53 protein-coding genes, 2 tRNA genes and 1 riboswitch (2 of these 56 running past the window's edge) are annotated in these 56430 nt (G+C 74.0%); of the genes, 30 read left to right on the top strand and 25 right to left on the bottom strand.

Annotated features, from left to right (window positions below):
• The 3 genes from ACERUN_RS10635 to ACERUN_RS10625 form a co-directional block, all read left to right on the top strand.
• Window positions 1–332: the 3' portion of a hypothetical protein gene (locus tag ACERUN_RS10635; protein ID WP_370289900.1), read on the top strand. Its footprint begins 22 nt before the window's first position; the window shows 332 of its 354 coding nt (coding positions 23–354); its start codon lies off the left edge, out of view; its stop codon occupies window positions 330–332.
• Window positions 333–528: 196 nt separating this feature from the next.
• Complete coding sequence (locus tag ACERUN_RS10630) at window positions 529–1329, top strand: electron transfer flavoprotein subunit beta (protein ID WP_370289899.1); 801 nt, start codon at window positions 529–531, stop codon at window positions 1327–1329.
• A 14-nt stretch (window positions 1330–1343) separates the two neighbouring features.
• Window positions 1344–2297, top strand: a complete 954-nt coding sequence (locus ACERUN_RS10625) for an electron transfer flavoprotein subunit alpha/FixB family protein (RefSeq protein WP_370289898.1) — start codon at window positions 1344–1346, stop codon at window positions 2295–2297.
• Window positions 2298–2371: 74 nt separating this feature from the next.
• On the opposite strand, the gene ACERUN_RS10620 is transcribed toward ACERUN_RS10625, so the two are convergent.
• Entirely contained in the window at window positions 2372–3871 is a 1500-nt protein-coding gene (locus ACERUN_RS10620; RefSeq protein ID WP_370289897.1) for a lysyl oxidase family protein, read from the bottom strand.
• Between the two features lie 151 nt (window positions 3872–4022).
• Here ACERUN_RS10620 and ACERUN_RS10615 point away from each other — a divergent pair, with 151 nt between their 5' ends.
• From ACERUN_RS10615 to ACERUN_RS10560, 12 genes are all read left to right on the top strand, one after another.
• Entirely contained in the window at window positions 4023–5051 is a 1029-nt protein-coding gene (locus tag ACERUN_RS10615; protein WP_370289896.1) for a GTP-binding protein, read from the top strand.
• 43 nt (window positions 5052–5094) lie between these two features.
• Window positions 5095–6357 carry a glutamate-5-semialdehyde dehydrogenase gene (locus ACERUN_RS10610; RefSeq protein ID WP_370289895.1) on the top strand — a complete coding sequence of 421 codons (1263 nt, stop codon included), beginning with the start codon at window positions 5095–5097 and terminating at the stop codon, window positions 6355–6357.
• A gap of 65 nt (window positions 6358–6422) precedes the next feature.
• Window positions 6423–7058: a CDP-alcohol phosphatidyltransferase family protein gene (locus ACERUN_RS10605; RefSeq protein WP_370289894.1), complete on the top strand. Its 636-nt coding sequence runs from the start codon at window positions 6423–6425 to the stop codon at window positions 7056–7058.
• 10 nt (window positions 7059–7068) lie between these two features.
• A complete protein-coding gene (locus tag ACERUN_RS10600) occupies window positions 7069–7530 on the top strand; it encodes a hypothetical protein (protein WP_370289893.1) in 462 nt (153 codons plus the stop codon).
• 73 nt (window positions 7531–7603) lie between these two features.
• Complete coding sequence (locus tag ACERUN_RS10595; protein WP_370289892.1) at window positions 7604–7765, top strand: hypothetical protein; 162 nt, start codon at window positions 7604–7606, stop codon at window positions 7763–7765.
• Window position 7766: 1 nt separating this feature from the next.
• Entirely contained in the window at window positions 7767–8375 is a 609-nt protein-coding gene (gene nadD / locus ACERUN_RS10590; protein WP_370289891.1) for a nicotinate-nucleotide adenylyltransferase, read from the top strand.
• Between the two features lie 13 nt (window positions 8376–8388).
• The gene (gene rsfS, locus ACERUN_RS10585) at window positions 8389–8766 is read left to right on the top strand and encodes a ribosome silencing factor (protein WP_370289890.1); all 378 of its coding nucleotides are present in this window, start codon (window positions 8389–8391) and stop codon (window positions 8764–8766) included.
• Window positions 8763–9419: a histidine phosphatase family protein gene (locus ACERUN_RS10580; RefSeq protein WP_370289889.1), complete on the top strand. Its 657-nt coding sequence runs from the start codon at window positions 8763–8765 to the stop codon at window positions 9417–9419. Before rsfS ends, ACERUN_RS10580 begins: the two co-directional genes overlap by 4 nt.
• Before the next feature lie 85 nt (window positions 9420–9504).
• Window positions 9505–9577, top strand: a tRNA-Ala gene (locus ACERUN_RS10575).
• Window positions 9578–9697: 120 nt separating this feature from the next.
• Window positions 9698–10327, top strand: a complete 630-nt coding sequence (locus tag ACERUN_RS10570; RefSeq protein ID WP_370289888.1) for a hypothetical protein — start codon at window positions 9698–9700, stop codon at window positions 10325–10327.
• Between the two features lie 117 nt (window positions 10328–10444).
• A complete protein-coding gene (locus ACERUN_RS10565; protein WP_370289887.1) occupies window positions 10445–11872 on the top strand; it encodes a PepSY-associated TM helix domain-containing protein in 1428 nt (475 codons plus the stop codon).
• Between the two features lie 143 nt (window positions 11873–12015).
• Window positions 12016–13446 carry a hypothetical protein gene (locus tag ACERUN_RS10560; protein WP_370289886.1) on the top strand — a complete coding sequence of 477 codons (1431 nt, stop codon included), beginning with the start codon at window positions 12016–12018 and terminating at the stop codon, window positions 13444–13446.
• A gap of 117 nt (window positions 13447–13563) precedes the next feature.
• Here ACERUN_RS10560 and ACERUN_RS10555 read toward each other — a convergent pair whose 3' ends face one another.
• The 3 genes from ACERUN_RS10555 to ACERUN_RS10545 form a co-directional block, all read right to left on the bottom strand.
• On the bottom strand, window positions 13564–13767 hold the full coding sequence (locus tag ACERUN_RS10555) for a cold-shock protein (RefSeq protein ID WP_370289885.1): 204 nt from the start codon (window positions 13765–13767) through the stop codon (window positions 13564–13566).
• A 214-nt stretch (window positions 13768–13981) separates the two neighbouring features.
• Window positions 13982–14944, bottom strand: a complete 963-nt coding sequence (locus tag ACERUN_RS10550) for a bile acid:sodium symporter (RefSeq protein ID WP_370289882.1) — start codon at window positions 14942–14944, stop codon at window positions 13982–13984.
• Between the two features lie 15 nt (window positions 14945–14959).
• Window positions 14960–16489, bottom strand: coding sequence for a DEAD/DEAH box helicase (locus ACERUN_RS10545; protein WP_370289881.1), 1530 nt, complete (start codon window positions 16487–16489; stop codon window positions 14960–14962).
• 211 nt (window positions 16490–16700) lie between these two features.
• Between ACERUN_RS10545 and ACERUN_RS10540 the strand changes: the two genes are divergently transcribed.
• Window positions 16701–17474: a crotonase/enoyl-CoA hydratase family protein gene (locus ACERUN_RS10540; protein ID WP_370289879.1), complete on the top strand. Its 774-nt coding sequence runs from the start codon at window positions 16701–16703 to the stop codon at window positions 17472–17474.
• Here ACERUN_RS10540 and ACERUN_RS10535 read toward each other — a convergent pair.
• Entirely contained in the window at window positions 17371–18549 is a 1179-nt protein-coding gene (locus ACERUN_RS10535) for an acyltransferase family protein (protein WP_370289878.1), read from the bottom strand. The genes ACERUN_RS10540 and ACERUN_RS10535 overlap by 104 nt on opposite strands.
• Entirely contained in the window at window positions 18546–20000 is a 1455-nt protein-coding gene (locus ACERUN_RS10530) for a flavin-containing monooxygenase (RefSeq protein WP_370289877.1), read from the bottom strand. Before ACERUN_RS10530 ends, ACERUN_RS10535 begins: the two co-directional genes overlap by 4 nt.
• A 71-nt stretch (window positions 20001–20071) precedes the next feature.
• On the opposite strand from ACERUN_RS10530, the gene ACERUN_RS10525 reads away from it, so the two are divergent.
• A complete protein-coding gene (locus tag ACERUN_RS10525; protein ID WP_370289876.1) occupies window positions 20072–21079 on the top strand; it encodes an AraC family transcriptional regulator ligand-binding domain-containing protein in 1008 nt (335 codons plus the stop codon).
• A 95-nt stretch (window positions 21080–21174) separates the two neighbouring features.
• On the top strand, window positions 21175–23259 hold the full coding sequence (locus ACERUN_RS10520) for a PhoX family phosphatase (protein WP_370289875.1): 2085 nt from the start codon (window positions 21175–21177) through the stop codon (window positions 23257–23259).
• Between the two features lie 83 nt (window positions 23260–23342).
• Here the strand turns inward: ACERUN_RS10520 and aceE are convergent, their stop codons facing one another.
• A complete protein-coding gene (aceE, locus tag ACERUN_RS10515; RefSeq protein ID WP_370289968.1) occupies window positions 23343–26090 on the bottom strand; it encodes a pyruvate dehydrogenase (acetyl-transferring), homodimeric type in 2748 nt (915 codons plus the stop codon).
• 317 nt (window positions 26091–26407) lie between these two features.
• On the opposite strand from aceE, the gene ACERUN_RS10510 reads away from it, so the two are divergent.
• The 5 genes from ACERUN_RS10510 to ACERUN_RS10490 all read left to right on the top strand — a co-directional run bounded on the left by ACERUN_RS10510 (window position 26408) and on the right by ACERUN_RS10490 (window position 31002).
• A complete protein-coding gene (locus ACERUN_RS10510; protein ID WP_370289967.1) occupies window positions 26408–26785 on the top strand; it encodes a DUF3052 domain-containing protein in 378 nt (125 codons plus the stop codon).
• An 11-nt stretch (window positions 26786–26796) separates the two neighbouring features.
• The gene (locus tag ACERUN_RS10505) at window positions 26797–28425 is read left to right on the top strand and encodes an AMP-binding protein (RefSeq protein ID WP_370289873.1); all 1629 of its coding nucleotides are present in this window, start codon (window positions 26797–26799) and stop codon (window positions 28423–28425) included.
• On the top strand, window positions 28422–28934 hold the full coding sequence (locus ACERUN_RS10500; protein ID WP_370289872.1) for a peroxiredoxin: 513 nt from the start codon (window positions 28422–28424) through the stop codon (window positions 28932–28934). Before ACERUN_RS10505 ends, ACERUN_RS10500 begins: the two co-directional genes overlap by 4 nt.
• Before the next feature lie 324 nt (window positions 28935–29258).
• Window positions 29259–29330, top strand: a tRNA-Val gene (locus tag ACERUN_RS10495).
• A gap of 118 nt (window positions 29331–29448) precedes the next feature.
• Complete coding sequence (locus ACERUN_RS10490; RefSeq protein WP_370289871.1) at window positions 29449–31002, top strand: AMP-binding protein; 1554 nt, start codon at window positions 29449–29451, stop codon at window positions 31000–31002.
• Here the strand turns inward: ACERUN_RS10490 and ACERUN_RS10485 are convergent.
• Genes ACERUN_RS10485 through ACERUN_RS10475 form a run of 3 tightly spaced genes read right to left on the bottom strand, consistent with a single transcriptional unit; the run spans window position 30981 to window position 33731 of the window.
• On the bottom strand, window positions 30981–31541 hold the full coding sequence (locus ACERUN_RS10485; RefSeq protein WP_370289870.1) for a hypothetical protein: 561 nt from the start codon (window positions 31539–31541) through the stop codon (window positions 30981–30983). The two genes, ACERUN_RS10490 and ACERUN_RS10485, sit on opposite strands and share 22 nt — an antisense overlap.
• A 33-nt stretch (window positions 31542–31574) precedes the next feature.
• Window positions 31575–32588, bottom strand: coding sequence for a 2Fe-2S iron-sulfur cluster-binding protein (locus ACERUN_RS10480; protein ID WP_370289868.1), 1014 nt, complete (start codon window positions 32586–32588; stop codon window positions 31575–31577).
• A gap of 3 nt (window positions 32589–32591) precedes the next feature.
• A complete protein-coding gene (locus ACERUN_RS10475; RefSeq protein WP_370289867.1) occupies window positions 32592–33731 on the bottom strand; it encodes a Rieske 2Fe-2S domain-containing protein in 1140 nt (379 codons plus the stop codon).
• A 116-nt stretch (window positions 33732–33847) separates the two neighbouring features.
• Between ACERUN_RS10475 and ACERUN_RS10470 the strand changes: the two genes are divergently transcribed.
• The 6 genes from ACERUN_RS10470 to ACERUN_RS10445 all read left to right on the top strand — a co-directional run bounded on the left by ACERUN_RS10470 (window position 33848) and on the right by ACERUN_RS10445 (window position 41683).
• Complete coding sequence (locus tag ACERUN_RS10470) at window positions 33848–34465, top strand: PadR family transcriptional regulator (RefSeq protein ID WP_370289866.1); 618 nt, start codon at window positions 33848–33850, stop codon at window positions 34463–34465.
• A 46-nt stretch (window positions 34466–34511) separates the two neighbouring features.
• A riboswitch (cobalamin riboswitch) is annotated at window positions 34512–34610 on the top strand.
• Between the two features lie 48 nt (window positions 34611–34658).
• On the top strand, window positions 34659–38327 hold the full coding sequence (gene cobN, locus ACERUN_RS10465) for a cobaltochelatase subunit CobN (protein ID WP_370289864.1): 3669 nt from the start codon (window positions 34659–34661) through the stop codon (window positions 38325–38327).
• Window positions 38324–39112, top strand: a complete 789-nt coding sequence (locus ACERUN_RS10460) for a precorrin 6A synthase (protein ID WP_370289863.1) — start codon at window positions 38324–38326, stop codon at window positions 39110–39112. Before cobN ends, ACERUN_RS10460 begins: the two co-directional genes overlap by 4 nt.
• Entirely contained in the window at window positions 39112–39477 is a 366-nt protein-coding gene (locus tag ACERUN_RS10455; protein WP_370289862.1) for a (2Fe-2S) ferredoxin domain-containing protein, read from the top strand. The genes ACERUN_RS10460 and ACERUN_RS10455 overlap by 1 nt, the downstream gene beginning before the upstream one ends.
• Window positions 39478–39560: 83 nt before the next feature.
• Window positions 39561–40937, top strand: a complete 1377-nt coding sequence (locus ACERUN_RS10450; protein ID WP_370289966.1) for a cobyric acid synthase — start codon at window positions 39561–39563, stop codon at window positions 40935–40937.
• On the top strand, window positions 40934–41683 hold the full coding sequence (locus tag ACERUN_RS10445) for a cobalt-precorrin-6A reductase (RefSeq protein ID WP_370289860.1): 750 nt from the start codon (window positions 40934–40936) through the stop codon (window positions 41681–41683). The genes ACERUN_RS10450 and ACERUN_RS10445 overlap by 4 nt, the downstream gene beginning before the upstream one ends.
• A 15-nt stretch (window positions 41684–41698) precedes the next feature.
• On the opposite strand, the gene ACERUN_RS10440 is transcribed toward ACERUN_RS10445, so the two are convergent.
• A complete protein-coding gene (locus ACERUN_RS10440; RefSeq protein WP_370289859.1) occupies window positions 41699–42199 on the bottom strand; it encodes a hypothetical protein in 501 nt (166 codons plus the stop codon).
• Window positions 42200–42272: 73 nt separating this feature from the next.
• Window positions 42273–43157 carry an NmrA family NAD(P)-binding protein gene (locus ACERUN_RS10435; RefSeq protein ID WP_370289858.1) on the bottom strand — a complete coding sequence of 295 codons (885 nt, stop codon included), beginning with the start codon at window positions 43155–43157 and terminating at the stop codon, window positions 42273–42275.
• Window positions 43158–43281: 124 nt separating this feature from the next.
• Between ACERUN_RS10435 and ACERUN_RS10430 the strand changes: the two genes are divergently transcribed.
• A complete protein-coding gene (locus ACERUN_RS10430) occupies window positions 43282–43626 on the top strand; it encodes a winged helix-turn-helix transcriptional regulator (protein WP_370289857.1) in 345 nt (114 codons plus the stop codon).
• A gap of 27 nt (window positions 43627–43653) precedes the next feature.
• Here the strand turns inward: ACERUN_RS10430 and ACERUN_RS10425 are convergent, their stop codons facing one another.
• From ACERUN_RS10425 to ACERUN_RS10365, 13 genes are all read right to left on the bottom strand, one after another.
• Entirely contained in the window at window positions 43654–44583 is a 930-nt protein-coding gene (locus ACERUN_RS10425) for an SDR family NAD(P)-dependent oxidoreductase (RefSeq protein ID WP_370289856.1), read from the bottom strand.
• 13 nt (window positions 44584–44596) lie between these two features.
• Entirely contained in the window at window positions 44597–45568 is a 972-nt protein-coding gene (locus ACERUN_RS10420) for a cobalamin biosynthesis protein (protein ID WP_370289964.1), read from the bottom strand.
• Window positions 45565–46440, bottom strand: coding sequence for a CbtA family protein (locus tag ACERUN_RS10415; RefSeq protein WP_370289855.1), 876 nt, complete (start codon window positions 46438–46440; stop codon window positions 45565–45567). The genes ACERUN_RS10420 and ACERUN_RS10415 overlap by 4 nt, the downstream gene beginning before the upstream one ends.
• Window positions 46440–46673 (bottom strand): CbtB-domain containing protein, encoded by a 234-nt coding sequence (locus tag ACERUN_RS10410; protein ID WP_370289854.1) that lies wholly within the window; start codon window positions 46671–46673, stop codon window positions 46440–46442. Before ACERUN_RS10410 ends, ACERUN_RS10415 begins: the two co-directional genes overlap by 1 nt.
• A 74-nt stretch (window positions 46674–46747) precedes the next feature.
• Window positions 46748–47824: an Rv2231c family pyridoxal phosphate-dependent protein CobC gene (gene cobC / locus ACERUN_RS10405; protein ID WP_370289853.1), complete on the bottom strand. Its 1077-nt coding sequence runs from the start codon at window positions 47822–47824 to the stop codon at window positions 46748–46750.
• On the bottom strand, window positions 47821–49182 hold the full coding sequence (locus tag ACERUN_RS10400) for a cobyrinate a,c-diamide synthase (RefSeq protein ID WP_370289852.1): 1362 nt from the start codon (window positions 49180–49182) through the stop codon (window positions 47821–47823). Before ACERUN_RS10400 ends, cobC begins: the two co-directional genes overlap by 4 nt.
• Window positions 49179–49793: a cob(I)yrinic acid a,c-diamide adenosyltransferase gene (gene cobO, locus ACERUN_RS10395; RefSeq protein ID WP_370289851.1), complete on the bottom strand. Its 615-nt coding sequence runs from the start codon at window positions 49791–49793 to the stop codon at window positions 49179–49181. Before cobO ends, ACERUN_RS10400 begins: the two co-directional genes overlap by 4 nt.
• Complete coding sequence (gene bluB / locus ACERUN_RS10390) at window positions 49786–50463, bottom strand: 5,6-dimethylbenzimidazole synthase (RefSeq protein WP_370289850.1); 678 nt, start codon at window positions 50461–50463, stop codon at window positions 49786–49788. Before bluB ends, cobO begins: the two co-directional genes overlap by 8 nt.
• Complete coding sequence (locus ACERUN_RS10385) at window positions 50460–52577, bottom strand: VWA domain-containing protein (protein ID WP_370289849.1); 2118 nt, start codon at window positions 52575–52577, stop codon at window positions 50460–50462. Before ACERUN_RS10385 ends, bluB begins: the two co-directional genes overlap by 4 nt.
• Window positions 52574–53356 carry a cobalt-precorrin-4/precorrin-4 C(11)-methyltransferase gene (locus ACERUN_RS10380; RefSeq protein ID WP_370289848.1) on the bottom strand — a complete coding sequence of 261 codons (783 nt, stop codon included), beginning with the start codon at window positions 53354–53356 and terminating at the stop codon, window positions 52574–52576. Before ACERUN_RS10380 ends, ACERUN_RS10385 begins: the two co-directional genes overlap by 4 nt.
• A complete protein-coding gene (gene cbiE / locus ACERUN_RS10375) occupies window positions 53353–54606 on the bottom strand; it encodes a precorrin-6y C5,15-methyltransferase (decarboxylating) subunit CbiE (protein WP_370289847.1) in 1254 nt (417 codons plus the stop codon). Before cbiE ends, ACERUN_RS10380 begins: the two co-directional genes overlap by 4 nt.
• Window positions 54603–56156: a precorrin-3B C(17)-methyltransferase gene (cobJ, locus tag ACERUN_RS10370; RefSeq protein ID WP_370289846.1), complete on the bottom strand. Its 1554-nt coding sequence runs from the start codon at window positions 56154–56156 to the stop codon at window positions 54603–54605. The genes cbiE and cobJ overlap by 4 nt, the downstream gene beginning before the upstream one ends.
• A protein-coding gene (locus tag ACERUN_RS10365; RefSeq protein WP_370289845.1) for a precorrin-8X methylmutase crosses the window boundary here: on the bottom strand, window positions 56153–56430 show its 3' portion. It continues 409 nt past the right edge of the window; 278 of the gene's 687 nt are visible here — the last part of the coding sequence; the start codon falls outside the window, past its right edge; its stop codon occupies window positions 56153–56155. Before ACERUN_RS10365 ends, cobJ begins: the two co-directional genes overlap by 4 nt.

Below are 56430 nucleotides of genomic sequence, written 5' to 3'. Positions count from 1 at the left end.
GGCGCGCGCGGCGGGTGCTCGGGCGCCTGGTCTGGGGGACCACCCGGGTGTTCGCGCTCGCCCTGGCGGCTGCGGCCCTGGTGCTGGTGCTCGACGTCGACGCGACGGCGTCGCCGGCACGGCAGCTGCTGACGGTGGCCGACGCGCTCGATCTGGGTGCGTTCGACCTCACCGACCCGGTGGTCGTGCTCGGCGACGGTCCGCCGCCCACCCCGGCCACCGTGCTGGTCTGCTACGGCCTCGCGGCGGTGGTGTGGCTGGGGCTCGGCTCGGTGGGGGAGCGGCTGGTGCGGGGGCGGCCCGTCGACGCCGACGTTCATCCCTCCGGGTGAGCGCTCCGCGTCGGCGAGGCACGGGTGCCCGCTGACCTGCCGCGGAGTGTGAGGTAGTCGTCCTCGGACGACCGTTCAACAGATGGTGACCCGGCGGTAATCTAGGAAGACCCATCAGCCGCTTCACCTCGGCGCGGTCCGGACACGGACCACGCCGACCCGAGTGCATCAGGAGGGGCCCCCGGGCCACACCACCATGAACATTGTCGTCTGTGTGAAGTACGTCCCCGACGCGACCGCCGACCGGCGGTTCGAGGCGGACAACACCGTGGACCGCGTCGGCGTCGACGGCCTGCTCTCCGAGCTCGACGAGTACGCCGTCGAGCAGGCCCTGGTGCTGAAGGAGAAGGCCGAGGGCGAGGACGTCAAGGTCACCGCGCTGTGCGTCGGCCCCGACAAGGCCGTGGACGCCGTCCGCAAGGCCCTGCAGATGGGCGCCGACGAGGGCGTCCTGGTGTCCGACGACGCCATCGCCGGCTCGGACGCGATCGCCACCTCGCTGGTGCTCGCCAAGGCGATCGAGAAGATCGGTGCGACCGAGAAGGTCGACCTCGTGATGTGCGGCATGGCCTCCACCGACGCCTCGATGTCGGTCGTGCCTGCGATGCTCGCCGAGCGCCTCGGCCTGCCGCAGGTCACCTTCGCCGCGCTCATCGAGCGCCAGGGCGACCAGGTCCGCATCAAGCGCGACGGCGACACCGCCACCGAGGTCATCGGCGGCACCCTGCCCCTGGTCATGTCGGTCACCGACCAGACCGGTGAGGCCCGCTACCCCTCGTTCAAGGGCATCATGGCGGCCAAGAAGAAGCCGCTGGAGACCTACTCGCTGGCCGACCTCGGCGTCGACGCCGCGCAGGTGGGCCTCAGCGTCGCGTGGACCACCGTGGCCGACACCGCCGCGCGTCCGCCCCGCAGCGCCGGCGAGATCGTGAAGGACGAGGACGGCTCGGGCGCTTCGGCGCTCACCGACTTCCTCGCCTCGAAGAAGTTCATCTGAGGAGCGAAGAAGAGATGTCTGAAGTCCTGGTTCTGGTCGACCACGTCAACGGCGCGGTCCGCAAGCCCACCCTCGAGCTGCTCGCCCTGGCCGCCAAGCTCGGCTCGCCCTCGGCCGTGTTCATCGGTGGCGCCGACGTCGCCGGCGCCGCGGCGGAGAAGCTCACCGCCTTCGGCGCCGAGAAGGTCTACGTCGTCGACGACGCCGAGATCAAGGGCTACCTCGTGGCCCCCAAGGTCGAGGCGCTGCAGCAGCTCGCCGAGAAGACCTCCCCGGCCGCGGTCCTCATCGTCTCCGGCTACGAGGGCAAGGAGATCGCCGGCCGCCTGGCGATCCGCCTCGAGTCCGGTCTGATCACCGACGCCGTGGACCTCGCCGAGGACGGCACCACCACGCAGAGCGTGTTCGCCGGCAACTACACCGTGCAGGCGAAGGTCACCAAGGGCACCCCGATCATCACGGTCAAGCCCAACTCCGCCGCCCCGGTGGAGAAGGCCGGTGCCGGCACCGTCGAGCAGGTCGCCGTGACCATCTCCGACGCCGCCAAGACCGCTCAGATCGTGGCCTCGCAGCCGCGGCAGTCCTCGGGCCGCCCCGAGCTCACCGAGGCCGCGATCGTGGTCTCCGGCGGCCGTGGCACCGGCGGCAACTTCGAGCCGATCGAGGGCCTCGCCGACGCCCTCGGTGCCGCCGTCGGCGCCTCGCGCGCCGCCGTCGACTCCGGCTGGATGCCCCACACCTTCCAGGTCGGCCAGACCGGCAAGACCGTCTCGCCGCAGCTCTACGTGGCCAACGGCATCTCCGGTGCGATCCAGCACCGCGCCGGCATGCAGACCTCGAAGACCATCGTCGCGGTCAACAAGGACGAGGAGGCGCCGATCTTCGAGCTCGTCGACTTCGGCGTCGTGGGCGACCTCCACGCCGTGCTCCCGGCCGCCACCGAGGCGATCAACCAGCGCAAGGGCTGAGCGCCCCCGCCGCTCATCGGCACGCCGAACGGCCCGCCACCTCACTCAAGGTGGCGGGCCGTTCCGCGTGGACGTCAGGGGTGTCCGGGGCGGCCGAACGCGACCTCGTCGGGCTCCTCGATCCGCCCGACCTTCTCCACCTTCACGGTGCGCGCGGCGCCCGTGCCGCCCAGCACGATGCGGCGCAGCGAGACGTTGTTGGTCTCGTCCGACTCCACCAGCGTGCTGTTGGGGTTGCCCTTGACCTCGATGTAGTAGACGCCGTTGGGCAGGTTGTCGATCCGGAAGGACTGCCCGGCCCGGAACTGGCCGTAGGTGTCGCCCCAGCCGGCGGAGAGCACCTCGCGGATCGAGCGGGAGGTGTACTCCCCGCACGCCGTGGTGAGGTCGTCGGAGTAGACCTTCCAGTCCGCGCCCTCCACGGTGAGGTCGACGGCGTCGGTGTTGGCCAGGCAGAAGGCCTCCTTGCGCGACTTCACGATCGCGGTCCTGTCCGCGCGCAGCAGGGTGTAGGAGGCGAAGTCGCGGAAGTGCCAGTGCTGGTGGGTCGGCTTGCCGTCCCACTCGAACGAGCCGACGGGGGAGTACCCCACCTGCTGCCCGTCGGCGTCGAAGAAGTACTGGTAGCCGTCCATCACGTCCTCGCCGCTGCGGCGGAAGCCGTCGACCACCAGCGGGCTGTCGCCGGCGTTCCAGACCGTGGCGGAGAACTGGAGGTACTTGCCGCTGGGTGAGACCTGGATGCCCCAGGCGGGCAGGGAGCGCAGGTCGGGCTGCGGGCCGTCCACGGCGGGGGCGGTGGCGGGTCCCGACGGCGCCCGGCCGGCCGGGCGGGGCCCGACGCCCCCGGGCCGGTGGCCGTGGTCGTCCTCGCCGTGTCCGGCCTCGGCGTCCTTGACCGTGAGTCGCACGGTCGTCGTGGGGTCCTCGATCCCGAGCGCCGCGGCGACCTTGGGCCGCAGGTCGATCGTCACCTCGTAGCGGCCCGGCGCAGCGCGGAACTGGGTGTAGGGCTGGATGAGGCTGGCCGACCAGCCCTCCTGGACGCCCTGCACGGCGCCGAGGCTGTACGGGTTGTAGTAGCAGTTCTGGGGGTACGGCGAGGTCGGCGCGGCGTCGGGGTTGTCGCGCTCGGTCACCTCGCCGATGCACGCGGTGCGGCGCACCGTGGTCGGGGTGCCGGTGGGGGTGCCGGCCGAGGTGAGGCGCTGGAGTCGCAGCCGCACCAGGTTGTCCAGGCCGCCGAAGGTGGTGGTGGACCCGGCCGGCAGCACCGTGCTGCGCTCGCCCTGGGTGGCGGTGACGACGAGTCCGTCGTCGTAGGAGGGCCGCACGGTGCGCAGCTCGAAGGGCGCGCCCTCGGCGATGACCCGCAGACCGAGGTCGGTGAAGACGCGGCCGTGATCGCTGAACACGGTGAGCTTGGCGGGCGCCTCCAGGCGCAGGCTCGGGGCGGCCGGGTCGGCCTCGGCAGTGCCGACCGCACCGAGGGGCACGGTCGCGGCGAGCGCCGCGACGGCGGTGAGGGCGCGCAGGCGCGGGTGCGGACGGGACGGGATGGGGCGTGGGGACACGACGTTCTCCTGCTGATGGGGGTGACCCGATCGGGGCCGGTTCACCTGTGTGGACGTCCCGCAGCGCCGTTCGGTTGCCGAGGACGCTACGCGAGGTCCGTCGACCGCGGGCGGACGTCGGGCGCGGAGGGCCGCGTGCCACGATGGACCCGTGGTGTCGCGTCTCCCGGTGGTGGCCCTGACCGGACCGCTCGGCTCGGGCAAGACGACCCTGCTCAACCACCTGCTGCGCCGTCCTGCGGCCCGGGTCGGGGTGATCGTCAACGACCTCGGTGAGATCAACGTCGACGCCGGCCTGCTCACCGGCCACATCGACGCCGCCGCCTCGCTGGCCGGGGGCTGCGTGTGCTGCCTGGACGACTCCGGCGGCCTCGACGAGGCGCTGGAGCGGCTGAGTGACCCCCGGCTGCGCCTCGACGTGGTGGTCCTGGAGGCCAGCGGTGTCGCGGAGCCGCTGACCCTGGCCCGGCTGATCCGCTTCAGCGGGGTGGAGCGGGTGCGCCCCGGCGGGCACGTCGACGTCGTGGACGCCACGCGGGCCGAGGAGGTGCTGGACGAGCGCGGCGCCCCGCCGGCGCGCTTCGCGGTGGCCACCCTGGTCGCGATCACCAAGACCGACCTGCTGCCCGCCGAGGCGCGGGACGGCGTCGTGGCGCGCCTCCGGGCCCGGATCGCCGAGGTCAACCCCACCGCGCTGGTCGTGGAGGCACCGCGGGGTCGGCTCGACCCGGAGCTGGTCTACGACGTCGCCGCCGACGCCGCACATCCGGCGGTGGAGGAGTCGGGGCAGTACGTCCTCGACCTCGGCGCACCCGGTCGCGACGGCGGGCACCACGTCCACGCCGTCGCGGTGAGCGTCGACGCCGCGGGTCCGGTCGCCCCGGGGGCGGTGCTGGACGTGTTGGAGGACCCGCCGCCGGGGGTGTACCGGATGAAGGGGGTGGTCGAGGTCGCCACGCCCCGCGGCACCCGCCACTACGAGCTGCACCGGGTGGGCACCCAGCTGCACGCCGCGACCCACCGGGGCGCGCCGCCCGCGCGCAGCCACCTGGTCGCGATCGGCGAGCGGCTGGACCGCGACGAGGTCCACCGGGCCCTGGTCCGGGCGCTCGCCCCGGCGTCGGGCTCGGACGCGGCCGGCTTCGCCCGGCTCCAGCGTCGTCGTCGGCTCAGCCTGTGACAGCGCCGGTCCGGCGCGCCCCGACCGGCCTACGATCGGGCTCGTGTCCAGCGCCTCCACCAGTACCGATGTGATCCGCGATCTCGGCGCCCGGGCGCGCGTGGCCAGCCACGAGCTCGCCCTGGCCACCCGGGCCACCAAGGACGCCGCGCTGCACGCGATGGCGCAGGCGCTGCTCGACCACGAGCCGGCGATCCTTGCCGCCAACGCCGAGGACGTCGCGCGCGCCGAGGCCGGCGGCACCCCGGCCAACGTGGTCGACCGGCTGCGGCTCACCCCGGACCGCCTCGCCGACATGGCGCAGGGCCTGCGCGACGTCGCCGGGCTGGCCGACCCGGTCGGGGAGGTGGTGCGGGGCTCGACCCTCGCCAACGGTCTCGAGCTGCGTCAGGTGCGGGTGCCCTTCGGCGTCGTCGGCATGATCTACGAGGCGCGCCCCAACGTCACCGTCGACGCCGCCGGGATCTGCCTGAAGTCCGGCAACGCCGTGCTGCTGCGCGGCTCCTCCTCAGCGTCGTCGTCGAACCTCGCGCTGGTGGGGGTGCTGCGCGCGGCGATCACCGCCGCCGGGCTGCCCGCCGACGCGGTGCAGGCGGTGCCGGCCGACTCCCACGACACCACCAAGGCGCTGATGCGGGCCCGCGGCCTGGTGGACGTGCTCATCCCGCGGGGCGGAGCCGGCCTGATCGCCACCGTGGTCGAGGAGTCCACCGTGCCGGTGATCGAGACCGGGGTGGGCAACTGCCACGTCTACGTCGACGTGGCCGCCGACCCCGCGCGGGCGCTGCCGATCGTGCTCAACGCCAAGACGCAGCGCACCAGCGTGTGCAACGCCGCCGAGTCGCTGCTGGTGCACCGCGGTCTCACCGACACCCTGCTGCCGGTGCTGGTGAGCGCCCTGCAGGAGGCGGGGGTCACCGTGCACGGCGACCCGACCGTCGCCGCCCTCCCCGGCGTGGTGCCGGCCACCGAGGAGGACCACGCCACCGAGTACCTCTCGATGGACATCTCGGTGGCGGTGGTCGACGACGTCGACGGCGCCATCGCCCACATCCGCCGCTACTCCAGCGGCCACACCGAGGCGATCCTCACCGAGGACCTCGCCACGGCGCGGCGCTTCACCGCGGCCGTCGACTCCGCCGCAGTGGTGGTCAACGCCAGCACGCGCTTCACCGACGGCGGGGAGTTCGGGTTCGGCGCCGAGATCGGCATCAGCACCCAGAAACTGCACGCGCGGGGCCCCATGGGCCTGCCGGAGATGACGAGCACCAAGTTCGTCGTCACCGGCGACGGCCACGTCCGTTGACGGGTCCGGTGATCAGTGCGGTGATGAGTGCGGTGATCGCGTACCCCGCGCGGTAGCGTGCCGCCGTGCCTTCACGACCCCACGCGACGCACGCCGACCCCGCGGCCGAGCGGCTCTGGACCGGCGCGACGGTCATCACCGCCGTCCGCACGGTCGCCTCGTTCGCGCTGTGCCTGATCGGCGCCTGGCAGGACGAGCTGGTGCTGCTCGTGATCGGGCTGGGGGTGTACTGGGTCGGTGACATGGCCGACGGCGCCTACGCGCGCTGGCGCGACTGCGAGACCCGCACCGGGGCGGTGATCGACATGCTGTGCGACCGGCTGAACTGCGCCACCTTCTACCTCGGCTTCGCGTTCGTCGAGCCCTCGATGTTCCTGCCGGTGGCGGTCTACCTGCTGGAGTTCATGGTCGTGGACATGTTCTTGTCCCTGGCCTTCCTGGCGTGGCCGATCCGCAGCCCCAACTACTTCTACGAGGTCGACGAGCGCATCTACCGCTGGAACTGGTCCAAGCCGGCCAAGGCGGTGAACTCCTCGCTGTTCGCGGTGCTGCTGCTGGTCACCGGCTGGTGGTGGCTCGGGCTGGCGATCGCGGTGGGGCTGCTCGTCTTCAAGTGCGTCTCGCTGCACTGGCTGCTCCGGCTCGGCCTGCCCGTGCCGGTGGCCGCCGCACCTGCCGCTCCCGCGGTCCCTGCCGGCTGAGGGCGCGCCGATGGTGCTGTGGCTGACGACGTTCGCGTTCAGCTTCGTCTCGGCGATGGTGCCGTTCCTGCCGATCGAGATCTACATCCTCGGCGCGGCCGCCGAGGCCGACACCCCCACCGAGGCGTGGGTGTACGGCTTCGCCGCCGGCGCGGGCGCGACGGTGGGCAAGATCATCTGGTACGAGGCGGCCCGTCGCAGCATCGACAGCCCGTGGGTGCAGAAGAAGCTGATGAAGCCCAAGACCCGGGCGGCCTTCGAGCGCTGGACCGAGCGGATGGACGGGCGGCCGGTGTTCTCGGTCGTCCTGATGTTCGTCTCCGCGGCCGCCGGGGTGCCGCCGCTGCTGGCGATGGCTGCCGTGGCCGGCCTGCTGAAGATGCCGCGCTGGCTCTACATCCCCACCGTGCTGGCCGGGCGCACGGTGCGTTTCGGGCTGCTGTTCCTCGGCGTGGACTTCGCCCTCCACTGATCTCGGCCTGCACCGATCTCGGCAGCGCCCCGGCGAGGCGGGGGAGGGTCGGCGCCCCGGTACACTCGCCGTCATGACGCTGAGCCTGGTCTCCACCGCTGTGCTGCGCGCCTCCGAGGCGGGCGCCGAGGACCCCGCCCTGCCCGCCTGGGCGGTGGGTCTGATCGCCCTGGGCATCCTGCTGGCGCTGCTGCTGGCGCTGATCGCCTTCGGCGGGGGCCGCGAGCACTCCTGAGGTGCCCGCCCGCCGCCGCGTCGGCGTCATGGGCGGCACCTTCGACCCCGTCCACCACGGCCACCTCGTGGCCGCTTCCGAGGCGCAGGCGTGGTTCGACCTCGACGAGGTCGTGTTCGTGCCCACCGGGCGGCCCTGGCAGAAGGCCCACCGGTCGGTGTCGCCGGCCGAGCACCGCTACCTCATGACGGTGATCGCCACCGCCTCCAACCCGCGCTTCCGCGTCTCGCGGGCCGACATCGACCGCGCCGGTCCGACCTACACCGTCGACACCCTGCGCGACGTCGCCGCGGAGGTGCCCGACGCCGACCTCTACTTCATCACCGGCGCCGACGCGCTCACCGAGATCTTCTCCTGGCGCGACGCCGAGGAGCTGTTCACCCTCGCCCACTTCGTGGGCTGCACCCGCCCCGGCGCGGAGATGGACCCCGCCACGTTGCGGGCTCTGCCGGCCGATCGTGTGACGATGTTGGAGATCCCCGCCCTGGCGATCTCCTCCACCGACGTCCGTGAGCGCCAGCGCCGCGGCCAGCCGGTGTGGTACCTCGTCCCGGACGGCGTCGTGCAGTACCTCGGCAAGCACGACCTCTACCCGCACACCACGCACTGATTCGGACCCACCTATGCCTGCCACCGATCACGCCGTCGAACTCGTCGTCGCCGGCGCCCGCGCCGCCAGCGACAAGCTCGCCCAGCAGATCCTCGCCTTCGACGTGAGCGAGCAGCTCGCGATCACCGACGCCTTCCTGCTCGCCTCCGCGCCCAACGACCGTCAGGTGCGCGCGATCGTGGAGGAGATCGAGGACCGCCTGCGCGAGCTCGGCGCCAAGCCGATCCGCCGCGAGGGCCACCGGGAGGGCCGCTGGGTGCTGCTCGACTTCGGCGACGTCGTCGTGCACGTGCAGCACGAGGAGGAGCGGCAGTTCTACGCCCTCGAGCGGCTGTGGCGCGACTGCCCCTCGATCCCGCTCCCCGCCGACGTCGTCTCGCACGAGCGGTGACCCGCCGCCTGGTCCTCGTGCGCCACGGGCGCACCGCCTGGAACCACACCAAGCGGGTGCAGGGCCAGACCGACGTCGACCTCGACGACGTCGGGCTCGCGCAGGCCGAGCAGGCCGCGACGGTGCTCGCCGGCTACACCCCGGACCTGGTGTGGTGCTCCGACCTGCGCCGCGCGCGCCAGACCATCGCCCCGATCGCCGCGGCCTGCGGGCGCGAGGTGCACTACGACGCCCGGCTGCGCGAGTTCTCCCTCGGCGAGCGCGAAGGGCTGACCCACGACGAGTACCGCGCGATCGACGCGGAGGAGTTCGACCTCTTCCGCGCCGGCTACTACGACCGCGCCCCCGGTGCCGAGCCGACGGCGGTCGTGCGCGCCCGCATGCACGAGGCCCTCACCGAGCTGCTCGGTCTGCTCCCGGCCTCCGGCGGCACCGCCCTGGCGCTGAGCCACGGCGCCGCCATCCGGGTGGCCGTCGGCGCGCTGCTCGGCTGGCCCGACGACGCGTTCCACACCCTGCGCGCCCTCGGCAACTGCGGCTGGGCCGAGTTCGTCGAGCACCCCGAGGTGGGCGGGCTCAAGCTCGAGGCCTACCACCGCAGCCCGTTCCCGCCGGCCGGCGCCGCGCCCGCCCGGCCCGACCAGGCCTTCTGATCCGGCGTTCCGACACCCCGATTTCACACCCGCCTCACTCGCCCGCTATTGTTCTCAACGTCTTCCGGCGACGGAAGCAAGGTCCGGGGCTGTGGCGCAGCTGGTAGCGCACCTGCATGGCATGCAGGGGGTCAGGGGTTCGAGTCCCCTCAGCTCCACCGGATCGAGAGCCGCCCGCACCGGGCGGCTCTCGTCGTTTTCCCCGCGGTGCGCCTCGGTGTCCCACCGGCGGTGCCTGCGTGCCGGACCAGCGGCCGCGGACCGGCATACTTCGGCCCGTGGACACGACGGCGGGCGGCGGGCTGCGCGTGCTGCGCGCCGTGCTGCTCGCGCTCGTCGTGCTGGCCACCGGCACGGTCGCACACGCCGGTGCGGGCGGGCTGCTGCCCGGCGCGCCCGACGTGGTCGCGCTGTTGCTGCTCGTCGCGGCGGCCGCCTGGCCGCTGCTGGGGCGTGAGGCCTCGGCCCGACGCCTGATCACCGCCACCGTCGTGGGCCAGACGCTCGTGCACGTCGCCCGGTCCGCGCTGGCGGGCCACGCGGCCGTCGTCCCCGTCGGATCCCATGCCGCGCACGCCCCTCACGCGGAGCCCTCGTGGTTCGCCCACGGCCTGGGCGAACTGGTCCACCAGCCCGTGATGGCGCTGCTCCACCTGCTCGCCGCCGCGGCCGTGGGGGCCTGGTTGCGGCTGGGGGAGCGGGCGCTGTTCGCCCTGCTCCGGCTGGGGGTCGCGTCTCTGCGTCGGCTCTGCGCGAGCGTCCCGCTGGCGCTCGGCGTCGTGCCGACGCCGTGGCGCGGCGCCACCGGCGTCCGGGCGCGTGCCGCCTCCGCGCCACGCCCCGCGCTCCCGGTCTGGGCGCGCGGTCCGGTCCGCCGCGGCCCGCCGCGGCTCCTCCCCGCCTGCTGAGCCCGTCGTCGGCGACCCCGCGGTCGCGGCCACCCCTCGCAGGCGCGTCCACCACCGCACCGGCGTCCGCCGGCGCGGTCCCTCGACGTGCGCGCCCCGAGCGCGCGAGGAGTTCCCATGACCGTTCTGCACGACCCCACCCCGCAGGCGCGCCGCCCCGGCCGCGCGACCCCGTCGGGACTGTTCCGCGCCTTCTGGCGCTGGCACTTCTACGCCTCCTTCCTGGTGGTGCCGATCTTCGCGATGCTGGCCGCCACCGGCCTGATCTACCTGTTCCGGTTCCAGCTCGAGCCGTTGCTGCACGCCGACGTGATGCGCGTCGAGGCCCCCGCCGACGCCGCGGCGGTCCGGGCGCCGCTGAGCCTGCAGGAGGACGCGGTGCAGCAGGCCTACCCCACCGCCGAGATCGGACTGGTGCGGGAGGGCCGTGACGCCGACGACGCCACCGCCTTCTCCATCGTGCGCGCCGACGGCAGCGGCACCGACGTCTACGTCGACCCGTGGGACGCCGAGGTGCTCGGCACCCTGAACCCCGACACGACCCTGTCCGGCTACGCCGTTCGGTTGCACGGCGACCTGATGTCGGGCCGCTGGGGCGACGGGTTGATCGAGGTCGCCTCGTGCTGGGCGATCGTGATGGCGCTGACCGGCTACTACCTGGTCGTGGCCGGCCGGAAGGCGCGGCTGCGTCGCCGGGCCAAGAAGGCCGCCGGAGCCGCGATGCGGCACCGCCACGCCCTGGTCGGCGCCGTCGCCGGCGTCGGCATCCTGTTCATGGTCGTCACCGGCCTGCCGTGGACCGGCTTCTGGGGCGAGAAGGTGCAGCAGATCGCCACCGACCGCGGCTCCTCGATGTGGAGCACCGACCCGGGGGCCGTCTCCGACCCCGCGTCGCGCCTGGACGAGTCGCTGCCGCACAGCCACTCGGTGCAGGTCCCGTGGGGGCAGGGCGCGTCGGAGGTGCCGTCGTCGACGGTGCCCACCGAGGGAGACCCGGCGTCGGTCGCCACGGTCGACACCGCGGTGGCCGTCGCGGAGGAGGCCGGCCTGGAGCATCCGCTGTCGATCGTGATGCCCGCTGGTGACGACGGCGTGTACTCGGTGATGGGCGACGCCTTCCACGACCCCAGCGACGAGCGCACCGTGCACGTCGACCGCTACTCGGGGCAGATCCGGGCCGACTACGGGTTCGACGACTACCCCGCGCTGGCGAAGGTCGTCTCCCAGGGCATCGGTCTGCACGAGGGTCGCAGCCTGGGTCTGCTCAGCTTCTGGGGCGCCGCGCTGTTCTGCCTGGCGGTGCTGTTCCTGTGCGTCACCGGCCCGCTGATGTGGTGGCGGCGCCGGCCGTCTCGGGCCGGCTCGCTCGGGGCGCCGCGCGGTCGGATGCCGGTGCGCACCACCTGGTGGCTGGCGGGCGGCCTGGTCGTCCTGGGCGTCGTCCTGCCGCTCTTCGGGGCCACGCTCGTAGCCGTGCTGGTGCTCGACCTGCTGGTGGTGCGACGCGTGCCCCGCGTGCGGGCCGCGCTCGACACCGTCGACTGAGCCCCTCGACGAACGGGCTCGGGACCGGGCCTGCGGTTACACTCCCCGCAGGCCCGGTCCCCTTGCCGGACTCTCCCACCCCGCAGTACCGCCGGTGCGATCCACGCAGCGGCGTCTCCCTCTCCCACCCTGGAGCAACTCCCATGACCTCCTTCCGACGTCCACGCGCGCGCTCGAGCGCGCTCGCCCTGGTGCTGGCGGCCGGCTCGCTGGCCGCCGTCGTGGCCGCACCGACCTCGCCGGCGCAGGCTGCCGGCACCACCTCGCCGATCACCGGTGAGACGATCGGTGAGACCACCACCTTCTCCACCGCCGGCGAGTTCACCTACACGATCCCCGCCACGGCCTATGCCCTCGAGGTGACCCTGATCGGTGGCGCGGGCACCGGCCCCACCGCCACCCGCGGCAAGGGTGCGAAGCTCGTCACCGTCGTCCCGACCGTCGGGCTCGACCCGACCCTGTACGTCCGCGTGGCTGCGAACCCCGCCGGCTTGTCGCCGCGTCGCGGTGGCCAGGCCAGCTCGATCCAGACCTGCTCGGGCAGCTCGGAGAGCTGCGTCCTCACCGCCGGCGAGGACGACCCTCGCCTCGCGGTGGCGGGCGGCGGCGGTGGCCACGGCGCGTTCGGCAACAACACCGCGACCGTGGGCGGTGACGCCGGTGTCAGCACGATCAGCGGCCCCGGCAAGGGCGGCAAGGCCGGTGAGGGCCGCGACGGTGGTCTCGGTGCGCTCGGCGAGACCCCGGGCCAGGACGGCGACATGATCCCGACCCAGACCCCGCGCGCGCGTCCCGGCTTCGGGGCCCCCTCCACCAGCGAGATCAACGGTGGCGGCGGCGACGGGTGGACCGGTGGCGGCATGGGCAGCTCCAAGCCCGACTCGGCGACCGGCGCGGCCGGCGGCGGTGCCGGCTCGAGCTACTCCATCGGCAACTTCTCCACGCTCGAGACGAGCGCCGAGGCACCGATGGTCTCGATCGCCCCCGTGTACCGCGGCACCTACATGCGACTGGACGCGACGCCCCAGCGCTTCGTCAGCGGGCAGGCCACCACCTTCAGCACCCAGATCACGGTCAACGCCGGTGACGGCGTGCCGCTGCCCGCGAACACCGGCACGGTCGACTTCACCCAGGGGACCCGCGTGCTCTGCGCCGACGTCCCCGTCGGCGCCGGCGGCGCCGCGAGCTGCCGCGCCGTGCTGTTCCGGACCGACTACATCAAGTACGGCCAGGAGTTCAAGGCGGATTACACCCCGAGTGAGGGCGCGTACGTGACCGGCACCTACAACACCGTGAACGTGATCATCGACGCCGGCGCGACCACGAACACGCTCAAGTACGCGAACAAGAAGCTGACCGCCACGGTCAAGGCCAAGGCGCCCGCCACCGGCACCCCGGCGGGCACCGTCGACTTCAAGGTCAACGGCAAGAAGTTCAAGTCCGTGCCGCTGAAGAACGGCGTCGCCGTGCTGGCCTACACCACCAAGAAGAAGGTCAGCATCACCGCCGCCTTCATCCCGAGCGACATCAACTTCACGGGTTCCGACTCGGCGGCGGTCACCGTCAAGCCCTGACGGTCCCTCCGCACGTCCTCCACGTCGGGGCCCGACGCACGACACCCCCGCCGCTGCGTGAGCGACGGGGGTGCGGGTGGCGCGGTCGTGGGGACCGGCCGGGAGGACCGGATGGGGTCAGATCTTGCTCACGTTCGAGGCCTGCGGGCCCTTGGGGCCGGCGGTGATGTCGAACTGCACGCGCTGGGCCTCGGCGAGCGAGCGGAAGCCGGAGCCGGTGATCGAGCTGTGGTGCACGAACACGTCAGCGCCGCCGCCGTCCTGGGCGATGAAGCCGAAGCCCTTGTCGTCGTTGAACCACTTCACGGTTCCTTCAGTCATGGTGACCTCCTGAGGTCGGTGAGCGGGGCACCCTGCCCGAACGCTCGAGCTGATGACATCGACGCGACGCCTGATGTCCAGCAGAACCGAAGACCAAGTGGGGTGAGGATGAGCGGCGGGGTGAGAACCCCGCCACGAGCCGCGCGAACGGCTCCGACAACTGGCACGAACCTACACTCCCGGCCCCCGGAGCCCTGCTTCCTGGCGGCCGGGGTCACGCGACCCAGCGCGGGAGGGCGCGCACGAGCCCCAGCAGCACGACGAGCTCGACCAGGGTCTGGGTGACCACGACGGCCGGTGCCAGGTCGAGTTCCGGTGGCAGCGTGAGCGCGAGGGGGAGGACCACCAGCGAGTTGCGGGTGATCCCGCTGAGCACCAGCGCCCGCGCCTCGGGGACCGCGAGCCCGGTCAGGCGGGCGGCGAGCAGGCCCACGACGAGCATCGCCGCCGTGAATCCCACGAGGAGCGGCACCGCCGCGGCCACCTCGTCGAGCCGCCCGTCGAGTCGCGGGACCTGGCTCGCGGCCACGGCCAGCAGCACGAGGGCGAGCAGCGGCACCATCGCGGCGTCGGCCCCCGCGCGGAGGCGGCGCGCGGCGGGGCGCGGCCCGGCGCGACGGGGGAGCAGCGCCGCGCCCAGGGGCAGGAGGAGCAGCGCCACGAGTGCGGTCACGAACGGACCGGGGGAGACCAGCGAGCCCGGGTCCGGTCCCGGCCCCAGCAGCCACAGGTAGCCCGGGAGCAGCAGCGCCTGGAGCCCGAGCAGGATCGGGGTGCAGGCGAGCAGCCGCTCCCGATCGCCGCCGGCCACCCCGGTGAACACGACCACGTAGTCGATGCAGGGGGTCAGGAGGGTGAGCAGGAGGCCGACCACGACGGCGTCGGCGGGGCCGGTGCCGTCGAGCCGCGCGAGGCCGAGCAGCGCGGCGACCACGAGCGGGGCCGCCACAAAGTTGACCGCGAGCAGGGTCGGCAGGAACCGACCCTGCCCGAGCGCCGCGACCGGTCGCTCCAGGGGGACCTGGAGGAACGTGGCGTAGAGCAGCACCGCCAGCAGCGGTGTGACGACGTGCTCGAGAGGTCGCCCCAGCGTCGGCGTCAGCACGCCGACGGCGACGCCGATCCCGAGCCCGCCCAGGTAGACCGCCAGCTGGTGACGCTCCCACCGTTCGCGCACGGCGCTACGACGGGGTCAGCGCACGCGGCGGCTGAACTCGGCGGCGCTGTGGCTGCGACCCGCGGTGCCCGCGGAGGCGGCACCGCTGCGGGTGCGACCCTGGCCGCCACCGGCGGACTGGCCGTTGCCCGAGCCCTGCCCGCCGCTGCGACGACGCTGGCCGCCACCCGAGCCCGAGCCGCCCGCAGTGGAGCCGCCCGAGCCACCGGAGCCGCCCGAGCCCGTGCCACGGTTCGGACGCCGGCGCCGGTTGCGGCGCGGGGCGCCCCCCTCGCCGCCGCCGCCGTCGCCGGCGGCGGGCGTCTTCTCGCGAGCGGCGGGAGCCGGCGTCGTCTGCAGCACGAGACCGCCGTCGACGAGCGTGCGCTCGCCGGGCACCAGGGTGGTGAGGATCGGGTGGGAGGGGCCGGTGAGGCGGGTGGTCTGCGGCTTGATGCCGGCGGCGCGGGTGAGGTCGCGCACGTCCTTGGTCTGGTCGCTGGTCATCATGGTGATCACCAGGCCCGCGGAGCCGGCGCGGGCGGTGCGGCCCGAGCGGTGCAGGTAGGCCTTGTGCTCGGCCGGCGGGTCGGCGTGCACCACGAGGGTGACGTCGTCGACGTGGATGCCGCGGGCCGCGATGTCGGTGGCCACCAGCGTGGTGGCGCGGCCGGTGTGGAAGGCGTCGAGGTTGCGCGTGCGCGCGTTCTGGGCGAGGTTTCCGTGCAGCTCGACCGCGGGCACGCCGGCCTTGTTGAGCTGGCGGGCCAGCGCCTTGGCGCCGTACTTGGTGCGGGTGAACACCACGGTGCGGCCCGGCGCGCTGGTGAGGTCCACCAGCACGGGCAGCTTGTGCTCGCGCTCGACGTGCAGCACGTGGTGGTCCATCTTGGCCACCGGGCTCTGGGCGGAGTCGGCCTCGTGGGTGACCGGGTTGCGCATGAACCGCTTCACCAGCACGCCCACGGCGTTGTCGAGGGTGGCCGAGAACAGCATCCGCTGGCCGTCGGCGGGGGTGGCGTCGAGGATGCGGCGCACGCCCGGGAGGAAGCCGAGGTCGGCCATGTGGTCGGCCTCGTCCAGCACCGCGATCTCCACGGCGTCGAGGCGGCAGTGGCCCTGCTTCATCAGGTCCTCGAGCCGGCCGGGGCAGGCGAGCACGATGTCCACGCCCTGCGCCAGCGCCCGCACCTGCGGGTTCTGGCCGACGCCGCCGAAGATGGTGCGGGTGCTCAGGCCGGCGGCCTTGGCCAGCGGCGCGAGCGACTCCTCGATCTGGGTGACGAGCTCGCGCGTGGGGGCCAGCACCAGCGCCCGGGGGCGGGTCGGGGTGGCCGGCAGCGCCGAGGCCTGCAGGCGCGCCACGAGCGGCAGCAGGAAGGCGTAGGTCTTGCCCGAGCCGGTGCGACCGCGACCGAGCACGTCGCGTCCGGCGAGGGAGTCGGGCAGCGTGGCGGCCTGGATGGGGGTGGGGGTGGTGATGCCGCGCTCGGCGAGCAGGCGCACGTGCTCGGCGGGCACGCCCAGGTCGCGGAACGTGGTGGGGGCAGGGGTGTCTGCGGACAAGACGGGATCGCTCGTTTCGGTGCTCACACCCCGCCACCAGGAAGGATCACGGAGTCGGGCTCGGGTGAGCGTCGACTACGACGTGAGTGCAGGACCGGGGCGGGGCAGACGATCCAACGTCTGCGACGGTACGGCACCGGGCGGTCGTGCGACGAAACGTCGCGCGCGATCGGTCGCGTGTCGTGCGTCACGCGCCACTAGTCTCGGCGCCATGAACGAGGAGAAGCCGGCCGTCCTGGTCGAGGCCCGGGACGGCGTCCAGATCATCACCATCAACCGGCCCGAGGCCAAGAACGCGCTCAACGGCGCGGTCGCGCGCGGCATCGCGGCCGCCGTCGACGAGCTCGACGCCTCCGAGGAGCTGTGGGCGGGTGTGCTCACCGGCGCGGGCGGCACGTTCAGCGCGGGGATGGACCTCAAGGCCTTCCTCACCGGCGACGTCCCGCTGGTGGATGACCGCGGCCTGGGCGGCATCACCCAGCGCCCGCCCCGCAAGCCGCTCATCGGGGCGGTGGAGGGCTGGGCCGTGGCCGGCGGGTTCGAGCTGCTGCTGGCCTGCGACCTGGTGGTGGCCGCCGACGACGCCCGCTTCGGCGTGCCCGAGGTCAAGCGGGCCCTCGTGGCCGGGGCGGGCGCCGCGATGCTCCTGCCCCAGCGGATCCCGCAGGCCGTCGCGCTGGAGATGCTGCTGACCGGCGACCCGATCACCGCGGCCCGGGCCGCCGAGCTCGGCCTGGTCAACCGGCTCACCGCGCCCGGCGGCGCGCTGGAGGGCGCGGTGGCGCTGGCCCGCACGATCGCGGCCAACGGTCCTCTCGCCGTCGCGATCACCAAGCAGATCGCGCGCAGCGCCTCGGACTGGACCACCGAGGAGGGCTGGATCAGGCAGGGGGAGCTGATGAGCCCCGTGTTCGGCTCCGAGGACGCCCAGGAGGGGGCGCGGGCGTTCGCCGAGAAGCGGCCGCCGGTGTGGAAGGGCCGCTGACACCCGCCGCGCGGCGGCGACGCGGACGGGCGTAGAGCCAGGGCGCCCGGTGGCGCGTGAGGTCCTCCAGCCGCAGGGAGCACCACACGCCCACCGGCGCACCGAGCAGCGCCAGGCCCAGCTCGGTCCAGGCGTCGAGGTCGGTGCCGGTCACCGCGAGCACGCCGTCCAGCGCCCACCACCAGAGGGCGAGCACGACCAGGTGCCACAGGTAGATCGGCAGCGTGCGGCGTCCGACCTCGGCCAGCACGTCGCCGACGGCGGCCGCCGAGGTGTCCGGACGCACCCGCGCCATCACGCGCTGGGTGCCACCGATGATCACCACGATCCCGGCGATCCCCGCGGCGGCCGTGAGCGGCGCGTGGAAGCGGCCGGTGAGCAGGTGCACCACCGGCGGGGTGAGGGCCACGACGGCGGCGAGCAGCAGCCGGAGGTCGCCCACCTCGCGCCACCACGTGTGGCGGCGCTGCATCGCCACGACCCCGAGCAGGTAGAAGACGTAGTGGCCCGCCACCGACGGCAGCCGGGAGTCCCAGGTGACCATCGCGCCGTGCACCACCGCGAGGTGGACCGCGAGCGCCACGACCAGCGCCGGCACCTCGCGCCCGCGGACGGCGAGCGTCACGAGCGGGTACAGCGCGAGGGCGTAGAGGAACCACACCGAGATCGGCGCGATCGCGACGTGGGTCAGCAGGTCCAGCGCCTCGAGCGGCCGGTGCTCGGTGACCGCGCGCAGCACGAGCAGCGGGACCGACCACAGCAGGTACACGAAGAGCAGGTTCGCGGTGCGCGACTCCCACACCGCCCGCCACCCCCGGGCCAGCACCCCGGCCGAGAGCAGGCCGGAGAGGAAGAAGAACGCGGGCATCCGGATCGGTCGGCCCCACGTGGTGAGCAGGGTCGCGACCTCCAGCGGCCCGCCGTCGCCGTAGACGCCGAGCAGGCGCGGCATCGTCAGCAGCAGGGAGTGGTGCAGCACCACGGCGATGATCAGCAGGCCGCGGGCGACGTCCAGCGCAGGCACCCGGTCCGCGCCCGGGGCCGAGACCCCGGGGCGGAGGGTGTCGGAGCTCATGCGATCAGCAGCGCGTCCCAGTCGACGTCGGCCGTGCGGGTACGGTACTCGGTCACGCGTCCGGGCCAGTTGGTGCTGATGCGGCTGCCGTCGCGGTACCAGCTGGAGCAGGTGCTCCACACCGAGTCGCCCAACCGCTGCTGCATCTCGGCATCGTAGGTCGCGGCCACCTCGGGACGCACGTCGATGCGGTGAGCGTCACGCTGAAGCCGGCGGGCGAGCTGGGCCACGTAGCCGGCCTGCCCCTCGAGCATCGTGATGATCGAGGAGCCGCCCAGGTTGGTGTTCGGGCCGTAGATGCACGCCAGGTTGGGGAACCCCGGGATCTGGATGCCGAGGTAGGCGTGGGCGCCGTCGGACCACACCTCGCGCAGGTCGGTGCCCCCGGCCCCGATCACCTCGATGCCGGCGAGGAACTCGGTGGCGGCGAAGCCGGTGCCCCAGATCAGCACGTCGGCCTCGTGCAGCACGCCGTCGGCCGTGCGCACGCCGGTGGGCTCGACCGCGCTCACCGCCTCGGTGACGACGTCGACGTGCGGCCGGGCCAGCGCGGGGTACCAGGAGTTGGAGAACAGGATCCGCTTGCAGCCCAGCTGGTAGTCGGGCACGAGCTTGGCGCGCAGCCCGGGGTCGCGCACCTGCAGCCGCAGCTGGGCCTTCCAGGAGGCCTCGACCGCCTTCAGCAGCGCCCCGCCGTAGAACGGGCCGCCCTCGAGGGCCGCGTTCAGCTTCTCGGTGACCCAGAACCACGAGCGCCGCTCGCCGGCCATGATCTGGGGGAAGCGCGCCATCGCCTTGTGGTGCAGGCCGCGGTAGGGCTGGTCGGGCTTGGGGATCACGTACGGCGCGGAGCGCTGGAAGACCGTCATGGCGGCGACGTCGTCGACGATGCCGGGCACGAACTGGATGGCGCTCGCGCCCGTGCCCACGACCAGCACCCGCTGGCCGACGAGGTCGACGTCGTGGCGCCACTGGGCGGAGTGGAACGCCGGACCGGCGAAGGAGTCGCGCCCCGGCAGGTCGGGGATGATCGGGTTCGAGAGCTGGCCCACCGCGGGCACCAGCAGATCGGCCTCGTAGGTGTCGCCCGCGGCGGTGGTCACCGTCCAGCGGCCCGTGGCGTCGTCGAAGCGGCACGAGACGACCTCCGCGCCGGTGACGACGAGGTCGAGCAGGCCCTCGCGCGCCGCCGCGCCCTGCAGGTACTCCAGGATCTCGGGCTGCTGGCCGTAGCGGCGGTGCCACCCGTGGTTCGCGGCCCACGACCAGGAGTAGAGCGGGGAGGGCACGTCGCAGGCGGCGTTGGGGTAGGTGTTGTCGCGCCAGACGCCGCCCACCTCGTCGGCGCGCTCGAGGACGACGATGTCCTCGACCCCGGCCTCGCGCAGCGCGCGGGCCGCGCCGAGTCCGCCGAAGCCCGCGCCGATGATGACCACCCTGATGTCTCGCATGGGGCCGAATCTAGGGAACGCGGACGGCCCCGGAGGAGACCCTCCGGGCACCATGATTGATAATTCCGGACATGCTGCCGCGAGAGGGCCGGCTGCCGGCGCCGGCGGTCACCGACTGGGACTTCCCGCGCGCCGCCACCGGGATCGGGGTGCTCGTGGGTTTCGCCCGGGCGCGGGGCATCCCCGCGGCGCGCGTGCTCACCGGCACCGGCCTGGTGGAGGCGGACCTGGTGCCCGCACGCGAGGTCACCGCCCGTCAGGAGCTCACGGTGGTGCGCCACCTGCTGCGCATCGGCGACGAGCCCGGCGCGGTGCTCGGTGCGCGGGTGGGGGAGCGGTACCGCCCGGCGACGTTCGGGGTCTTCGGGCTCGCCCTGCTCGCCGCGCCCACGGTGGGCGAGGCGATCGCCACGACCCTGCGCTACCTCGACCTCTCCTTCGCCTTCACGCGCATGGAGGCGACGGTGGTCGTCGGCGACGACGGTGCCCAGCGCGCCCGGCTGCGCCTGGACGCCGCCGGGGTGCCCGCCGACGTCGCCGAGTTCCTGCTGCACCGCGACACCGTGGCGGTGCACCGCATCCTGGAGTCACTGGTGCCCGGGGGCGTCGGTGCCGTGGTGGAGGTGGACGGCGCCCGCGCCGAGCTCGGGTTCGCCGCGAGCGAGCTGGCGCGGCCGCTCGCGGGCGGTGGGGCCGAGGCGCTGGCCGCCGCCGAGACCGCGTGCCGCGACGCCGTCGACGGCCGCCGTCGGCGCGACGGGCTCGCCCGCGACGTGCGGGTGCTCATCGCCCAACGCCTGCACACCGGGGCGCCGATGCCCGAGGTGGCGGCGATGCTGGCGATGAGCGAGCGCACCCTGCGGCGGCGCCTGGCCGCCGAGGGCGTGGGCTACCAGGAGCTGCTCGACGAGGTGCGCCAGGGCTTCGCCGCGGCCTGGACCCACAGCCACCGCACGCTCCCGCTCGCCGATCTCGCGGCACGCCTGGGCTACAGCAGCGCGTCGGCCTACCTGCACGCGCGCGACCGCTGGACCAGCCTCGTCATCGCCAAGGAAGAAGCAAGGGATCGACCAGGCTGAGGCAAGAGCGGGTCACCCAACGGCTCGGGACTGTTCACCGCGGCGCCACCTGCGGCACGCCCGCCGTCACCGACGGCTTCCTAGGTTCCGTGGCCATGACCACCCTCCCGACCGCCGACCACACCCGCCGCCGCGCCCTGCCGCTGCTCACCCCGCGCGGCCCGCACGGCTCGCGCAGCGCGATGACCTGCCACTTCCGCTGCGGCAACGCCTGCGACCAGCCCGAGCCCAACCCGACCTCGCACCCCCACGTGCAGGAGCACATCAGCGCCGTCCTGGGACGGCGCTCGCTGCTGGCCGGTGCGGCCGCCACGGGCGCGGGGGTCCTGGTGCTCGGCAGCACCGCGCAGGCCGTCGCCGGTCCCACGCCGGTCACCGCCGCGGCTGCCGCGCGGCGCACGGTCGCCGCCGCGAAGTTCGCCCCGGTGTCGCCGAACAAGCGCGACGCCGTCACCACCGCACGCGGGTTCACCTCGAGTGTGATCATCAGCTGGGGCGACGCCGTCGTGGCCGGGGCGCCGCGCTTCGACGCCTACGCCCAGACGCCGGAGAAGGCGCGCCAGCAGTTCGGCTACAACAACGACTACGTCGGCGTGCTCCCGCTCTTCAAGCGGGGCAAGGAGACCGACGAGGCGCTGCTGGTGTGCAACCACGAGTACACCGACGAGAACCTGATGTTCCCCGCCGACACCTACACCGACGTGGAGATCAAGGCGATCGCGATGAGCAATCACGGCATGTCCGTGGTGCGCATCAAGCGCGGGGCCACTCCCGGCTCCTGGAAGCGCGTCACCGACCTGCGCCGCGCCACCGAGAACCGCCGCATCCACATCGAGACCCCGTTCCGGGTGAGCGGCCCGGCGGCCGGCCACGAGCTGCTGCGCACGGCTGCCGACCCCGCCGGTCGCACGGTTCTCGGCACCCTCAACAACTGCTCGGGCGGCATGACGCCGTGGGGCACGGTGCTGTCGGGGGAGGAGAACTTCAACCAGTACTTCGACGCCTCCGACGGTCTCGACCCCCGCTACGCCGCCGCCTACGCGCGCTACGGCATCACCGGCTCGGGGCGTGGTTGGAGCGAGGTCGACTCGCGCTTCGACCTCTCCCGCGAGCCCCACGAGCCGCACCGCTTCGGCTGGATCGTCGAGCTCGACCCCTACCAGCCCAAGGCCGCGCCGGTGAAGCACACGATGCTGGGCCGCTTCAAGCACGAGGGCGCCAACATCACGATCTCCGCCCGCGGCCGGGCGGTGGCCTACATGGGCGACGACGAGCGCGGCGACTACCTCTACAAGTTCGTCTCGCGTGAGAAGTTCGACCCGTCCGGCACCTCCAAGGCGCGCGCCCACAACAAGACCCTGCTCACGGCCGGCACCCTCTACGTCGCCCGCCTCGAGGGCGACGGCGACGCCGACGGCACCTACGACGGCACCGGTCGCTGGATCCCGCTGTGCAACGAGACCACGTCGTTCGTGGACGGCATGAGCGTCGCGGAGGTGCTGGTCTTCACCCGCCTGGCCGCCGACAAGGTCGCGCCCACGCGCATGGACCGCCCCGAGGACGTCGAGCCGAACCCGGTCAACGGCAAGGTCTACGCCGCGCTCACCAACAACTCCAACCGCGGCCGCAGCTACCCCGCCGACGAGGCCAACCCGATCACCTCCTCCCAGGTGCGGGCCTCGCTCGGGGCGCCGCTCACGACCGCCAGCGGCAACCGCAACGGCTACGTGCTGGAGCTGACCCCGGTCGGCGGCCACGCCTCAACCCGCTTCACCTGGACGCTGCTGCTGGTGTGCGGCGACCCCGCGGCCCCGGAGACCTACTTCGCCGGCTTCGACAAGGCGAAGGTCAGCCCGATCAGCTGCCCCGACAACGTCGCCTTCGACTCCGAGGGCAACCTGTGGGTCTCCACCGACGGCAACGTGCTGGGCAGCAACGACGGCATCTTCCGGGTGCCGGTGGAGGGTCCCGAGCGCGGGAACGTGCAGCAGTTCGTGACGATGCCGCGCGGGGCGGAGGCCTGCGGGCCGCTGGTCACCGACGGCGACCGCTCGCTGTTCTTCGCCGTGCAGCACCCCGGTGAGGTCGACGGGGCGACGTTCGAGGCCCCGGCCTCGACGTGGCCGCACACCGACGACTTCCCGCGGCCCTCGGTCTGCGTCGCCTACCTCGACCGCTAGGACACGCCCGGAACGTCGGACGCACGAGGCCCCGCCCGGTACGCCCGGGCGGGGCCTCGTGTCGTCGAACCGGCGGGGGAGCCTCAGGCGTCGCCGCCCTCCTGCTTCACCCCGGCCACCGCCGTGGGGTCGTCGATCCGGTAGGTCGCGACCGCCTTGGCCACCAGGCCGGGGTCGATCTCGCCGGCGTCGGCCAGGGCCTGCAGCGCACGGACCACGACCGACTCGGCGTCGATGCGGAACGAGCGGCGCGCCGCCGGGCGGGTGTCGGCGAACCCGAACCCGTCGGCCCCGAGCACGCAGTAGTCGCCGGGCACCCAGCGCGCGATCTGCAGCGGCACCGCGGCCATGTAGTCGGAGACGGCGACGAACGGGCCGTCGCTGCCCTCCAGGGCGGCGGTCACGTACGGGGTGCGGGGCGCCTGCTCGGGGTGCAGCAGGTGCTCGTCCTCGCTGGCGACGGCGTCGCGGGCCAGCTCGTTCCACGACGTCACCGACCAGGTGTCGGCGTGCACGCCCCAGTCCTGGGCCAGCAGCTGTGCGGCCCGGTCGATCCAGGGGTAGGCCACCCCGGAGGCCAGCAGCTGCACGCGGGGACCGCTGCCCTGCGCCACCGAGACGCGGTGCAGGCCGCGCAGGATGCCCTCGACGTCGACGCCCTCGGGCTCGGCCGGCTGCGGCACCGGCTCGTTGTAGACGGTGAGGTAGTAGATGACGTCCTCGCCGTGCGGGTGCTCCGGCGTGCTGCCGTACATCCGCTCCAGGCCGGCGCGCATGAGGTGGGCGACCTCGTAGCTGAAGGCCGGGTCGTAGTGCACGACCGCGGGGTTGGTGGCCGCCAGCAGCGGGGAGTGGCCGTCGGCGTGCTGCAGGCCCTCGCCGGTGAGCGTGGTGCGTCCGGCGGTGGCGCCGATGAGGAAGCCGCGGGCCAGCTGGTCGGCCATCGCCCAGACGGAGTCGCCGGTGCGCTGGAAGCCGAACATCGAGTAGAAGATGTAGAAGGGGATCATCGGCTCGCCGTGGGTGGCGTAGGCGCTGCCCGCCGCGATCGCCGAGGCCATCGCGCCGGCCTCGGAGATGCCCTCGTGCAGCATCTGGCCGGCCGGGCTCATCTTGTACGACAGCAGCATGTTGCGGTCGACCGACTCGAAGTTCTGCCCGTGGGGGTCGTAGACCTTCGCGCTCGGGAACATCGAGTCCATGCCGAAGGTGCGGTACTCGTCGGGCGCGATCGGCACCAGTCGGGGACCGATGTGCGGGTCCTTCATCCAGTCGCGCAGCAGCCGCACCACGGCCATGGTCGTGGCGACCTTGTGGGTGCCGGCCCCCTTCTTGAGGTCGCCGTAGACGGCGTCGCCGGGCAGGGTCAGCGGGGCGCTGCGCACCACCCGCCTCGGCAGCGAGCCGCCGAGCTGGCGGCGCCGCTCCCTCATGTACTCGATCTCGGGGGACTTCTCGCCGGGGTGGAAGAACGGGGCGGTGCCCGTGGCCTCGTAGGCGGTCTCGAGGTCGCGGTCGCTGATCGGCAGGTAGAGCCGGTCGCGGAAGCGCTTGAGGTCGTCCTGGGTGAGCTTCTTCATCTGGTGGGTGGCGTTCTTGCCCTCCAGCGCGTCGATCGTCCAGCCCTTCACGGTGTGGGCCAGGATCACCGTCGGCTGCCCGACGTGCTTGGTGGCGGCGTCGAAGGCGGCGTAGACCTTGCGGTAGTCGTGCCCGCCGCGGGGCAGCTGCTCGCTCTGCCGGTCGCTCATGTGCGCGACCCTCGCCCGCAGCCGGGGGTCGGGGCCGAAGAAGTGCTCGCGGTTGTAGGCGCCGCTCTCGACCGAGAACGTCTGGAACGCGCCGTCGGGCGTGGAGTTCATCTTGTTGACCAGCACGCCGTCGACGTCGCGGGCCAGCAGGGCGTCCCACTCGCGGCCCCAGACGACCTTGATGACGTTCCAGCCGGCGCCGCGGAAGTTCGACTCCAGCTCCTGGATGATCTTGCCGTTGCCGTTCACGGGGCCGTCGAGCTGCTGCAGGTTGCAGTTGATGACCCAGGTCAGGTTGTCCAGCTCCTCGCGCGCGGCGACGCGGATGGCGCCGAGCGACTCGGGCTCGGCCATCTCGCCGTCGCCCAGGAAGGCCCAGACGTGCTGCTGGGAGGTGTCCTTGATGCCGCGGTTGGCGAGGTAGCGGTTGAACCGTGCCTGGTAGATGGAGTTGATGCCCGTCAGGCCCATCGAGACGGTGGGGAACTCCCAGAAGTCCGGCATCAGCCGCGGGTGCGGGTAGGAGGACAGGCCGGCGCCGGCGCCGTGCTGCACCTCCTGGCGGAAGCGGAACAGCTGCTCCTCGTCGAGCCGGCCCTCGAGGTAGGCCCGGGCGTAGATGCCGGGGGAGGCGTGGCCCTGGATGTAGAGCTGGTCGCCGCCGCCGGGGTGGTCCTTGCCGCGGAAGAAGTGGTTGAAGCCGACCTCGTAGAGGCTTGCGCTGGACTGGTAGGTGGCGATGTGGCCACCGACCTCGAGGCCCTTGCGGTTGGCGCTGGAGACCATCACCGCTGCGTTCCAGCGGATGAAGGCGCGGATGCGGCGCTCGGCGTCCTCATCGCCCGGGAACCAGGGCTCGCGCTCCGGGGGGATGGTGTTGATGTAGTCGGTGCTGCGCAGCGCGGGCACGCCCACCTGGGCCTGCCGGGCCTGCTCCAGCAGCCGGAGCATGACGTAGCGGGCGCGGTCGCGGCCGCGCTCGTCGACGAGGGCGTTGAAGGACTCGATCCAGTCGCGCGTCTCGTCGGGATCGATGTCGGGCAGCTGCGTCGGGAGGCCCTCGTGGATGACCGAGGGCACGGTGCGGTCGGTGTCGGCGGGGGTGGTGCCGGCGTCCGTGGCGTCGTGGGTGTCGGAGGTCACGGACTCCATCCTTCCACTCGGAGGAGAACCGGAAAATCTACCCAGCAGTAGCCCTCGGCGGGGTTCGCCGCAGGCGCGCGCCGCGCCGAAGGGTTGCGCGGGTGGGCGCCACTCCGCTGGACTAGGCCCCACATCGTTCGACGGGGACGTCTCGACGCACCCGCCCGGCGCCGCTAGAACCCCCGACCCTGGAGGACGCAACAGTGACTTCGACCGCCACCGGCGGCACCGCCCCGACCGGCCCGGCTGAGCGCATGGGCTTCAAGCCAGGGCTGGTGGTCCAGGAGCTCGGCTGGGACACCGACACCGACGACGAGCTGCGCGTGGCTGTCGAGGACGCCGTGGACGCCGACCTCGTCGACGGGGACTACGGCAACGTCGTGGACGCCGTCCTCCTCTGGTGGCGCGCGGACGACGGCGACCTCGTCGACGGCCTCGTCGACTCCCTCACCGACCTCGTCGGGGGCGGCGTGATCTGGCTGCTCACCCCGAAGATCGGCCGCCCCGGGGCGGTCGACCCGGCCGACATCGCCGAGGCCGCGCCGATCGCCGGGCTCGCCCAGACCACCGCGGCGACGGTGAGCAAGGACTGGGCGGCGACCCGCCTCGTCGCTCCGAAGTCGCCCGCCTGACAATGGGTGCCATGAGCTCCCTCTCGTCGCGCGTGCGTGATGCACGCACCAGTCTGAAGATCCTCTCGGACTCCGGCATCGTGCGCCCGTACTCGCCGGTCGTGCTCGGCGGCATGGTCAAGGCGCTGAAGCAGTGGAGCACCACCCCCGCGGGCGGCTTCAAGACGATCGCGCTGCGCGCACCCGAGCGCACGGCGATCATCGACGAGCGCGGCTCGCTCACCTACGCCGAGCTGCAGCAGCGCACCAACGCCCTCGCTCGGGGCCTGCGGGCCCGGGGCGTGCGCGCCGGCGACGGCGTGGCCGTGATGTGCCGCAACCACCGCGGGTTCATCGAGGCCTCGATCGCGATCAGCAAGCTGGGCGCCGACGTCCTCTACCTGAACACCGCCTTCGCCGGGCCGCAGCTCGCCGATGTGCTCGAGCGTGAGAAGCCGCGGGTCGTCGTCCACGACGAGGAGTTCACCGATCTCCTCGCGAGCGCGAGCATCGAGGACCGGGTGCTCGGGTGGGTCGAGGGCGAGCCGGGCGACGACTGTCTCGAGGGCATCATCGCCGCCGCCACCGCGCGCGGCGAGACCGCCGACCTCGAGCCCGCCGGACGCAACGGTCGCACGATCATCCTCACCTCCGGCACCACCGGCACGCCGAAGGGCGCCCCGCGCCCCCAGGGCGGCCTGCCCGCCGCGATCTCGCTGCTCTCGCGGATGCCGCTGAAGAGCGGCTGGAAGTGCCACGTGGCCGCACCGCTCTTCCACACGTGGGGCTTCGCGCACTACCAGCTCTCGATGATGCTCGGCACGACCCTGGTTCTCACGCGTCGCTTCGAGCCCGAGGACGCGCTCCGGGTGCTCCACGACGAGCGCTGCGACTCCTTCGCGGTCATCCCGGTGATGCTCCAGCGCATCCTCGCGCTGCCCGCCGAGACCCTCGACCGCTACCCGCTGCCGAACCTCAAGGCCGTCGCGTCGTCGGGCTCGGCCCTGCCGGGCGACCTCCCGATCCGCTGGATGGACCGCTACGGCGACAACCTCTACTCCGTCTACGGCTCCACCGAGGTGGCGTGGGCCTCGATCGCCGACCCCCGCGACCTGCGCGAGGCACCCGGGTGCGCCGGGCGCCTGCCCCACCAGACCGTGGTGCGCATCCTCGACGCCGAGGGCCGCGAGCTGCCGACGGGCGAGTCGGGCCGGATCTTCGTGGGCAACAGCCTGCAGATCGAGGGCTACACCGGCGGCGGCGGCAAGGAGATCATCGACGGCCTCATGTCGTCGGGCGACGTCGGCCGCTTCGACGAGCAGGGTCGGCTCTACGTCGAGGGCCGCGACGACGAGATGATCGTCTCCGGCGGCGAGAACGTCTTCCCGAAGGAGGTCGAGGACTGCCTCGCCTCCCACGAGCGCGTCGCCGAGGTGGCGGCCATCGGCGTGGACGACGACGACTTCGGCAAGCGACTGCGCGCGTTCGTCGTCCGCGTGCCGGGGGCCGAGCCCGTGACCGAGGAGGAGCTCAAGGACCTGGTGAAGGCTAACCTCGCGCGCTACAAGGTGCCGCGCGAGATCGTCTTCCTCGACGAGCTGCCGCGCAACGCCACCGGCAAGGTGCTCAAGCGCGAGCTGGCGCGCGAGTCGTCCGCGTGAGGCCCGGGGTCGGGCAGGGCGAGGAGGTCGACCGGGCGGCGGCGGGCATCGAGCTCGGACGCCCGGCGCCTGACTTCACCCTGCGCGACCAGTTCGGGCAGGACGTCACGCTCTCGTCCTACCGCGGCACCAAGGCGGTCGCCCTGGTGTTCTACCCCTACGCCTTCAGCGGCGTGTGCACCGGAGAGCTCAGCGCGATCCGCGCGCGCCTCGACGAGCTGCTCACCTTCGACACCGAGGTGCTCGCACTCTCCTGCGACCCGATCTACGCGCTGCGCCACTTCAGCGACACCGACGGCCTCAACTTCCCGCTGCTGAGCGACTTCTGGCCGCACGGCGAGGTGGCGAAGGCCTACGGCGTCTTCGACGACGTCGACGGCTGCCCCGAGCGCTCCACTTACGTGGTGGGTCGCGACGGTGTGCTCACCTGGGCGGTCCACAGCACCAAGACCGCCGCGCGCGACGTGGACTCGCTCGTCGCCGCGCTGCACGCGGCCGCCGACCGCTGAGGGGGCCGGCGCCCCGCGATGGTGCTTCGGGGCCACCGCCGGTAGTCCGGATGGATCATTTTTCAACTACTTCGCCCGATCGCCTTCTCTGGCGCTGCGGGGCTCGCTAGAGTTCTCATCGTTGAACCGCTGGTGACCCGAGACGCCAGCGGTTCGACTTGTTTTCGGGTGCGAGCGTGTCGTCGAGCGAGCGCCTCGGGGACCCTCCGGGCCGTCGGGCGAGCGCCTTGGGGGCCATGTGGGCCTTCGAGCGAGTGCCTCGGGGACCACGCGGCCGGTTTGGTGGACGGCGTAGCCGCTTCGGTACTCTTCAGCCGCATCTGCGGGCGTGTAGCTCAGCGGTAGAGCCCTTCGCTTACAACGAAGTGGTCGGGGGTTCGATCCCCTCCGCGCCCACCGACCGGCTCGCGGCGCCTTCCACGGACGCCCCCCTTCGGAGGGGGCGGCGGGTCGTGCCGTCGTCCTAGAGTGGTGGCCGTCACGTCTCGGACGCCCGCCCCAGGAGGCCAGCCCAGTGTTCGTCCCGTTCAGCGTCAACGACTTCCTGCAGCGCGCCGTCGCCGTCTACGGCGAGCGCGTCGGCATCGTGGACGAGCCCGACCAGCCCGCGGCCTCGCTGGGCGACCTGACCTACGCCGAGGTCGGCGAGCTCGCCCGTCGCCAGGCCGCGAAGCTCGACGAGCTCGGCATCGCGGTGGGGGAGCGCGTGGCGGTGGTGAGCCACAACAGCGCGCGCCTGCTCACCTCGTTCTACGGTGTCGCCGGCTGGGGCCGCGTGCTCGTCCCGGTGAACTTCCGGCTCTCGCCCGACGAGGTGCAGTACATCGTCGACCACTCCGGGGCGCGGGTGCTCTACGTCGACCCCGAGCTGAGCGAGTCGCTGGCCGGCGTCACGTGCGAGATGAAGTTCGTGATCGGCGAGGACGACGACCTCTACGCCGCTCCCGGCAGCGAGCCGGTGCCGTGGGAGCACGACGAGAGCGCGACCGCCACGATCAACTACACCTCCGGCACGACAGCGCGACCGAAGGGCGTGCAGATCACGCACCGCAACATCTGGACCAACGCGCTCACCTTCGGTCTGCACGCCCAGATCGGCGATCGCGACGTCTACCTCCACACCCTGCCGATGTTCCACGCGAACGGCTGGGGCATGCCCTTCGCCATGACCGGCGTGGGTGCGCAGCACATCGTGCTGCGCAAGATCGACGGCGCCGAGATCCTGCGCCGGGTGCGCGACCACGGCGTCACCGTGATGTGCGCGGCCCCCGCCGTGGCGGCCGCGGTGCTGGAGGCGGCGCAGACCTGGGAGGGCGAGATCCCGGGCCGCGACCGGGTGCGCATCATCATGGCCGGCGCGCCCCCGCCGACGAAGACGGTCATCCGCGTGCAGGAGGAGCTGGGCTGGGAGTTCATCCAGATCTACGGCCTCACCGAGACCTCGCCGCTGCTCACCTTCAACCGCACCCGCGCCGAGTGGGACGACCTGTCGGCCGAGGAGCGGGCGCAGAAGCTGATCCGCGCCGGTGCTCCGGCCATCGGCGTCACGCTGAGGATCGACGAGTCGCAGGAGGGTTCGGGCGAGGTGCTGGCCCGGTCGAACGTCGTCCTCGAGGGCTACTGGGAGCAGCCGGAGGAGAGCGCGGCGGCGCTGGCCGGTGGCTGGTTCCACACCGGCGACGGCGGCTACCTGGGCGACGACGGCTACCTCACGATCGCCGACCGCAAGAAGGACGTCATCATCACCGGCGGTGAGAACGTCACCTCGATCGAGGTCGAGGACACCCTGTTCTCCCACCCCGAGGTCGCCGAGGTGGCGGTGATCGGCGTGCCGAGCGAGAAGTGGGGCGAGACGATCAAGGCGCTCGTCGTCCTCACGCCGGGGGCCGAGGCCGGGCCCGACAAGGAGGCCGAGCTCATCCGCTGGTGCAAGGACCGGCTCGCCGGCTACAAGTCGCCGACCTCGGTGGAGTTCCGCGACGAGCTCGCGCGCACCGCCACCGGCAAGCTGCAGAAGTTCAAGCTGCGTGCGCCCTACTGGGAGGGCTACACCCGCCAGGTGAACTGATCGGCGGGGACGACCTGCGCCGGCCAGCCGGCCGACGTCCACGCCGCGACGACGGCCTCCGCCCAACCGGGCGAGGCCTCGCTCGCGACGACGTCGACCGCGGTGTCGACGCCCTCCGGGCGAGGTGCGGGTGAGGCCGGCAGGGGCTGCCCCGAGACCGGGTCGAGGACGCCGGGCGCGCCGTCGACGCAGGTGACGTGGACCAGGCCGATGCCCAGGCGGCGCTGGTGCAGGGCCAGGCTGAGGGCGGCGATGCCGTAGGGGCCGTAGCCGACGATCGAGAGTCGGTCGGGCGGGTGCACGGACGACTCGCGGGCGTAGCGGATCGATCGCAGCAGGTCGCGACCACCGGCCGCGGCGTCGATCGTGGGCAGGACGACGCGCAGTCCGTTGCGCCCGCCGATGCGGCTGGCGAGTCGCGCCGCCTGCTCGCGACCGTCGGCCTCGGCGGTGGCCGGATGCCACAGCAGCAGGGTGTCGGAGTTGGGGTGGCCGTGGACGGACACCTGCAGGCTCGGGGTGGAAGCGGCGGTCGGCACGGGCGCGACCCTACGCCGACCGAGGCTCCGACGTCAGGCGAGGTCGAGCGTCGCTCCGGCGGCCGGGCCGACGATCCGGCTCACGCATAGGCACATCCGGTCTCCCGCCCGCTTCTGCGCGGGGTCCAGGAAGACGTCGCGATGGGCGAGCTCCCCCTCGACCTGTCGCACCTCTACGAGGCACAGGCCGCACTCGCCCCTGCGGCACTCCGCCAGGACCGGGACGCCGGCGGCCTCGAGGGCCTCCAGGGCGGTTGCCTGGGCCGGTACGGCGACCTCGCGGCCGAGACCAGGCAGCCGCAGGACGAATGGTCCCTGGTCTCCCGACATGCTCGCTCCGAAGGTCTCGAAGCGCAGGTTGGCGGGCGGCAGCGCATGAGCGCGCCAGGCGGCTCCGACGGCCTCCATGAGGCCGACCGGCCCGCACTGGTAGAGCTCGGTGCGTGCGGCGGCCGGATGGGAGGCGATCTCGCGGACGACGGCCTCGACGTCGAGCGGGGCATGGTCGGCGTCGGCGGCACCGTCGTCGAGGTGCACGCGCAGACGGTCGCCGTGCAGGGCGGTGAGCTCGTCGAGGTAGGGCACGGCCTCGCGCGTGCGACCGGCGACGACGAAGCGGTAGTCGGCCCCGCGGGCGCGCAGCGCCGCGGCCATCGCCATCACGGCGGTGATCCCGATGCCGCCGGCGAGCAGCACGTAGCGGGCCGCGCCCACTCCGAGGGGGAAGTTCTGCAGCGGCTGCGTCGCCACGATCTCCTCGCCCGGGCGGAGCGCGTGCATCGCCAGCGATCCGCCGCGGCTGGCCCGCGCGCGGTGCACGGTGAGCACGAGGCGGCGGCCGTCGTCCTCGGAGGCGACGACCGAGTAGGACCGCACGAGGTCGCGCCCCGGGAGGTTCGGTGAGGGCAGGCGGACGTCGACGTGGCTGCCGGGGCGTGCGGGCACGGCGGTGGCGGGCGCGAGGACGACGCGCCGGACGTCGAGCGCGACGTCGTCCACGGCGAGGACGCGGGCGGAGGCCCAGACTGGGCGCGAGTCGACGGCCACCCCTCAGCTCCCGATCCGACGCAGCGGCGCCGGGGCGGCGCCGACGGAGGCGGCGTCGGGGTCCGGTCCGCGGCCCTCGGCCTGCAGCATCTCGTCGAGGATGCGGCGCACCCACAACCCGCCGCCGTCGATGTTGAGGCTGTAGAAGACGTGCTCGGGGTTGGCGTCGATGGCTCGCTGCTGGGCGATGAGCATCGCCTCGTCCTCGGCGAAGACGCCGTGCACGGCCTCGCGCAGCTGTGTGGTGATGAGCTGGCTCTCGAGTCGGTAGTTGCGCATGAACGCCCAGAAGTAGTGGCTCGTGCGCGTGGTCTCGGGGGTGATGGTGTTCATGACGAAGCCGTTGACCCCGCGGCTGCGATCGCCCTCGGGGGCTCCGGTGCCCGCCTCGGCCACGCCGACGTCGATACAGATCGTGCTCGGTGCCTCGAAGTGGATGATCTGCCAGCGGTCGACGCGTCCGGAGAAGCCGGGGAACCGGTCGCGCATGTTTTTGAGCCAGAACGGCGGCGGCTCGATGTCGCGCATCCAGCGCTCGACGACGACGCGCCGTTCGTCGACGCGACGCACGACGAACTCGGACTCGCTGAGCTCGTCCTGGCCGATGCTGCCGGCGTGAACGAACTCCTCGTGGGTGAGGTCCATCAGGTTGTCGAGGATGAGCTGGTAGTTGCAGCCGGCCGCGATCGTCAGGCCGTCGCCCGCCCAGTCGGGGGAGTCCATCTGGTGCATGTCGGGCACTAGGCGCGGGTCGGCGAGGTCGGGATCGCCGGGCCAGACCCACACGTAGCGGTGGCGCTCCACGACGGGGAACGCGGTGACCATCGCGCTCGGGTTGACCGTGCGCTGCGCCGGCATCGCGGTGCAGCGGCCCGAGGAGTTGTAGCGCAGGCCGTGGTAGGGGCACTGGATCTCGTCGCCGAGCACGGTGCCCATCGACAGCGGGGCCAGGCGGTGCCAGCAGGCATCGGCCAGCGCGGAGGCCGCGCCATCGGAGGTGCGCCACAGGGCCATCGGGGTGCCGGCGATCGTGCGGGCCAGCGGCCGCTTCGCGCTCACCTCGTGGTCCCAGGCGGCGACGTACCAGGCGTTGCGGGGGTGGTCGAACACGGTGGCGGTCACCGGGCGGTCGGGCGTGGTCACGGGCAGCTCCGGTCACTATGGCGATAGGGATGCGATTGCCGTCACAATACCTATCGGGAGAGTGATGGAGCAAGGGGTGTGTCGACACCGTGCCCGGGCTGGCTACGGTGCGGTGCGTGAGCATCCGATTCGCACTGCTGTCGCTGCTGAGCGGCCGGGAGATGACCGGCTATGAGGTCTCACAGCAGTTCGGGCGCTCCGTGGCGCACGTGTGGCACGCGCCCGACTCCCAGATCTACCCCGAGCTGCGGCGTCTGGCCGACGAGGGACTGCTCGACGTGGAGGAGGTGGACGACGGTGCCCGCGCCGCGAAGAAGCGCTACCGGGTCACCGACGCGGGCCTGAGCGCCCTGCGCGACTGGCTCGCCGAGCCGACCCCGGGCCGACGCCAGCGCGACCCCGCCTACCTCAAGGCCGCCTACTTCGAGTGGACGACGACCGCGACCGCGCGCGAGCGCCTGCAGGAGCACCTCGACTTCCACGCCGAGCAGCAGCGCATGCTGGAGGAGGCGCGCGCGACCCTGCTCGACCGCTCGCACCCGACCCTGCGCCGGCGCCTGGAGCGCTACCCCGCCAGCGAGCACGAGCGGATCGTGGCGTGGAAGGTCTTCGCCTACGACGGACTGGTCGACGCCGCTGCGCGGGAGGTGGCGTGGGCGCGTCGTGGACTGGAGCTGGCCGACCGGCTGGGCGATGGGCTGGGCGACGGGCCGGCGGCCGGCAGGCAGGCGTGAGCCGCGACGCTGTGTAGGGTGACGCCCACCTACATCCGTGCGGACCCAGGAACCCGGTGCGACTCCGGGGCGGTTCCGCCACTGTGAGGCCCGAGCGCAGCGTCCGCACCAGCGAACGTCGCGCGAGGGCCGTAGCCAGATACTGACTGCGCGGATCCCACCAACGAGGGGCGAGAACCCCGAGGAGGATCTGATGCGCATCGCGCTGCTCTCGACGTCCGACACCGACCTGCTCTCGGCCCGCAGCTCCGGCGCCGACTACCTGCTGTCCAATCCCGGACGGCCCGCCGTGCCGGGGCTCACCGGCCACACCGACCTCGTCACCGCCATCGAGCAGGCCGACCTCATCGTGGCGCGCGTGCTGGGCTCGCCCCACGACCTGTGCAGCGGCTTCGCGCGCATCCGCGCCACCGGCAAGGCGATGGTGGTGCTGGGTGGCGAGCAGGCCCCCGACGCCGCGCTGATGGAGCTCTCGACCGTGCCGGTGGGCGTGGCCGCCGAGGCCCACCGCTACCTCGCCGAGGGCGGCCCGCGCAACCTCGAGCAGCTGCACCGATTCCTCTCCGACACCGTGCTGCTCACCGGCGAGGGCTTCGAGCCGCCCGAGGCGATCCCGGCGTGGGGCGTGCTCGAGCGCCCGGCCACCACGCCCGGCGACGGCGGGGCCGTCGCGGAGCGCGCGCGGGTCGGCGTCCTCTACTACCGGGCGCACCAGGCGAGCGGCAACACCGCCTTCGTGCACGCGCTGTGCGACGCGATCGACGCGACCGGCGAGGCCGTCGGTGTGCCAATCTTCGCCGGATCGCTGCGCTCGGCGCCCGATGAGCTGTTCGCCGAGCTCGGGCGCCTGGACGCCCTGGTGGTGACGGTGCTCGCCGCCGGCGGGTCGACCCCGGCTGCGGTGAGCGCCGGCGGCGAGGACGAGACCTGGGACGTCGGCCGCATCGCCGCCCTCGACATCCCGGTGCTGCAGGGACTGTGCCTCACCACCAGCCGCGAGGACTGGCTCGCCTCCGACGACGGCGTCAACCCCATGGACTACGCCAACCAGGTCGCCATCCCCGAGTTCGACGGCCGCATCAGCACCGCACCCTTCTCGTTCAAGGAGGTCGACCCCGCCGACCCGAGTGCGCTGCCCACCTATGTGGCCGATGCGGAGCGCTGCGCGCGCGTGGCGGGTCTCGCGGCCAACCACGCCCGGCTGCGCCGCGTGCCCAACGCCGACAAGCGGGTGGCGTTCATGCTCAGCGCCTACCCGACCAAGCACTCGCGCATCGGCAACGCCGTGGGCCTCGACACCCCGGTGTCGGCGGTGCGGCTGCTGCGGCGTCTGCGGGACGAGGGCTACGACCTCGGCGGCGACAACGACGTGACGCGGGCACTCGCCCTGGCCGACGACACGCAGGCCGGCGACGCGCTCATCCACGCCCTCATCGCGGCCGGCGGGCAGGACGAGGAATGGCTGACGCAGGGGCAGGTCACCGACGCCCACGTGAAGGTGCCGGCCGAGGCCTACCGCCGCTGGACGGAGCACCTGCCCACCGACCTGCGCGAGGCGATGACCGAGGCCTGGGGAGAGGCCCCCGGCTCCCTGTTCGTGGACCGCTCCGTCGGTCCCGACGGCTCGCTCGTGCTGGCGACGCTGCGCGCCGGCAACGTCGTCGTGATGATCCAGCCGCCGCGCGGGTTCGGCGAGAACCCGGTGGCGATCTACCACGACCCCGACCTCGCGCCGAGCCACCACTACCTCGCCGCCTACCGCTGGCTCGAGGCCCCGGTGGACGACGGAGGCTTCGGCGCCCACGCGGTGGTGCACCTCGGCAAGCACGGCTCGCTCGAGTGGCTGCCGGGCAAGAACGCCGCGCTGTCGGCGTCCTGCGGCACCGACGCAGCGCTCGGGTCGTTGCCGCTGATCTACCCGTTCCTGGTCAACGATCCCGGTGAGGGGGCCCAGGCCAAGCGACGTGCGCACGCCACGATCGTCGACCACCTCGTGCCGCCGATGGCGAGGGCCGAGAGCTACGGCGACATCGCGCGCCTCGAGGGCCTGCTCGAGGAGTACGACAAGATCTCGGCGATGGACCCCGCCAAGCTGGCGGCGATCCGCGGTGAGATCTGGCAGCTGATGCACGCCGCCGAGCTGCACCGCGACCTCGGGCTCGGGGACAGGGGAGCCGACGACAGGCCGGATGACGAGGAGTTCGACGACTTCCTGTTGCACGTCGACGGCTGGCTCTGCGAGATCAAGGACGTGCAGATCCGCGACGGACTGCACGTGCTGGGTCAGGCGCCCGACGGTGTCGCCCGCGTGAACCTCGTGCTCGCCATCCTGCGGGCGGCCCAGGTGTGGGGCGGTCAGTCGCAGGCCGTGCCGGGCCTGCGGGCGGCCCTCGGCCTGCTGCCGGACGCAGCGACCCCCGAGGTCGACCGGGTGGAGGCCGTCGCCCGCGACCTCGTGGAGTCGATGGACAAGGCCGGCTGGGACCTCTCGCGGGTGGAGGAGCTGCACGACGACCCTGCGGTGCAGCAGGTGCTGCGCTTCGCCGCCACCGAGGTCGTGCCGCGTCTCGCCGGCACGACCGCGGAGCTCGACCACACCGTGCACGCGCTCGCCGGGGGCTTCGTGCCCGCGGGGCCCTCGGGCTCGCCGCTGCGCGGACTCGTGAACGTGCTCCCGACGGGCCGCAACTTCTACACCGTCGACCCGCGCGCGGTGCCCTCCCGCCTGGCCTGGCAGACGGGCTCGGCGATGGCCGAGTCGCTCGTGCAGCGCTACCTCGACGACGAGGGCGCCTACCCGACGTCCGTGGGTCTCTCGGTGTGGGGCACCTCGGCGATGCGCACCAGCGGCGACGACGTGGCCGAGGTGCTGGCGCTGCTCGGGGTGCGCCCCCAGTGGGACGAGGCCTCACGTCGGGTGCGCGAGCTCACCGTGGTGCCGCTCGAGGAGCTCGGCCGCCCGCGCATCGACGTCACCGTGCGCATCTCCGGCTTCTTCCGCGACGCCTTCCCGCACGTGGTGGCGATGCTGGACGACGCGGTGCGGCTCGTCGCGGACCTCGACGAGCCGCTCGAGCAGAACTTCGTGCGCGCCCACGCGCAGGCCGACCTCGCCGAACACGGCGACGAGCGCCGCGCGACCACGCGCATCTTCGGCTCCAAGCCCGGCTCGTACGGCGCCGGTCTGCTGCAGCTGATGGAGTCGGGCACGTGGCGCGACGACGCCGACCTCGCCGAGGTCTACACGGCCTGGGGAGGCTTCGCCTACGGCCGCGACCTCGACGGCGTGCCCGCGGCTGACGACATGCGCGCCAACTACCGCCGGATGAAGGTGGCGGCCAAGAACATCGACACCCGCGAGCACGACATCGCCGACAGCGACGACTACTTCCAGTACCACGGCGGCATGGTCGCCACGGTGCGGGCGCTGACCGGCTCCGACCCGCGGGCCTACGTGGGCGACTCGACCAGCCCCGACGCGGTGCGCACCCGCACCCTGCAGGAGGAGACCAACCGGGTCTTCCGCGCCCGTGTGGTGAACCCGCGCTGGATCGCCGCGATGCAGCGCCACGGCTACAAGGGTGCCTTCGAGCTGGCCGCCACGGTCGACTACCTCTTCGGGTTCGACGCCACCACCGGCGTCGTGCACGACTGGATGTACGCCGCCCTGGCGCAGGAGTACGTGCTCGACGAGACCACCCAGGCGTTCCTGCGCACCTCGAACCCCTGGGCGCTGCGCAGCATCGTCGAGCGGCTGCACGAGGCGGTCGACCGCGGCCTGTGGGCCGATCCCGACCCCGACCTGCTCGCCGCCCTGCAGGCGGCCTACCTCGAGGTCGAGGGCGAGCTGGAGGACCGGTGAGCGCGCGGGGATCCGAGCCGGCCACCGCGCGGGTGCGGGTGCTCGGCATCGGCATGGGTCCGCAGCACGTCACACCCGAGGTGGCCGAGGCGCTGCGCGGCTGCGACTACGCGCTCGCCGTGCGCAAGGGCGACGGGCGCGAGGTCGACCCGCTGCTCGAGGTGCGGCGTGCGGTGGCCGAGGCGCACGACGTCGAGCTGGTCGTCGTCCGCGACCCGGAGCGGGACCGTTCGCCCGGCCTCGACAATGCGGGCTACCAGGGTGCGGTGGCCGACTGGTACGCCGCGCGGCTGACCGCCTATCGCGGCGTGCTCGACGAGCGCGGGGGCACCGCCGCCTTCCTGGTGTGGGGTGACCCGTCGCTCTACGACGGCACCATCCGTCTCGTGCGCGAGCTGGCGGTGCCGTTCGACGTGCTGCCGGGCATCAGCGCCCCGCAGGTGCTCGCGGCGCGCCACGGCATCGTGCTGCACGAGGTCGGGGCACCGGTGCACGTGACCACCGCGCGGCGACTCCGCGACGATGTGGCGCAGGGCCAGCGCAACCTCGTGGTGATGCTCACTGCCGGCGTCGATCTCGCCGGCCTCGAGGACTGGTCGATCTGGTGGGGCGCCAACCTCGGCGGTGCCGGCGAGCGCCTCGTCGCGGGGCGCGTCGGCGACGTCGTGGACGACGTGGCGCGGGCGCGGGCGTCGTCCAAGGCGGAGGCGGGGTGGGTGATGGACCTGTTCCTGCTGCGCGCGCCCGAGCAGCACGGCGCGAGCACCCTCGGGGGTGGGAGCTGATGGCGCTGCCCGACCGCGACGTGCTGCTGTGCCGCGACTGCTGCTGCGGCACCGCCGCCAAGCACGCGGGCGTCGACCACGCCGCGCAGCGCGACGCGCTGGAGGCCCTGCACGACCCCGCAGGACGACGCGGCCCGCGCGTGCGGGTGCGCGTGGTCGACTGCCTCGACGAGTGCGACCGCAGCAACGTGGTGCTGGTGCGCGACTTCACCGCGGGCGGTGGGCGCGGTCGTCGTCCACGGGACACGTGGCTGGGCCGCGTGCTCACGCCGGAGGCCACGGAGGCAGTGGCGGCCTGGGTGCACGAGGGCGGCGACGTGCCCGTGGCGCTGCGGCCCCACACGTTCCGGGGCAAGCGCGGATGAGCGCATCAGTGCCGTCCCTGCCGCCTCGAGGAACCACTTCTGCCACCTCGACGCACCAGGGGGGCCACCTCGGCGGGAGGGCGCTGCTGGTGGCGGGGATGACCTCGGACGCCGGCAAGAGCGTGCTGGTGACGGGGCTGTGCCGGGCGGCGGCGCGGCGCGGGATCCGGGTGGCGCCGTACAAGGCGCAGAACATGAGCAACAACTCGATGGTGGTGCGCGGGCCCGGGGGAGAGCCGGGGGAGATCGGGCGGGCGCAGTGGGTGCAGGCGCTGGCCGCCCGGATCGAGCCGGAGGTGGCGATGAACCCGGTGCTGCTCAAGCCCGGCAGCGACCGACGCAGCCACGTGGTGCTCATGGGCCGTCCGGACGGCGAGGTGAGCTCGCGCGACTGGCACGACGGCCGGGCGCGGCTCGCGCGCGTGGCCCACGCGGCCTTCGACGACCTGCGTGCGCGGGTGGACCTCGTGATCGCCGAGGGCGCGGGCAGCCCGGCCGAGATCAACCTGCGTGCCACCGACTACGTCAACATGGGCCTGGCGCGCCACGGCGACGTGCCCACCGTGGTGGTGGGCGACATCGACCGCGGCGGCTGGTTCGCGGCCGCCTACGGCACCGTGATGCTGCTCGACGCGGCCGATCGGGCGCTGGTGAGGGGGTTCGTCGTCAACAAGTTCCGCGGCGACGTCGACCTCCTGCGCCCCGGCCTGGACGACCTCGCGACCCGCACGGGGCGACCGACCTTCGGCGTGCTGCCCTGGCACCCCGATCTCTGGCTCGACTCCGAGGACGCCCTCGACCTCGACGGGCGACGGGCGCCCGCCTCCTCCGGTGCCGCGCGGGTGGCGGTGGTGCGGCTGCCCCGCATCTCGAACTTCACCGACGTCGACGCACTCGGCCTCGAGCCGGGGCTCGACGTGCGCTTCGTCTCGGACCCCGCGCGACTGGCCGACGCCGACCTCGTCGTGCTGCCCGGCACCCGCGCCACGCTCGCCGACCTCGCCTGGCTGCGCGAGCGGGGACTCGACGAGGCCGTGCGCCGCCACGCCGCCGACGGACGCCCGGTGCTCGGCATCTGCGGCGGCTGCCAGATGCTCGGGCGCCGCATCGAGGACCCCGACGGGGTGGAGGGGCCGGCCGGGGCGGTGGTCGAGGGGCTCGGCCTGCTCGACCTGGTGACGCGCTTCGGGCCGGAGAAGCGGCTCGTCGTCCACGAGCCGGCGGGCTACGAGATCCACCACGGCCGCATCACCGGCGAGACGGAGTCCGGCGCGGTGAGCGGCACGATGGTGCACGGCGCCCTCGAGGACGACGCCACGCGGGCCGCCTTCCTGCAGCGCGCGCTCGGTGTCGCCTCGCGAGCGTCCTTCCCGGCTGCCCGCGAGGCACGCCTCGACCTGCTCGGCGATCTCGTGGAGACCCACCTCGACCTCGACGCGCTGCTGGAGCTCGCCCGATGAGGGTGCTGCTGCTCGGGGGCACCGGCGAGGCGCGGGAGCTCGCCGCGCTGCTGGTGGGGGCCGGGGTCGACGTGGTGTCGTCGCTGGCCGGGCGCGTGCGCGATCCGGCCCTGCCGGTCGGGCAGGTGCGCATCGGCGGCTTCGGGAGAGCCGAGGGGCTGCGGGCGTTCCTGGAGCAGGAAGCGGTGGTGGCGGTGGTGGACGCCACCCACCCGTTCGCTGCCCGCATCAGCGCGCACGCAGCCGCCGCCTGCGCGCAGGCCGGTGTGCCGCTGCTGCGACTGCAGCGTCCCGGCTGGGCAGATCGAGCGACGGCGTCGTGGATCTGGGTCGACACCCACGAGCAGGCGGCGATCGTGGCCGGCGAGCTGGGCGCCCGACCGTTCCTCAGCATCGGCCGCCAGCAGCTCGGGGTGTTCGTGCGCGTGCTCGGTGATCGCGACGAGCTCGACGTGGTGGCGCGCGTGGTCGACGAACCGGAGGTGCCGGTGCCGACTGCCTGGACCCTGCTGCGATCGCGCGGGCCCTACACCCTCGAGGGCGAGCGGGTGGTGCTGGCCGATCGCGACGTGCTGGTCACGAAGGACTCCGGCGGCGGGCTCACGGCGCCGAAGCTGGAGGCGGCCGCCGAGCGGGGGATGCCGGTGGTCGTCGTCCGCCGGCCCGCGGCGCCGCCCGGCGTCGTCCAGGTGGACGACGCGCGCGCGGCGCTCGCGTGGACGCTCAGCGCCCTCGGGGGCCCGTGATCCGCCGCGGCGGCGTCACTCGCCCGTCTCGGGATGGGGCTCGTGCGCGCGCTTGCCCTGGGTGCGGCGGTCCTCCTTCATCTCGGCCTCGAAGAGGTGCCGCTTGCCCTCGACGAGAGCCTCGCGGGCCTCGCGCTCGAGCTGCTTGAAGGTGGAGTAGTAGCCGTCGTCGTACTCCTCGACGATCTGGAAGGTCCAGCGGCCCTGCAGGACGTTGCGGCCCACGAGCTCACGCTCGAGCCGGTCGGCGAGCTCGGTGTGCCCGGCCTCGCGCAGCTGGTCGACGCCTTCGCCGAGCGTGAGGTCGGCGGTGCCGCTGAGGCGGTGGAAGGTGTAGAGGCCCCCGCGGGCGACCTCGACGGCCTCCAGCGCCTCGGAGATCTTGCCCAGCGCCTCGACCGTGGCGTCGTCCACGCCGGCGGGGCGGGTGTGGGCCTCGTCGACGCTCGGCGGTTGGCCGGTGCCGATGGTCTCCGTCTGCGTGCTCTGGTCGCCCTGCTGCTGGTCGTCGCTCACCTGCCCACGGTCTCCCGTCGTCGCCGCGGCATACCTGCGGCGGCGACGGGAGGTGGGCCGGTGAGGCCGGTGCTCAGGCCTGCGGAAGAGCGGCGAGGGCGGCGCGGACGGCGTCCTCGGCGGAGGTGGCGGGGCGCCCGATGAGGCCCTCGAGCACCGCGGGGTCGACCTGCAGCTCGCCACGGCCCAGGCCGCTGTCGGCCTCGGCCAGGGTGTGGGCGAGCTGGGCCGGCAGACCGGCCCCGAGCAGCACCTTCTCCAGCTCGGCCTCGGGCACGTCGACGTAGGCCACCGCGGTGCCGGTGACCTCGGTGACGACGGCGGCCAGCTGCTCGAGGGTGAGCGCGGCGCCACCGAGCTCGTAGGCCTCGGCGGGGGAGTCGAGCAGCAGGGCCGCGGCGGCGGCGTCGCCGTAGTCGGCGCGGGCGGCGGGGTTGTAGGAGGCCCCGCCCGTGGCGCCCAGGAGGGCGCCGTGCTCGAGCTGCACGGCGAGCTGGCCGGTGTGGTTCTCGAAGTACCAGCTGTTGCGCAGGAAGGTGTGCGGCAGCCCGGACTCGACGATGAGCTGCTCGGTCTCCTGGTGCTCGCCGGCCAGCAGCATGGTGGTGGTGCCGGCGTTGGCGATGCTGGTGTAGGCGAGCAGGTCGACGCCGGCGGCAGCGGCAGCCTCGATCACGGCGCGGTGCTGCGTCGTGCGCTGACCGAGCGCGTTCGACGACACCAGCAGCACCCGGTCGATGCCCTCGAGCGCGGCGCTGATGGAGGCGGGGTCGGTGTAGTCGAGGGCGCGCACCGTGACGCCGAGCTCCGCCAGACCGCCGGCGCCCTGGAGGCGGCTGGTGTCGCGGGCGGTGGCGACCACGTGCTCCGCGGGCACGCCCCGCTCCACGAGGGCGCGGACGGCGGCTTCGCCGAGACCGCCGGTGGTACCGGTGACGAGGTAGGTGGTGCTGCTCACGAGGTTGCTCCTGTCGCTGGGGTGTCGGCCGGGCGAGCCGGCCCGTCAGGGATGCCAACCGGCCCTCGTGGCAGGTACTTCCCCAGAGTTAGTACGCACTTCGAAGTAAGGTACTGACATGCAGGTGAGTGAGCGTCCCGCGACGGTGTTCCCCGACGTCTTCCCGGCGAACTGTCCGAGCCGGGTCCTGCTCGATCACGTCACGAGCAAGTGGGGCGTGCTCGTCATCGCCTCACTGTCGGAGGGCACGCTGCGCTGGAGCGAGCTGCGCCGGCGCGCCGAGGGCGTGAGCGAGAAGATGCTCGCCCAGACGCTGCGCACCCTGGAGGCCGACGGCCTGGTGCACCGCGAGCAGCACCCCGTGGTGCCTCCGCGGGTGGACTACTCGCTCACCCCTCTCGGCACCGAGCTCGCGGCGCTGCTGGTGCCGCTCATGCACTGGGTGTTCGAGAACTCCGGCGACTCCTGAGCGGGACGCCGGTCGCCCGGCCGCGGGTTACTGCGCGGTGGCAGTCGCCGGCTCGACGACGGTGCGTCGCGCCGCGGGCGAGTCGGCCTCGGCGAGGTGGGTAAGCGCGAGGAGCAGGTCGGCGGTGCGGGGGAGCACGAGGTTGAGCACCTCGGCCCCAGTGCCGATGAGCCCGTCGACGGTGATGGGGCGGTCCTCCAGCGCGCGCACCACGCGCTCGGCGCAGTGCTCGGCCGTCTCGCCGCGACCCTCGTAGGCGGCCGTCGGGCCGATCATCGGGGTCTGCACGATCGAGACGCGCATGGCGGTGCAGGTGACGTTGTCGAAGAACGCCTCGCGCCCGACGATGCGGCCGAAGACGTCGAGCGCGGACTTGGCCGCGATGTACGCGGCGAACTTGGGGGCCTTGATCTGGTTGCCCCAGGTGACGATGTTGACGATGTGCCCGAACCGCTGGGCGCGCATCGCCGGCAGCAGGCCCATGGTCAGGCGCACGGGGCCGAAGTAGTTGACGGCCATCATCCGCTCGAAGTCGTGGAAGCGGCCGTGGGTGAGCTCCAGCGAGCGGCGGATGGAGTGACCGGCGTTGTTGACGAGGTAGTCGACGGCGCCGTGCTCCTCCAGCACCCGGGCGACGAGGGCGTCGACCGCCTCGCCGTCGGTGAGGTCGAGCACGTGCGCCTCGGCGCTGCCACCCTCCTCGGTGCGGGCGCGCACGACCCGCGCGAGCGCGTCGGCCCGGCGCGCGACCAGCAGCACCCGCGCGCCGCGGCGCGCCGCCGCCTTGGCCGTGGCCTCGCCGATCCCCGAGCTGGCACCGGTGATCAGCACGGTGCGCCCCGCGAGGGGCGAGGGCGCGCCGGTGAGTCGGCGCACCACGCGGCCGGCGCGGGCGCGCGGGCCCTGGGTGAGCAGGGTCGGGACCGGAGTGCTGCGGAGCAGGGAGAGCGCGTTCATCGCGGCCATCCTCTCAGGCTCTCAGGCCCTCGCGACGTTGATGGCGGGTGAGTACCGGCATGAGGGACGCGACCACCGCGGCCAGGCCGGCGGCGGCCGTGTCGACGCGCAGCGCGAGGCGGCGCGCGCCGTGGAGGTCATCGAGCGCCGGAGCCGGTCCGTCGCCCAGGCGGGCCCGGTGCTCGACGCGGCCGCCGTAGTCGTTGGTGCCGCCGAGGCTCACCCCGAGGGCGCCGGCGAAGGCCGCCTCCACCGGACCGGCGTTCGGGCTCGGGTGGGCGGCGGCGTCGCGCCGCCACGTCCGCAGCGCGGCCCGCGGCCGCGGCCCGAGGACGACGGCCAGCGCGGCGCTGAGCCGGGCGCCCGGCAGGTTGGCGGCGTCGTCCAGTCGGGCGGCGGCCCAGCCGAAGCGCGCGTAGCGCGGGCTGCGGTGCCCGACCATCGCGTCGAGGGTGTTGACCGCGCGGTGCCCGAGCAGGCCCGGCACTCCGGCGAGCGCCCCCCACACGAGCGGGGCGACGACGGCGTCCGAGGTGTTCTCGGCCAGCGACTCCAGGGCCGCCCGCACGACCTCGCCCTCGCCGAGCTCGGCGGTGCCGCGACCCACGAGGTGGGTGAGGCGCTGCCGGGCGGCGGGGAGGTCGTCGTCCTCGAGGTGGGCGGCGACGGCGGCGACCTCGCGGTCGAGGGAGGTGCCGCCGAGCACGGTCCACGTGGCGGCGGCCGTGAGGGTGAGGTGCAGGGCCGGGCGCTCGCGGGACGCACGCTCGGCGGCTGCGCCGAGCACGATCGCCCCACCCACCAGCACCGCCGTGTGGACGACGCCCGGCGCGCGCGCGTCGCGCCACAGCCGGCGCTCCAGGGCACCGGCGAGGGTGCCGAAGCCGGCGACCGGGTGGAGACGTCGGGGATCGGCCAGCACCCGGTCCGCGAGCACTCCCAGCAGGAGGCCCGCGGCCCGGGTGCGGGCCGACGTGCCGTTCAGAGGCTCGCCGCCAGCTCGCGTCGCCGCAGGTCGCTCGCCACCCGGTCGTGCAGGCGGCCGACGAGGGCCACCAGCACGACACCGAGGCTCGCCCACAGCGCGGCGAGGGTGAGCAGCGAGCCGCGGCGGAACGACCACAGCACGCTGGCGGGGAAGTCGCCGAGCTCGTCGACCGTCGGCAGCAGGCCGGCGGCCACCCCCACGACCGTGAGGTATCCGAGGCCGGCGAGCGCGGCCGCCGTCCACGGCTCGACGCCACGCACGGTCGCGAGGTGGCGGGCGAGCACCACCGCGGCGATCATCGCGAGCACCGAGATCATCAGCATCGCGAAGTAGGCGGCCGTGCGACCGCCGATGGTGTCGCCGCTGCCGACCGCCGGGGGTGTGGCGGGGTACTTGGCGAACGGCACGAGGGCCACGGCGACGAAGCCCAGCAGGGCGACGAGCGCCGTGCTGCCCCGCGCGGACAGGCCGCCGAGGCGCCCGACGAGCGCCGCCGCCGCCAGGGCCGCCAGGCCGCCGAGGGCCGGGCCGATCACGATCGCGCCGGTGAGCAGGCCCCAGGTGCGCTGGACGTCGCGGGAGACCTCGACCATGCCGGGGCCGGCTGCCTGCTCGTCGGCCTGCGCGTCGGCAGCACCGTGGTCGTGGCCCTGGTCGTGGCCCTGGTCGTGGTCGTCGGCGGCCGCTCCGTGGGAGTGGCCCCCGGCGCCCTCGAGCGCGATCGCCCGGTCGACGCTGGGCTCGCCGAGGGCGAAGGCCACCACGAAGGTGACCAGGCCGGCGATGAGGCCTGCGGCGAGGCCGCGGACCAGGAAGGCGCCGGGGGTCAGGCGGGGCGGTGCGGGGCGTGCCGCGCTCGTCGTCGCCATCAGTGGCACGGGTAGCCGAGCAGGTGGCGGGCGTCGTGCACCCACTCGTGCACGGCGTTGCCGGCGGGCAGCGACACCGCGCCCTGGTCGGCGCTGACGAAGAAGATCGCGAGCATCGCGAGCAGGCCGAAGAACGCGACCCAGGCGCCGAGGGTCAGCAGCGGCACCGTGAGTGTGCGCGAGGTGAGGGGGCCGACGCGGCCGGCGGGGGTGAGGGGGGCGGATGCGGACATGGGTTCCTCCTGGGTGATGAGTGATGGGTGATGGTGATGGATGCGGGGTGCGGGAGCGGGGTGGTGCGGCGGGCTCAGGGAGCGGCGAGGGCGGCGCGGAGCGCGACGAGGAAGCGGTCGGTGACCTCCGGGGAGCGCACGGCGATGCGGATCCAGCTGTCGTCGAGGCCGGGGAAGGTGTCGGCGCGGCGCACGGCCACGCCCTGCTGGCGCAACCGGGCGTGCACGCCGCGGCCGGGTCGGGCGAGCACGAAGGAGGCGCACGAGGGGTGGGCGGGCACTCCGAGGTCGGCCAGCCCGCGCTCGAGGTGGGCGCGTCGCTCCTCGACGATGACCGCGCGCCGGTGGGCCTCGGCACGGGCGGTCGGCGTGCAGCACGCCTCGACCGCGGCGGCGGCGGTGGTGGCCACCGACCACGGCGTCTGCACCCGCCCCAGCTCGTGGACGACGCCCGCCGACCCGACCAGGTAGCCCGCCCGCACCCCGGGGATGCCCCAGTGCTTGGTGAGCGAGCGCAGCACCACGACGTCGCCGCCCGGGTCGAGGTCGTGCAGCAGGCCCGCCGGGGTGTCGGCGAGGGAGGCGGGTTCGCCGGGCACGGCGTCCATGAAGGCCTCGTCGACCACGAGCAGACGACCCGGCCGGCGCAGGGCCAGCAGGTCGGCGCGCGCGTGGAGCACGCCGGTGGGATTGGTCGGGTTGCCGACGACGACGAGGTCGGCGTCCTCGGGCACGGCCGCTCCGGCACCGAGCGTGAAGGGCGGGCGGAGCAGCACGGTGGTGACCCGGTGCCCGGCCGCCTCCAGCGCCGCGTGGGGCTCGGTGAACTGCGGGTGGATCACCGCCGGGCGGCGCCAGGCCCGCATCCGCGCGACCAGCGTGAACGCCTCGGCTGCTCCGGCGGTGAGGAGCACCTCCGCGACCGGGCGCCCGTGGTGGGCCGCCGCGGCGGCGCGGGCGCGGGTCGGGTCGGGGTAGGCGGCGAGGTGGTCGAGCGAGGCGCGCAGGGCGTCGTCGAGCCAGCGGGGTCGGGGGAGGTCGGCGTCGTCGATCACGTTGACGGCCAGGTCGAGCGTGGCGGCCCGAGCCTCGGTGTCGCCGTGGTGGCGCAGCGGGTCGGCGATCGTGGCGGACGTCGCGGTCGTGCTCATCGCGCGTGCACCGCCTCGGCGAAGCGGGCGGCCAGGTGCGGGTGCCCGGCCCAGTGGGTGTGCAGGTAGGAGGCGTGCAGCGTGGGGGAGGCGAAGCCGATCGGCTCGTCGTCCACGCACCAGGCGGGGGTGGGGCCGGCGCCGGGGCGCACGGCGGTGCGGTGGAACTCGTGGCCGCTCACCTGCTCGCCCGGGCGAGTGAGCAGCGTGGCTCCTGCGGCCCGCGCGATGGGGTAGCGCAGCGTGAGTCGCTCGGTCATCGCGGCGTCGGCGGCGAGCGCTCCGGCCATCGGTGCGCCGTCGAGCGAGCGGCACAGGTAGAGCAGGCCGGCGCACTCGGCCACCGTCGGCAGGCCGTCGCGCACGGCGGCTCCGACCTGCTCGCGCAGGGCGTGGTTGTCGGCCAGTGCCGTCGTGTGGACCTCGGGGAAGCCGCCGCCGAGGTAGAGCCCGGCGGTGCCGGCGGGAAGCGCGGTGTCGCGCAGCGGGTCGAAGCCGACCACCCGGCAGCCGGCCGCGGCGAGCAGTTCGGCGGTCTCGGCGTAGGCGAAGGTGAAGGCCGGACCGGCGGCCACCGCCACGACCGGTGCTCCCCGTCCCGGGGCCGGCACGGGCGGCGCCCAGGGGGCCGCCTCGAGCGGCGGCGCCGAGCGCGCGAGGGCGAGCACGGCGTCGAGGTCGACGTGCTCCTCGACGAGGTCGGCCAGCGCCGCGATCATCGCGTCGGCTTCGGCGTTCTCGGCGGCGGTGAGCAGGCCCAGGTGACGCGACGGGGTGGCGACCTCCGCGGAGCGTGGCACGACCCCCAGCACCGGCAGGTCGACGGCCGAGCGCACCTCGGCCACGTGCCGGGGCGATCCCGCCCGGTTGAGGACGACGCCCGCCACCCGCACGGCCGGGTCCCACGTGGCCAGCCCGTGCACGATCGCGCCGATCGTCCGCGTGGAGCGGGCGATGTCGACCACCAGCACCACCGGGCTGCTCGTCAGCGCGGCCACGTGGGCGGTGGAGGCGAAGCCGCCGGTGCCGACGCGGCCGTCGAAGAGGCCCATCACCCCCTCGACGACCGCGACGTCGGCGGGGCTCGGGGTGCGGGCGCCGTGCAGCAGCAGCGGCACCACGCGCTCCGGTGCGACGAGGTGGGGGTCGAGGTTGCGACCCGGGCGGCCGCACGCGAGGGCGTGGTAGCCGGGGTCGATGTAGTCGGGTCCGACCTTGTGGCCGCTCACCGCCGACCCGCGACGGCGCAGAGCGGCCATGAGGCCCGTGGCGATCGTGGTCTTGCCCTGGCCGGTGGCCGGAGCGGCCACGACGACTCGGGGCAGGGGCAGCGGCAGGGGCGGGTGCAGGTCGCTCACCACTCGATGCCTCGCTGACCCTTCTGGCCGACGTCCATCGGGTGCTTGACCTTGTGCATGTCGGTGACGAGGTCGGCGACCTCGACGAGCTGCGGTGCGGCGCGGCGCCCGGTCACCACCACGTGCTGGCGGCCGGGGCGCTCGCGCAGGGTGGCGGCGACGTCGTCGGCGTCGACCCAGCCCCAGGCGAGGGGATAGGTGAACTCGTCGAGCACGTAGAGGTCGTGGCGCTGCTCGGCGAGCGCCCGCTTGATCTCGGCCCACCCCTCGGCGGCGGCCGCGGCGTGGTCGGCCTCGGTGCCCTCCTTGCGCGACCACGACCAGCCGGCGCCCATCTTGTGCCAGGCCACCGGCCCGCCCTCACCGGTCTCCTCGTGCAGCCGGCCGAGGCGCTCGAGCACGGTCTGCTCCCCGATGCGCCACTTGGCGGACTTCACGAACTGGAACACCCCGACGCTCCAGCCCTGGTTCCACCCGCGGATCGCGAGACCGAAGGCGGCGGTCGACTTGCCCTTGCCGTCGCCGGTGTGGAGCAGGACGAGCGGGCGGTTGCGCCGCTGGCGCGTGGTGAGGCCGTCGTCCGGGACGACGAGGGGGCGCCCCTCAGGCATCGTGCACCTCCTGCCCGGCCCGCACGCCCCATCGCCCGAGGTGCACGGCCTCGGTGAGCGGACGACGACCGCGCCACCCGTGGCGCTCGAGGTCGGGCACGTCCTGCAGGTGGGTGACCGAGCCCAGGCACAGCCACGCGATCGGGCGCACGTCGGCAGGGATGGCGAGCAGGTCGCGCAGGAACGGCTCCTCGTAGAACGACACCCAGCCCACGCCGAGGCCCTCGGCGGTGGCGGCCAGCCAGAGGTTCTGCACGGCGAGCACCGTGGAGAACAGGCCGGCGTCGGCGACGGTGTGGCGCCCCAGCACGTGCGGTCCGCCGCGCTGCTGGCTGTGCGTGACGACGATGCCGACCGACGACTCGCGCACGCCCTCGATGCGGATCGGCTCGAAGCGCGTCCGCCGCTCGGGCGGCAGGGTGGCGGCGAACGCGGCGCGCTGCTCGGCGACGTGGGCCGCGAACGCCGCGCGGGTCGCGGCGTCGCGCACCACGACGAAGTCCCACGGCTGGCTCATGCCCACGCTCGGGGCGCGGTGGGCGGCGCCGAGCACACGGGCCAGCACCGCGTCGTCCAGGGGGCGACCGTCGAACTCGGCGCGGACGTCGCGGCGGCGGGCGATCACGTCGTAGACCGCGTCGCGGGCGGCCAGGTCGCAGGCGGCGTTCATGCGGCCCTGCCCGGCCGACGGGCGACGTCGAGGAGCGCCTGCGCGTCGACCTCGCCGAGCGGCAGGTGCTCGGCGCCGAGGTGGACGGCGAGCCGCGCGGCGAGACCGAGCCGCATCGGGCCGGCCTCGCAGTCGACGACGACGCTGCTGGTGCCGTCGGCGGCCAGGTGCTCGGCGGCGGACTGCGAGCGGGCGATCGCGTCGGGGCCGGCGGTGGCGCGACCGTCGGTGACGACCACGAGCAGCGCGCGGCGGCGCGGGTCCCGCAGCCGCTCGACGGCCAGCACCCGTCGGGCCTCGAGCAGGCCCTCGGCGAGCGGGGTGCGGCCGCCGGCGGGCAGCTCGTCGAGGCGTGCGGCGGCGACGTCGACGGAGTGGGTGGGCGGCAGCGCCAGGCGCGCCTCGGCGCCCCCGAAGCTGATCATCCCGACCTTGTCGCGACGCTGGTAGGCGTCGAGCAGCAGGCTGAGCACGGCGGTCTTCACCTGCTCCATGCGACGGCGCGCGGCCATCGACCCGGAGGCGTCGACGCAGAACAGCACGAGGTTGGTCTCGCGGCCCTCCCGCACGGCCCGACGCAGATCGCTGCCGCGCAGCACCAGGGGGCTGCCGACGACGCGGCCACGCGCCTGCTGGTGCGGCGCCGCGGCCCGGATCGTCTCCACCAGGTGCAGACCGCCGCCCTCCTCGACCCCGCTCCCCGGCGCGGCGGCGCCCACGCGTCGTCCGTTGGAGGTGCGGGCGCGGCTGCGACGCCCCGCGCTGCCGGCGCCCAGGCCCCGCGCGGTGAGGGTGCGGGCGCGGAACGGGGTGCCGGCGGAGGCGAGCGGTGCTCCCGAGGGACCGCCTGCTGCGCTGTCGGTGGACCCCGGCTGGTCGGCGGCCGTCGTCTCGGCGCCCGAGGCCGCCGGCGACTCGGCGGGTGATGGAGCCGGTGCTGGGGCGGGCTCGTCCGCGGAGGAGTCGGCGCCGCCCGAGTCCGGCGCCGACCGATCGGGGGTGGGGTCGGCATCGCGGGGTGAGGTCTCTCCGCCGTCGCCGCCGCCTGCAGGCCCAGGCTCGGGCGGCTGGGGCGGCTCGGGCGGCAGGTCGTCGCCGAGCACCTCGTCGAGGAGCTGCTCGTCGAGGCCGGGGGCGTCGAAGGGCTGGCGGCGCCGACGGTGCGGCAGCGCCAGGCGGGCGGCGACGCGGATGTCGTCGGTGCCCACCTCGTCGCGGCCGCACCAGGCCGCGTGGGCCACGGCGGTGCGCGCGGTGACGATGTCGGCGCGCAGGCCGTCGACGTCGAAGGCGGCGCACACCTCGGCCACCTTGGCGAGGGCGGCATCGCTCAGGCGCACCGAGGCGAGGTGCTCGCGGGCGGTCACGATGCGGGAGCGCAGGGCCTCCTCCGACGGCGCGTAGCGCGCGGCGAAGGCGGCGGGGTCGGCGTCGAAGGCCATCCGCCGGCGCACCACCTCCGCGCGCAGTGCCACCTCGCGGGGTGCGGCGACCTCGACGGTGAGGCCGAAGCGGTCGAGCAGCTGCGGGCGCAGCTCGCCCTCCTCGGGGTTCATGGTGCCGACGAGCACGAAGCGGGCGGCGTGCTCGACCGACACCCCGTCGCGCTCCACGGTGGCGCGACCGGTGGCGGCGGCGTCGAGCAGCAGGTCGACCAGGTGGTCGTGCAGCAGGTTGACCTCGTCGACGTAGAGCAGTCCACGGTGGGCCTTGGCGAGCAGCCCGGGCTCGTACTCGGCGCGGCCCTCGCTGAGCGCGCGCTCGAGGTGCAGGGAGCCCAGCACCCGGTCCTCCGTGGCGCCGACCGGCAGCTCGACCAGCCGCACCGGCCGCGTCTCGACCCCGGCGTCGGCCGGGAAGGGGGCGTCGGGGGAGAGCGGCGAGGCCTCGCGCGGATCGCTCGAGAAGCGGTCGCCGGCCACCACGTCGATCGGCGGCAGCACGGCGGCGAGCGCTCGCACGACCGTCGACTTCGCGGTGCCCTTCTCGCCGCGCACCAGCACGCCACCGACCTCCGGCGAGATCGCGTTGAGCAGCAGGGCGAGGGCCATCGGATCGGGGGCGTCGGGGTCGTCGGCTCCGACGACGGCGGTGAACGGGAAGTGGTGGCTCATCGGGCGGAGTCCTTCCGCAGCGTGGCCTCGCGGCGCACGCGCTCGGGGGAGTAGAGGTAGGAGGAGGCCTCGGACGCCGAGGCGAGGGCGGGGCCGACGAGGATCACCGCGGCCTGGCGCAGGCCGGCCTCCTCCACCGCGTCGGCGATGGTGGCGAGGGTGCCGCGCAGCACGAGCTCGCCCGGCTGGCTGGCCCGGTGGACGACGAGTGCCGGGCAGGTCGCCCCGTAGTGCTCGGCGAGCTCGGCGGCGAGCGTGCGGGTGCGGGTGATCGCCAGGTGCAGCGCGAGGGTCGCGCCGGTGGCGGCGAAGGCTGCCAGCGACTCGCCGTCCGGCATGGCGCTCGAGCGCGCCTGGGTGCGGGTGAGCACCACGGACTGCGTGACGAGCGGCACCGTGAGCTCGCGCCCCACCAGTGCCGCGGCCGCTGCGTAGGCGGGAACGCCGGGCGTGACGTTCCACGGCACGCCCTCGGCGTCGAGGCGGCGGCCCTGCTCGTGCAGCGCGGAGTACAGCGAGGGATCCCCGGAGCAGAGCCGCACCACCGACCGACCGGCCCGGTGGGCCTCGACGATGGCCGTGACGATGGCGTCGAGGTCGAGGTGCTGGGTGTCGACCAGGCGGGCATCCTCGCGACAGTGTCCGAGCACGGCCGCGTCGAGGTAGGTGCCCGGGTAGAGCACCACGTCGGCCGCGGCGAGCAGGTCGACGGCGCGCAGGGTGAGCAGGTCGGCGGCGCCCGGCCCGGCGCCGACGAACGCCACGGGTGCGGCGCTCATCGAGCGTCCCCGTCACAGGCGGCGCGCGCCGTCCACGACCACGACACGACGGCCCGAGCCGGCGTCCACCCGGTGAAGCGGCCGCCGATCGGCGCCGCCTGCTCCACCGAGATGCGGGTGAGCTCGCCGCCGAGCCGCTCGTGGGCCTCGAGCAGCAGCGCCTCGGTCTGGTGCGTCACCCCGTGGACGACGAGCCGCCCGCCGTCGCGCAGCGCCGCCCGGCAGGCGGCGAGCACGCCGTCCTCGCTCGCGCCGCCGCCGATGAACACCGCGTCGGGCTCGGGCAGTCCGGCCAGCGCCGCGGGTGCCCGCCCCTCGACGACCTGCAGGCGCGGCACCCCGAGGTCGCGGGCGTTGCGGGCGATGCGGGCGGCACGGTCGGGGTCGGACTCGATCGCGATCGCCTCGGTGGTCGGGTGGGCACGCAGCCACTCGATGCCGACCGAGCCGGCGCCGGCGCCGACGTCCCACAGCAGGTGGCCCGGGCGCGGTGCCAGCCGGGCGAGAGCGCCGGCGCGCACGTCGCGGCGGCTGAGCTGGCCGTCGCTCTCGAAGGCGTGGTCGGGCAGCCCCGGAGCCCAGGACGTGTGGTCGGCGTCGGCGCCGGCCACCTCGAGGGCGAGCACGTGGAGGCGGGGCAGCGCGCGGCGCTCCTCGGGGTCGAGGCAGAGCAGGTCCACCGCCGCGGTGTCCATCCGCGACTCCTCCGGTGCGCCGAGGTCGCCGAGCACGACCATGCGGGTCGGGGCGTGGCCGGCGTCGACGAGCAGGCGTGCGACGGCGGTGGGCGTGCGCTCGTCGGCGCTGAGTACCAGCAGCCGGCGTCCTCGGGCCAGGTGGCGGCGCAGCCCGGCGACGTCGCGACCGACGAGGGTCACGACCTCGCTCTCCTCGGCCGACCACCCCATCCGGGCGCGGGCCAGGCTCACCGACGACACCGCGGGCAGCACCTCGACCGCGTCGCTCCCGAGCAGGCGCACGAGTGTCGTGCCGACGCCGGAGACGAGCGGGTCACCCGAGGCGAGGACGACGACCCGCCCGCGCGCGCGGGCGTCGTCCACGACGCGGGGCAGGGTCGTGAGGGGGCGCGGCCAGCTGTGTCGCTCCTGGCCGGCGCGCGGCGGCACGAGCGCGAGGTGGCGCTCACCGCCGAGCAGCACGTCGGCCCGCTCGATGCGCTCGCGGCCGCAGGCGCCGACGCTCGCGAGACCGTCGGCGCCGATCCCGACGACCGTGACGGGCGCGCTCATCGCACCCACCGCGGCGTCCACACCGAGCCGTTGGCCTCCACGCGCGTGGAGGAGGCGCCCACGAGCAGCAGGCACTTCATGTCGACGCTGTCGGCGTCGAGGTCGCCGAGGGTCGTGGTGGTGAGCGACTCCTCGGCCCGCCCGACGTCGCGCCCGACGACGACCACGGTGTCGGCGCTGCGGTGCTCGAGCAGGATCCGCCGGGCCTGGGCCACCTGGTCGCGGCGCGACCGCGAGGCCGGGTTGTACATGGCGAGCACGAGGTCGGCCTCGGCGACGGCGCGCAGCCGTCGCGTCACGACCTCCCACGGCTTGAGGCGGTCCGAGAGGCTCATCACCGCGAAGTCGGCGCCGATGGGCGCGCCCGCCCGGGCCGCGACCGCCTGCACCGCGCTCACGCCGGGCAGCACCCGCACCGGCACGTCGGCGTACGCGGGCCGGGCGGTGTCGGCGGCGGCCTCGTAGACCGCCGCGGCCATCCCGAACACGCCGGCATCGCCGCCGGAGACGACGGCCACCCGCTCGCCGCGCAGCGCGAGGTCGAGGGCGGCGCGGGCGCGATCGAGCTCGACGGTGTTGCCCGAGGCGTGGCGCTGCAGCCCGGTGCGCTGCGGCACACGGGCCACGTAGGGCGCGTAGCCGACGACGTGGTCGACCTCGGTCAGCGCCTGCGCGGCCTCGGGGGTGAGCCACCCGTCGGGGCCGGGGCCGAGCCCGACCACCAGCAGCTCGGCGGCACCGCCCGAGGCGGGTGCGTCGTCCTCGACGCGGGCGCGGGGGGCGTCGCACGCCGTCGCGCGGCCGACCCTCAGCCGCTCCGCCGTGGCCGGGCGCGCGGTGTCGCCGGGCACGACCACGATCGAGAAGTACGGCACCGTGGCGGGGTCGACCTCGGCCACGGGCAGCCAGCGCTCGGCCTCCTGCGACGCGCGCTCGACGTACCAGGCGCCGTCGAGTCGCCCGGCCTGCTCGAGGGCGGAGCGCACCGCGGCGAAGGTGCGGCCGAGCTTCATGATCACCGCGCCGTCGGTGTCGGCCAGGCGTCGCGCGAGCTCGGGCTCGGGCAGGGTGCCGGGCAGCACGGTGAGCACGTCGTCCTGGCGGACGAGGGGAGCGGGGATCGTGGCCGTGGCGGCAGCGAACGCCGGCACCCCCGGCACGACCTCCACGGGGAACCGGTCGCGGAAGCGGTCGAGCAGGTACATCGACGAGCCGTAGAAGAGCGGGTCGCCCTCGGCGAGCAGGACGACGTCGCGCCGTGCCTCGAGGTGGGTCGCCAGCCGCTCCTCGCAGCGGTCGTAGAAGTCGGCGAGGGCGCCGACGTAGCCGCCCGGGTGGTCCGTGGTGCCGGTGGTGACGGGGTAGCGCAGCTCCTCCTCGACCGCGTCGGCCGGGATGAGGTGGGCGGCGATGCGGCGGGCGTGCGAGCTGCTGCGCACACCCGCGTGGAAGGCCACCACGTCGGCGGCTGCGATGAGGCGCTCGGCCTTGCGGGTGATGAGCTCGGGGTCGCCGGGGCCGATGCCGACGACGCGGAGACGGCCGCTCACTCCTCCTCCTGGGCGAGGGCGTTGATGGCCGAGGAGGTCATCGCCGACCCGCCGCGACGCCCGCGCACGGTGACGAACGGGATGTCGATGCCGTGCTCGACGGCGAGGTCGGCCAGCGCCTGCTTCGACTCGGCCGCACCGATGAAGCCCACCGGGCAGCCGACGATCGCGGCCGGTCGCGGTGCGCCGTCCAGCAGCATCTCGAGCAGGTGGAACAGGGCGGTGGGCGCGTTGCCGATGGCCACCACGGCACCGTCCAGGTGGGGCTCCCAGA

Origin of the sequence: Nocardioides sp. (assembly GCF_964229035.1) — a bacterium.
Classification (GTDB): domain Bacteria; phylum Actinomycetota; class Actinomycetes; order Propionibacteriales; family Nocardioidaceae; genus Nocardioides.
The sequence above is the reverse complement of the archived record's forward strand: the minus strand, read 5'-3'. Positions and strand labels throughout refer to the sequence as shown.

What these genes read in the sequence shown, in the direction of transcription:
- ACERUN_RS10630 (WP_370289899.1), top strand. Translation starts at nt 529, where the DNA reads ATGAACATTGTCGTCTGTGTGAAGTACGTCCCCGACGCGACCGCCGAC.
- ACERUN_RS10625 (WP_370289898.1), top strand. Translation starts at nt 1,344, where the DNA reads ATGTCTGAAGTCCTGGTTCTGGTCGACCACGTCAACGGCGCGGTCCGC.
- ACERUN_RS10600 (WP_370289893.1), top strand. Translation starts at nt 7,069, where the DNA reads ATGGTGCTGTGGCTGACGACGTTCGCGTTCAGCTTCGTCTCGGCGATG.
- ACERUN_RS10595 (WP_370289892.1), top strand. Translation starts at nt 7,604, where the DNA reads ATGACGCTGAGCCTGGTCTCCACCGCTGTGCTGCGCGCCTCCGAGGCG.
- rsfS (WP_370289890.1), top strand. Translation starts at nt 8,389, where the DNA reads ATGCCTGCCACCGATCACGCCGTCGAACTCGTCGTCGCCGGCGCCCGC.
- ACERUN_RS10565 (WP_370289887.1), top strand. Translation starts at nt 10,445, where the DNA reads ATGACCGTTCTGCACGACCCCACCCCGCAGGCGCGCCGCCCCGGCCGC.
- ACERUN_RS10560 (WP_370289886.1), top strand. Translation starts at nt 12,016, where the DNA reads ATGACCTCCTTCCGACGTCCACGCGCGCGCTCGAGCGCGCTCGCCCTG.
- ACERUN_RS10555 (WP_370289885.1), bottom strand. Translation starts at nt 13,767, where the DNA reads ATGACTGAAGGAACCGTGAAGTGGTTCAACGACGACAAGGGCTTCGGC.
- ACERUN_RS10540 (WP_370289879.1), top strand. Translation starts at nt 16,701, where the DNA reads ATGAACGAGGAGAAGCCGGCCGTCCTGGTCGAGGCCCGGGACGGCGTC.
- ACERUN_RS10535 (WP_370289878.1), bottom strand. Translation starts at nt 18,549, where the DNA reads ATGAGCTCCGACACCCTCCGCCCCGGGGTCTCGGCCCCGGGCGCGGAC.
- ACERUN_RS10530 (WP_370289877.1), bottom strand. Translation starts at nt 20,000, where the DNA reads ATGCGAGACATCAGGGTGGTCATCATCGGCGCGGGCTTCGGCGGACTC.
- ACERUN_RS10525 (WP_370289876.1), top strand. Translation starts at nt 20,072, where the DNA reads ATGCTGCCGCGAGAGGGCCGGCTGCCGGCGCCGGCGGTCACCGACTGG.
- ACERUN_RS10520 (WP_370289875.1), top strand. Translation starts at nt 21,175, where the DNA reads ATGACCACCCTCCCGACCGCCGACCACACCCGCCGCCGCGCCCTGCCG.
- ACERUN_RS10510 (WP_370289967.1), top strand. Translation starts at nt 26,408, where the DNA reads ATGGGCTTCAAGCCAGGGCTGGTGGTCCAGGAGCTCGGCTGGGACACC.
- ACERUN_RS10505 (WP_370289873.1), top strand. Translation starts at nt 26,797, where the DNA reads ATGAGCTCCCTCTCGTCGCGCGTGCGTGATGCACGCACCAGTCTGAAG.
- cobN (WP_370289864.1), top strand. Translation starts at nt 34,659, where the DNA reads ATGCGCATCGCGCTGCTCTCGACGTCCGACACCGACCTGCTCTCGGCC.
- ACERUN_RS10455 (WP_370289862.1), top strand. Translation starts at nt 39,112, where the DNA reads ATGGCGCTGCCCGACCGCGACGTGCTGCTGTGCCGCGACTGCTGCTGC.
- ACERUN_RS10445 (WP_370289860.1), top strand. Translation starts at nt 40,934, where the DNA reads ATGAGGGTGCTGCTGCTCGGGGGCACCGGCGAGGCGCGGGAGCTCGCC.
- ACERUN_RS10425 (WP_370289856.1), bottom strand. Translation starts at nt 44,583, where the DNA reads ATGAACGCGCTCTCCCTGCTCCGCAGCACTCCGGTCCCGACCCTGCTC.
- ACERUN_RS10415 (WP_370289855.1), bottom strand. Translation starts at nt 46,440, where the DNA reads ATGGCGACGACGAGCGCGGCACGCCCCGCACCGCCCCGCCTGACCCCC.
- ACERUN_RS10410 (WP_370289854.1), bottom strand. Translation starts at nt 46,673, where the DNA reads ATGTCCGCATCCGCCCCCCTCACCCCCGCCGGCCGCGTCGGCCCCCTC.
- cobC (WP_370289853.1), bottom strand. Translation starts at nt 47,824, where the DNA reads ATGAGCACGACCGCGACGTCCGCCACGATCGCCGACCCGCTGCGCCAC.
- cobO (WP_370289851.1), bottom strand. Translation starts at nt 49,793, where the DNA reads ATGCCTGAGGGGCGCCCCCTCGTCGTCCCGGACGACGGCCTCACCACG.
- bluB (WP_370289850.1), bottom strand. Translation starts at nt 50,463, where the DNA reads ATGAACGCCGCCTGCGACCTGGCCGCCCGCGACGCGGTCTACGACGTG.
- ACERUN_RS10385 (WP_370289849.1), bottom strand. Translation starts at nt 52,577, where the DNA reads ATGAGCCACCACTTCCCGTTCACCGCCGTCGTCGGAGCCGACGACCCC.
- ACERUN_RS10380 (WP_370289848.1), bottom strand. Translation starts at nt 53,356, where the DNA reads ATGAGCGCCGCACCCGTGGCGTTCGTCGGCGCCGGGCCGGGCGCCGCC.
- cbiE (WP_370289847.1), bottom strand. Translation starts at nt 54,606, where the DNA reads ATGAGCGCGCCCGTCACGGTCGTCGGGATCGGCGCCGACGGTCTCGCG.